51 protein-coding genes (1 of these 51 running past the window's edge) are annotated in these 54075 nt (G+C 60.5%); 20 read left to right on the top strand and 31 right to left on the bottom strand.

Features of this window, described 5'->3' with window-relative positions; translation table 11 throughout:
• Positions 1 to 2228, top strand: a 2228-nt coding sequence (locus KL786_RS03580) for a hypothetical protein (protein ID WP_215516766.1), incomplete at its 5' end; no start/stop codon positions are given.
• A 74-nt stretch (positions 2229 to 2302) separates the two neighbouring features.
• On the opposite strand, the gene KL786_RS03575 is transcribed toward KL786_RS03580, so the two are convergent.
• From KL786_RS03575 to KL786_RS03550, 6 genes are read right to left on the bottom strand one after another with little or no spacing between them, the layout of a single operon-like run.
• Positions 2303 to 3235 (bottom strand): phosphatidate cytidylyltransferase, encoded by a 933-nt coding sequence (locus KL786_RS03575; protein WP_032856645.1) that lies wholly within the window; start codon positions 3233 to 3235, stop codon positions 2303 to 2305.
• Between the two features lies 1 nt (position 3236).
• The gene (locus tag KL786_RS03570) at positions 3237 to 3857 is read right to left on the bottom strand and encodes a lysophospholipid acyltransferase family protein (RefSeq protein ID WP_032856646.1); all 621 of its coding nucleotides are present in this window, start codon (positions 3855 to 3857) and stop codon (positions 3237 to 3239) included.
• A 9-nt stretch (positions 3858 to 3866) separates the two neighbouring features.
• Positions 3867 to 4310 (bottom strand): hypothetical protein, encoded by a 444-nt coding sequence (locus KL786_RS03565; RefSeq protein ID WP_215516765.1) that lies wholly within the window; start codon positions 4308 to 4310, stop codon positions 3867 to 3869.
• The gene (locus tag KL786_RS03560) at positions 4300 to 5598 is read right to left on the bottom strand and encodes a phosphatase PAP2/dual specificity phosphatase family protein (RefSeq protein ID WP_215516764.1); all 1299 of its coding nucleotides are present in this window, start codon (positions 5596 to 5598) and stop codon (positions 4300 to 4302) included. Before KL786_RS03560 ends, KL786_RS03565 begins: the two co-directional genes overlap by 11 nt.
• A gap of 2 nt (positions 5599 to 5600) precedes the next feature.
• Positions 5601 to 7355: a bifunctional alpha/beta hydrolase/class I SAM-dependent methyltransferase gene (locus KL786_RS03555; protein WP_215516763.1), complete on the bottom strand. Its 1755-nt coding sequence runs from the start codon at positions 7353 to 7355 to the stop codon at positions 5601 to 5603.
• 10 nt (positions 7356 to 7365) lie between these two features.
• Positions 7366 to 7989, bottom strand: a complete 624-nt coding sequence (locus tag KL786_RS03550; RefSeq protein ID WP_215516762.1) for a CDP-alcohol phosphatidyltransferase family protein — start codon at positions 7987 to 7989, stop codon at positions 7366 to 7368.
• Positions 7990 to 8205: 216 nt separating this feature from the next.
• Here KL786_RS03550 and bufA2 point away from each other — a divergent pair, with 216 nt between their 5' ends.
• From bufA2 to cfaB, 4 genes are all read left to right on the top strand, one after another.
• Positions 8206 to 8460, top strand: coding sequence for a BufA2 family periplasmic bufferin-type metallophore (gene bufA2 / locus KL786_RS03545; protein WP_215516761.1), 255 nt, complete (start codon positions 8206 to 8208; stop codon positions 8458 to 8460).
• 62 nt (positions 8461 to 8522) lie between these two features.
• On the top strand, positions 8523 to 9368 hold the full coding sequence (bufB, locus tag KL786_RS03540; RefSeq protein WP_215516760.1) for an MNIO family bufferin maturase: 846 nt from the start codon (positions 8523 to 8525) through the stop codon (positions 9366 to 9368).
• Positions 9359 to 10141 carry an HvfC/BufC N-terminal domain-containing protein gene (locus KL786_RS03535; protein ID WP_215516759.1) on the top strand — a complete coding sequence of 261 codons (783 nt, stop codon included), beginning with the start codon at positions 9359 to 9361 and terminating at the stop codon, positions 10139 to 10141. Before bufB ends, KL786_RS03535 begins: the two co-directional genes overlap by 10 nt.
• Before the next feature lie 86 nt (positions 10142 to 10227).
• Positions 10228 to 11412: a C17 cyclopropane fatty acid synthase CfaB gene (cfaB, locus tag KL786_RS03530; protein WP_215516758.1), complete on the top strand. Its 1185-nt coding sequence runs from the start codon at positions 10228 to 10230 to the stop codon at positions 11410 to 11412.
• Between the two features lie 133 nt (positions 11413 to 11545).
• On the opposite strand, the gene cls is transcribed toward cfaB, so the two are convergent.
• Complete coding sequence (gene cls / locus KL786_RS03525) at positions 11546 to 12985, bottom strand: cardiolipin synthase (RefSeq protein WP_215516757.1); 1440 nt, start codon at positions 12983 to 12985, stop codon at positions 11546 to 11548.
• A gap of 130 nt (positions 12986 to 13115) precedes the next feature.
• On the opposite strand from cls, the gene KL786_RS03520 reads away from it, so the two are divergent.
• Positions 13116 to 13637: a DUF3617 domain-containing protein gene (locus KL786_RS03520; RefSeq protein ID WP_215516756.1), complete on the top strand. Its 522-nt coding sequence runs from the start codon at positions 13116 to 13118 to the stop codon at positions 13635 to 13637.
• Positions 13638 to 13683: 46 nt separating this feature from the next.
• On the opposite strand, the gene KL786_RS03515 is transcribed toward KL786_RS03520, so the two are convergent.
• From KL786_RS03515 to folE2, 7 genes are read right to left on the bottom strand one after another with little or no spacing between them, the layout of a single operon-like run.
• Positions 13684 to 15021, bottom strand: a complete 1338-nt coding sequence (locus tag KL786_RS03515) for a dihydroorotase (protein WP_215516755.1) — start codon at positions 15019 to 15021, stop codon at positions 13684 to 13686.
• Between the two features lie 2 nt (positions 15022 to 15023).
• On the bottom strand, positions 15024 to 15584 hold the full coding sequence (locus KL786_RS03510) for a gamma carbonic anhydrase family protein (protein ID WP_032856659.1): 561 nt from the start codon (positions 15582 to 15584) through the stop codon (positions 15024 to 15026).
• Complete coding sequence (gene hisI / locus KL786_RS03505; RefSeq protein WP_215516754.1) at positions 15581 to 16006, bottom strand: phosphoribosyl-AMP cyclohydrolase; 426 nt, start codon at positions 16004 to 16006, stop codon at positions 15581 to 15583. The genes KL786_RS03510 and hisI overlap by 4 nt, the downstream gene beginning before the upstream one ends.
• Positions 16003 to 16881, bottom strand: a complete 879-nt coding sequence (locus KL786_RS03500; protein WP_215516753.1) for a metal ABC transporter substrate-binding protein — start codon at positions 16879 to 16881, stop codon at positions 16003 to 16005. The genes hisI and KL786_RS03500 overlap by 4 nt, the downstream gene beginning before the upstream one ends.
• Positions 16882 to 16892: 11 nt before the next feature.
• The gene (locus KL786_RS03495) at positions 16893 to 17765 is read right to left on the bottom strand and encodes a metal ABC transporter permease (protein ID WP_215516752.1); all 873 of its coding nucleotides are present in this window, start codon (positions 17763 to 17765) and stop codon (positions 16893 to 16895) included.
• Positions 17765 to 18433 (bottom strand): metal ABC transporter ATP-binding protein, encoded by a 669-nt coding sequence (locus tag KL786_RS03490; RefSeq protein ID WP_215516751.1) that lies wholly within the window; start codon positions 18431 to 18433, stop codon positions 17765 to 17767. Before KL786_RS03490 ends, KL786_RS03495 begins: the two co-directional genes overlap by 1 nt.
• Positions 18430 to 19326 (bottom strand): GTP cyclohydrolase FolE2, encoded by an 897-nt coding sequence (gene folE2, locus KL786_RS03485; RefSeq protein WP_215516750.1) that lies wholly within the window; start codon positions 19324 to 19326, stop codon positions 18430 to 18432. Before folE2 ends, KL786_RS03490 begins: the two co-directional genes overlap by 4 nt.
• 81 nt (positions 19327 to 19407) lie before the next feature.
• Between folE2 and KL786_RS03480 the strand changes: the two genes are divergently transcribed.
• Positions 19408 to 20583, top strand: coding sequence for an N-acetylmuramoyl-L-alanine amidase (locus tag KL786_RS03480; RefSeq protein WP_215516749.1), 1176 nt, complete (start codon positions 19408 to 19410; stop codon positions 20581 to 20583).
• On the opposite strand, the gene KL786_RS03475 is transcribed toward KL786_RS03480, so the two are convergent.
• The gene (locus KL786_RS03475) at positions 20580 to 20948 is read right to left on the bottom strand and encodes a glutamine synthetase (RefSeq protein ID WP_215516748.1); all 369 of its coding nucleotides are present in this window, start codon (positions 20946 to 20948) and stop codon (positions 20580 to 20582) included. The genes KL786_RS03480 and KL786_RS03475 overlap by 4 nt on opposite strands.
• Positions 20949 to 21074: 126 nt before the next feature.
• Here KL786_RS03475 and dksA point away from each other — a divergent pair, with 126 nt between their 5' ends.
• The 4 genes from dksA to KL786_RS03455 are packed head-to-tail and all read left to right on the top strand — an operon-like array spanning position 21075 to position 24366.
• The gene (dksA, locus tag KL786_RS03470; protein ID WP_215516747.1) at positions 21075 to 21479 is read left to right on the top strand and encodes an RNA polymerase-binding protein DksA; all 405 of its coding nucleotides are present in this window, start codon (positions 21075 to 21077) and stop codon (positions 21477 to 21479) included.
• A 26-nt stretch (positions 21480 to 21505) separates the two neighbouring features.
• Positions 21506 to 22714, top strand: a complete 1209-nt coding sequence (zigA, locus tag KL786_RS03465) for a zinc metallochaperone GTPase ZigA (RefSeq protein WP_215516746.1) — start codon at positions 21506 to 21508, stop codon at positions 22712 to 22714.
• Entirely contained in the window at positions 22714 to 23358 is a 645-nt protein-coding gene (locus KL786_RS03460) for a DUF1826 domain-containing protein (protein WP_029290068.1), read from the top strand. The genes zigA and KL786_RS03460 overlap by 1 nt, the downstream gene beginning before the upstream one ends.
• A gap of 45 nt (positions 23359 to 23403) precedes the next feature.
• The gene (locus KL786_RS03455; protein WP_215516774.1) at positions 23404 to 24366 is read left to right on the top strand and encodes a CobW family GTP-binding protein; all 963 of its coding nucleotides are present in this window, start codon (positions 23404 to 23406) and stop codon (positions 24364 to 24366) included.
• Here KL786_RS03455 and KL786_RS03450 read toward each other — a convergent pair.
• Positions 24360 to 24752 carry a DUF3301 domain-containing protein gene (locus KL786_RS03450; RefSeq protein WP_032856673.1) on the bottom strand — a complete coding sequence of 131 codons (393 nt, stop codon included), beginning with the start codon at positions 24750 to 24752 and terminating at the stop codon, positions 24360 to 24362. The genes KL786_RS03455 and KL786_RS03450 overlap by 7 nt on opposite strands.
• A 116-nt stretch (positions 24753 to 24868) precedes the next feature.
• On the opposite strand from KL786_RS03450, the gene pdxY reads away from it, so the two are divergent.
• Positions 24869 to 25741: a pyridoxal kinase PdxY gene (gene pdxY, locus KL786_RS03445; RefSeq protein WP_215516745.1), complete on the top strand. Its 873-nt coding sequence runs from the start codon at positions 24869 to 24871 to the stop codon at positions 25739 to 25741.
• Between the two features lie 129 nt (positions 25742 to 25870).
• Here pdxY and KL786_RS03440 read toward each other — a convergent pair whose 3' ends face one another.
• Entirely contained in the window at positions 25871 to 26356 is a 486-nt protein-coding gene (locus KL786_RS03440) for an acyl-CoA thioesterase (protein WP_032856676.1), read from the bottom strand.
• A gap of 292 nt (positions 26357 to 26648) precedes the next feature.
• On the opposite strand from KL786_RS03440, the gene KL786_RS03435 reads away from it, so the two are divergent.
• Positions 26649 to 28412 (top strand): cation:proton antiporter, encoded by a 1764-nt coding sequence (locus KL786_RS03435; protein WP_215516744.1) that lies wholly within the window; start codon positions 26649 to 26651, stop codon positions 28410 to 28412.
• Here the strand turns inward: KL786_RS03435 and KL786_RS03430 are convergent, their stop codons facing one another.
• From KL786_RS03430 to uvrD, 8 genes are all read right to left on the bottom strand, one after another.
• The gene (locus tag KL786_RS03430; protein WP_215516743.1) at positions 28413 to 28820 is read right to left on the bottom strand and encodes an SMI1/KNR4 family protein; all 408 of its coding nucleotides are present in this window, start codon (positions 28818 to 28820) and stop codon (positions 28413 to 28415) included.
• A gap of 99 nt (positions 28821 to 28919) precedes the next feature.
• Positions 28920 to 30419 carry a surface lipoprotein assembly modifier gene (locus tag KL786_RS03425; RefSeq protein WP_215516742.1) on the bottom strand — a complete coding sequence of 500 codons (1500 nt, stop codon included), beginning with the start codon at positions 30417 to 30419 and terminating at the stop codon, positions 28920 to 28922.
• A gap of 92 nt (positions 30420 to 30511) precedes the next feature.
• Positions 30512 to 31243 (bottom strand): Slam-dependent surface lipoprotein, encoded by a 732-nt coding sequence (locus tag KL786_RS03420; protein ID WP_390898774.1) that lies wholly within the window; start codon positions 31241 to 31243, stop codon positions 30512 to 30514.
• 118 nt (positions 31244 to 31361) lie between these two features.
• Positions 31362 to 34478 carry a TonB-dependent receptor domain-containing protein gene (locus tag KL786_RS03415; RefSeq protein ID WP_215516740.1) on the bottom strand — a complete coding sequence of 1039 codons (3117 nt, stop codon included), beginning with the start codon at positions 34476 to 34478 and terminating at the stop codon, positions 31362 to 31364.
• 121 nt (positions 34479 to 34599) lie between these two features.
• Complete coding sequence (locus KL786_RS03410; protein ID WP_353844639.1) at positions 34600 to 35580, bottom strand: FecR family protein; 981 nt, start codon at positions 35578 to 35580, stop codon at positions 34600 to 34602.
• 43 nt (positions 35581 to 35623) lie between these two features.
• Positions 35624 to 36121: an RNA polymerase sigma factor gene (locus KL786_RS03405; protein ID WP_032856686.1), complete on the bottom strand. Its 498-nt coding sequence runs from the start codon at positions 36119 to 36121 to the stop codon at positions 35624 to 35626.
• A 186-nt stretch (positions 36122 to 36307) separates the two neighbouring features.
• Positions 36308 to 37180 (bottom strand): Tim44 domain-containing protein, encoded by an 873-nt coding sequence (locus KL786_RS03400; protein ID WP_215516739.1) that lies wholly within the window; start codon positions 37178 to 37180, stop codon positions 36308 to 36310.
• A 244-nt stretch (positions 37181 to 37424) separates the two neighbouring features.
• A complete protein-coding gene (gene uvrD / locus KL786_RS03395) occupies positions 37425 to 39608 on the bottom strand; it encodes a DNA helicase II (RefSeq protein WP_090292500.1) in 2184 nt (727 codons plus the stop codon).
• A gap of 279 nt (positions 39609 to 39887) precedes the next feature.
• Here uvrD and KL786_RS03390 point away from each other — a divergent pair, with 279 nt between their 5' ends.
• The 3 genes from KL786_RS03390 to KL786_RS29380 all read left to right on the top strand — a co-directional run bounded on the left by KL786_RS03390 (position 39888) and on the right by KL786_RS29380 (position 44212).
• Positions 39888 to 42761 carry a GGDEF domain-containing phosphodiesterase gene (locus KL786_RS03390; RefSeq protein ID WP_215516738.1) on the top strand — a complete coding sequence of 958 codons (2874 nt, stop codon included), beginning with the start codon at positions 39888 to 39890 and terminating at the stop codon, positions 42759 to 42761.
• Between the two features lie 162 nt (positions 42762 to 42923).
• Positions 42924 to 43790 (top strand): transcriptional regulator HexR, encoded by an 867-nt coding sequence (hexR, locus tag KL786_RS03385; protein ID WP_029290040.1) that lies wholly within the window; start codon positions 42924 to 42926, stop codon positions 43788 to 43790.
• A gap of 224 nt (positions 43791 to 44014) precedes the next feature.
• Entirely contained in the window at positions 44015 to 44212 is a 198-nt protein-coding gene (locus tag KL786_RS29380; protein WP_082445499.1) for a PA3496 family putative envelope integrity protein, read from the top strand.
• Here KL786_RS29380 and KL786_RS03380 read toward each other — a convergent pair.
• Positions 44142 to 45116 carry a LysR family transcriptional regulator gene (locus KL786_RS03380; protein WP_215516737.1) on the bottom strand — a complete coding sequence of 325 codons (975 nt, stop codon included), beginning with the start codon at positions 45114 to 45116 and terminating at the stop codon, positions 44142 to 44144. The genes KL786_RS29380 and KL786_RS03380 overlap by 71 nt on opposite strands.
• A gap of 195 nt (positions 45117 to 45311) precedes the next feature.
• Between KL786_RS03380 and KL786_RS03375 the strand changes: the two genes are divergently transcribed.
• Together KL786_RS03375 and oadA are read left to right on the top strand one after the other, a co-directional pair.
• Positions 45312 to 46727, top strand: coding sequence for an acetyl-CoA carboxylase biotin carboxylase subunit (locus KL786_RS03375; protein WP_215516736.1), 1416 nt, complete (start codon positions 45312 to 45314; stop codon positions 46725 to 46727).
• Between the two features lie 11 nt (positions 46728 to 46738).
• Complete coding sequence (gene oadA / locus KL786_RS03370) at positions 46739 to 48547, top strand: sodium-extruding oxaloacetate decarboxylase subunit alpha (RefSeq protein ID WP_215516735.1); 1809 nt, start codon at positions 46739 to 46741, stop codon at positions 48545 to 48547.
• Positions 48548 to 48617: 70 nt separating this feature from the next.
• On the opposite strand, the gene KL786_RS03365 is transcribed toward oadA, so the two are convergent.
• Complete coding sequence (locus tag KL786_RS03365) at positions 48618 to 49898, bottom strand: autotransporter outer membrane beta-barrel domain-containing protein (protein WP_215516734.1); 1281 nt, start codon at positions 49896 to 49898, stop codon at positions 48618 to 48620.
• 295 nt (positions 49899 to 50193) lie between these two features.
• Between KL786_RS03365 and KL786_RS03360 the strand changes: the two genes are divergently transcribed.
• Positions 50194 to 50472: a helix-turn-helix domain-containing protein gene (locus KL786_RS03360; RefSeq protein WP_215516733.1), complete on the top strand. Its 279-nt coding sequence runs from the start codon at positions 50194 to 50196 to the stop codon at positions 50470 to 50472.
• A 37-nt stretch (positions 50473 to 50509) separates the two neighbouring features.
• On the opposite strand, the gene KL786_RS03355 is transcribed toward KL786_RS03360, so the two are convergent.
• From KL786_RS03355 to KL786_RS03345, 3 genes are read right to left on the bottom strand one after another with little or no spacing between them, the layout of a single operon-like run.
• On the bottom strand, positions 50510 to 51181 hold the full coding sequence (locus KL786_RS03355; protein WP_215516732.1) for a GNAT family N-acetyltransferase: 672 nt from the start codon (positions 51179 to 51181) through the stop codon (positions 50510 to 50512).
• A gap of 10 nt (positions 51182 to 51191) precedes the next feature.
• On the bottom strand, positions 51192 to 51638 hold the full coding sequence (locus tag KL786_RS03350) for a GNAT family N-acetyltransferase (RefSeq protein ID WP_215516731.1): 447 nt from the start codon (positions 51636 to 51638) through the stop codon (positions 51192 to 51194).
• Entirely contained in the window at positions 51635 to 52270 is a 636-nt protein-coding gene (locus KL786_RS03345; RefSeq protein WP_215516730.1) for an FMN-binding negative transcriptional regulator, read from the bottom strand. Before KL786_RS03345 ends, KL786_RS03350 begins: the two co-directional genes overlap by 4 nt.
• Positions 52271 to 52373: 103 nt before the next feature.
• Between KL786_RS03345 and pdxR the strand changes: the two genes are divergently transcribed.
• On the top strand, positions 52374 to 53927 hold the full coding sequence (pdxR, locus tag KL786_RS03340) for a MocR-like pyridoxine biosynthesis transcription factor PdxR (RefSeq protein WP_215516729.1): 1554 nt from the start codon (positions 52374 to 52376) through the stop codon (positions 53925 to 53927).
• Positions 53928 to 53930: 3 nt separating this feature from the next.
• On the opposite strand, the gene KL786_RS03335 is transcribed toward pdxR, so the two are convergent.
• A protein-coding gene (locus KL786_RS03335; RefSeq protein ID WP_215516728.1) for a dermonecrotic toxin domain-containing protein crosses the window boundary here: on the bottom strand, positions 53931 to 54075 show its 3' end. The gene runs 4469 nt beyond the window's last position; 145 of the gene's 4614 nt are visible here — the last part of the coding sequence; its start codon lies off the right edge, out of view — the gene reads right to left on this strand; its stop codon occupies positions 53931 to 53933.

Below are 54075 nucleotides of genomic sequence, written 5' to 3'. Positions count from 1 at the left end.
ACATGGCGGCACCTTACCGGAGGGTGAGGTGTTGCACTCAGTTTTTGCGGCCGCCCGGTTATATCCCTGCCCATGGCATTATTGGTGACGACTTTACACAGTTTTTGTCATTCGTCTTTTATGACGGATCGGCAGGCACTATTGCCCAGGTAGGTAGTCTAGCCTTTGCTATTCTGGCGTTTGCCTCTTTCCGGTCACTGTATTATTTCACTCGTAGTATTGGTTTTGCATTCGTTTCAATTTTCTGCCTTTTTGGGAATTTGAGCTGGCTGTATTTGACGCCGTTTCTATGTCTCTGGCTGAGCCCAGTCTTATATAAGCGGCCCACCCATTGGCTTATTGTCTGGATGGTGACTGCGCCAATTGTCGTATTGGGTGTTCCACCGCAAGGGTTGTTATTGGCGGCGGCGAGCGGCCTGATGGCGGCCTATTTTACCTGGCGAGTTTGGCAAAATCGCAAGTCTGAGCCTCTGACCGGGATTATTGCGACGGCTGTAGTGATTCTGGTTGTGGGTTTAGTCACCCCTGCCGGCGTAATGTTGTTGGGGGCGATTCGTTATGTGTTGGAGAACGGTCCTATCAACCAGGTGGCCTACGGTATTCCATGGAGCCTGAGTTGGATTGCAGGTGGACAGCGAGGCTTTATTTTTGAAGTTGTCCGCATGTCCTGGATCGCTATTCCGCTGGTTTGCCTGTTGCTTATCTACGGCTGGAGCAAAGATGCCAATCGTCGTGCCGTGGCTGTTTTTCCCTTGGTTATTGTTTTGCTTTTCGTCTTGTTGTTGATTCCTTACTCAATGGGGCGTATTGACCCTGGGGCAATGTCCCGTCCGGGCTTGGCTGCAAGTCTGGGCTGGGCAATCCTGCTGCCGGTTGCGGTGTGGAGAGTTCTCGATTCTGGCGCTCGGGTGACGATGATAGTAATCGTTGCGAGCATAAGTTCAGTTTTGGGTTATGCGCCGTTTACGACAGCGATCAACAATCTAATCCAATCCACGGCTGCAACGATTGCCACCCCTGTACTGCGAGATGGTCCAAGTGCTGGGTTGCCTAACCTTGGGCGCGCTTCCGTACAGGAAGACCACTGGATGAGGTTAATCAGCCTCTCGAAGGTCTTGGCTGAGCATGTCCCCGCAGGTGAGACTTACCTGGACCTGACGTCGCGTAACGCACAGTACTTTTATCTGGGTTATCGACCTCTTTTACCGGTAACGGCTGCCTACAATATGGTTTCGCCCGCTCAGCAACAGCGCGCCATCGATGCATTGAAAGAAAACATGCCAACCGTTGCATTGCTGGAGGGAGTGAACGTTATCCACGATGGCGGCGGGCTGGCCCTGCGTAACCCTTACTTGTATCGTTTTATTGTTGATCACTACGATCCAGCTTATGTAAATGGTTTCATTCTGGGCTACAAAAAAGGTAGCGTCGAAGCGCAATCCTCGCAGATCGATATTCCTCTGATGGACTTTACGGATGTTAACTGGCTGCGGGGTCTGCACCGTAATTCAGCAGCAGCGTATATAGAGGACCCAGCGCTGTTAGCTCTGATCAAGGTGGGTGATGAGGTGCGCACCCGCTCGGGTGATGTACGTCGTGTTGTGCGGGTTGATGTATCGGGGCAGAGTGTTTGGCTGGAAGGACCTCCCTTTGAGGCTTCTTCTACAGGCCTGAAAAACTCAGTGACGCTACTTAAAACAGATGCTCGTAAGCTTGCTGAATACAAAACGGCTCTGTTACAGAAGGCTTTTGGGCAAGCTGAGCTGCAAAAAATCCCGGTGGCATGGGGGCGTTCCCAAACGTCTCTGGACAATAGGATGACAAGCGTCAAACCTCTGGATGTGTTGAAGTCCAGCCTCAATCAATTAGTGGCACAAGAGGGGGCGTATCGGGTCGACGGTTCTGATCCTTACATGAGCTTTGACCTCACAGGGTTGAGTCTGTCTGGCCACGACGCTGGCCTGCTCAAGTTCGAGTTCCGCTGCTCAGGCCGCGCTGCAGAGCCTCGTATGCAGGTGTTCTGGTGGGGGGACGGGCAACAAGGGCCGTTCGAAGCCTCCAGTGTTCGTTTCAATGCAGAGGACGGGACGTTGATCGTGCCGCTGGATGCGTCACCGCGTTGGTTGACGTTGCAGCATGTGAAGGGCATCCGTATCGACTTGGACAATGCTGGTGCTTGCAGCAGTTTCAAGGTTGATAACCTGGGGCTCTACCAGCGGCAGCACTGATACAAGGTGCTCCCCTAAAAGACCCGATGGCCCTGGCGGACATCGGGTCTTGTCGTTTCAGTGCTGTGGGCGCTTCAGGTCCACCAATACCGCACCAGATGAAAGAAAATCGGCGCCGCAAAACACACCGAATCCAGCCGATCGAGCATCCCGCCGTGCCCTTCGATCATATGCCCCCAGTCCTTCACGCCCCGGTCGCGCTTGATCGCCGACATCACAATCCCGCCGGCAAAGCCCAGCAGGTTGATCAACAGTGCTATCAGGAAGGACTGCCAGGGGTTGAACGGTGTGATCCACCACAGCGCCGCGCCGATCAGGGATGACAGCAGGATGCCGCCGACAAAGCCTTCGACGGTTTTCGACGGTGACAGGTTGGGGGCGATCTTGCGTTTGCCGAACAGTTTGCCGCACACGTACTGCAACACGTCCGAGAGCTGCACCACGATCACCAGGTAGGCGATCAGCAAGAGGTTGCGGCCCTCGTAGCCGACGATGTCGAGGGTCAGCAGGGCGGGGACGAAGGATACGCAGAACACCGCGATCATCAGGCCCCACTGTACTTTCGAGGCCCGCTCCAGGAAGTGCGTGCTGTCGCCGCCCAGCGAGGCCAGGATGGGTAGCAGCAGGAACACGTAGACCGGGATAAAGATCGAGAACAGGCCGTACCAGTCAAAGTAGATCAGCAGGTATTGCAGCGGCAGCGCCAGGTAGAACGCGGCGACCAGCGCCGGGTAGTCGCTGCGGCGGGTGGGGGTGAGGGTGAGGAATTCGCGCAGGGCGTAGAACGACACGGCGTAGAACAGCAGGATCACCGTGCCGGTGCCGAGCCAGAAGGCGATGCCGATCACCACCACCATCACCCACCAGGCGTTGATGCGGGCGTTGAGGTTGTCGATCACCGCGTTAGGCGTACCACGGGTGCGTAGCTTGAGGATCAGGCCGATCAGCGAGGCGAGCACCAGGATCATGCCGATACCGCCGAACAACATCAGGGTTTGGCTATCCATGTCAGGAATGCTCCGGGGCGAGGGCGAGCAGGGCGTCGCGGCTGCGGGCGAGGAACAGGGCCTTGTCTTCACCGTCTGCCAATTGCAGGGGGGCGCCGAAGCTGGTGGTGCATAGCAATGGCAGTGGCAGCACGCGACCCTTGGGCATCACGCGGTTGAGGTTGGCGATCCACACCGGGATCAGTTGCGCCTGTGGATAACTCTTTGCCAGGTGATACAGGCCACTTTTGAACGGCAACAGGCCATCCTCCAGGTTACGCGTGCCCTCGGGGAAGATAATCAGCGAGTCGCCCTGTTCCAGGGCTTCGAGCATTGGCTGCAAAGGGTTATCCACAGGGTCTTTGCGTTCGCGGTCGATCAGCACGCCGTTGAAGACGCGGTTGATGATGTAACGGCGCAGCGCGCTTTTGTTCCAGTAGTCCGTGCCGGCCACCGGGCGTGTGGCTTTGCGCAGGTTTGGCGGCAAGGATGCCCAGAGCAGCACAAAGTCGCCGTGGCTGCTGTGGTTGGCAAAATAGATGCGCTGCACCGGTTCTGGCGCACAACCCAGCCACAGGCTGCGGGCGCCGGTCACTGTGCGGGCCATGGAGGTAATCAGGGTCGCGACCACGGGTTCGAACATGAGGATTCCTTATCCGGAGAAGGGCAGCCACGGGCTGGCCAGGATGACGGCCAATGTCAGTACTACTTGCGCGCCCAGCAGGTAAGCCTGTTTGCGTAGCAATTTGAGGGCGCCGCGCTGGCGCTCGGTCCAGGGTCGGCTGGTGCGGTTGGCCGGTTGCAGGCCCAGGCTTTGCAGGCTCTGGTCCAGTTCGCCGGTGCGCTCTATGTCCTTGGCCATCAGCGCAAACAGATCGGCATCGAACGCCACCCGCAGTGCCCAATACTTTTGCAGCAGCCCAAGGATAATCATCCACAGGCTGAGCAGCAGGCAGATCGGCGTGATACTGACCATCAACAGTTGCGCCAGGCCAAACAGCACCCCGAGCAAGGTCAGGCCTGTGGATAACTGATCCAGCGAGCGGCCGCGGCGCAGCAGGCTGGCGACCACCTGGAGTTGCATATCAGCGGGCATACGACAGTTCTCCCAAGGCTTGACGGTGATTGGCATGCAGGACCACATCCGGTCGTGCTGTACGAATAATAGCCAGTGCCTCATCCACCGTGTTGGCCCGCCCGCTGTGCAGCAGCCATGCAGCCACGGCGCTGGCACTGCGCGAATAACCGAGGGCGCAGCACACCAGCAACGGCCCGTGTTCGCGCAAGCGCTCAATGGCTTGGGCCGCTTCCAGGCACTGTGCAGGTGTAGGTACGGTCAGGTCGAGGACGGGCAGGGCATGGTAAGCGCGGCCTTGTGGATAAATCGGCAGTTCGGCACACAGGTCGACCACGGCATTGAATGAATTTAACTGTGCTGCTGTCGGAATCCGCCCCAGCCAGACGTTATCCACAACCTGGTCGGGCTGTGGATGTTTGCGCGTCCAGAGCCGTGAGTTGAGCCACGCCGCCGCGAGATAAGGCGCATACAGCCAGCGTGCTGCCGGGCTGAGGCGCCCATCCGCGCGTTTCTGAAAACCTGCGGCGCCCAGCAGCCAATAGTTGAGCGCCACCAATAACACCGCCACGGCCGGCCAGAGCAGCCACAACCCTGCGCCCTCCAACGTAAAGGCCGCTATCGCCAGCAACAGGGCGCCCACGGCGTAACGCAAGCCCAGGCGCCAGCGTTTCGGGTCCTGGGTCAGCCGTGCATGCAACAGCGGGCTTGGATGATCCACCGGCCATAGCCACACACACAGCCAGCCGGCCAGGGCGCCTGTGGGTAAGTCGATAAAGTGATGCTGGTAAGTGGTCAGCACCGAAATGCCGATCAGGGCGAACCAGCCATGCACCAGCCAGCGCCACAGGCCCTGGGTATGGCGCTGGTACATGACCCACAGGATTACCAGCAAGGCGATATGCAGCGAAGGCGCCTGGTTGAATGGCTTGTCGAACCCTGCCAGCACCGCGAACAGCCAACCGAATACGCCGTCCATTTCCGGCCGCTCAAAGGTGAAGCGCAACGGCCAGAGCAGGAAGCAGCTCACGGCAATCACCTGGGCACTGAGCAGGCGCAGGGCATGTTGCTTGAGCTCATGGCGACTGTTGGGCAGCAGCAGGGAGAAACCATAGAGCAGGTCGATCGACCAGTAGGGCACGATGGTCCAGGCCCAGAACGGCATATGGGTTTCCCAGCCGAACACCAGGGTGCCGACGTCGCTGCGCTGGCTGGTGACCCAGGTGGCGAAGCCGTAGGTGCTGAAGAACAGCGGTGCCAATAGCAGCAGCCACAGCAACGCTGGTTTGAAAAGTCCCGGTTCGCGCATGCTCAGATCTTCTGCGCCAGCGAGACGCTGAAGATGCCCCACTCATCCACGCGCTGGGTGATCTTGCGAAAGCCCGCCGCCTCCACCAGTTGATCCATTTCCGCCTGGCTACGACGCCGCATCACCCAGGCCTGGCCCTGGCGATGGCTGGTCAGGGCGCGGGCGATCAGTTCCAACTGCGGGTGCCACGGTTGGCCGGTGTACACCAGGTACCCGCCGGGCTCCACGGCTTCGGCCAGGCCGGCCAGGGAGCCGCCGACCATGGCGTTATCGGCAAACAGTTCATACAACCCGGACACCACGGCCAACGTTGGCTTGGGTGCCAGCGCTGCCAGGTCGGCCTGGTCAAACGCATCACCTTTGACGAACTGCGCAATATCCCCCAGGCCTTTCTCGCGGATCAGCGCGCCGCCGTCGCGTACGTTGATATCGCTGTAGTCGCGCAACAGGATTGATTCCGGCAGTGGAGAAACGCCCTGCAAGGCTTCCAGAATGTACCGACCATGCCCGGCGGCGATGTCGACGATGCGCACTTCACGAGCGTCGTCCCGCAGTTTGGCCATGGCCAGGCGTAGTAACTCTTCGACATGCAGTTTGCGCTGGCGAATCCCACGCCAGCCGATGGAGTTCAGGTAGTTGGTGTCGATCATCCGCCCCAGCGCACCTTTGCCGGTGGGCTTGTTGCGATAGACATAGTCCAGGGTGCTGCCGGAATCGAAACCGGTGTCAAAGCCCAGTTTCACGCCCTCGGACAACTGGCGGCCCAGGCCCATGCTGGCGCGGGTCATGCGCCAGTACAGGTCACGCAGTGAGTTGCGTGGCAGCGGCGCGGCGAGGGATTCGGATTCGGCGCAGGTCGCGCCGATCTTGTCGGCATCCAGCAGGCTGGCGCGGTCCAGCGGGTGCTCGAAGTTTTGCAGGATAAAACGCCTGGCGCTGGCCAGTGCCACGGCGCGGTCACGTTCGCCGAGGGTGTCGTGGAAAAAACCGGGGAGGATGTGCAGTTCTTTTTTCAGGCTGCCCAGGCGCTCGAAGAACTGTTGCTGGGGTTTGCGATGCACCACAAAGTCCGAGCCGGAGATCAGCAGTTGGGTCGGCACCTGGATGGCCTGGGCATCGGCGACCACACGGTCGGCCGCTTCGTATAGGCCCAGCAGCACGTTCACCGAGATCGCCTTGGTGATCAGTGGGTCGCTGTCATAGGACGCCACGCGTTCGGGGTCATGGCTGAGAAACTTGGCCTTGACGTAGCTGTTGACGAAAAAGTTGCCGCGAAAGCGCCGCATCAGCGCCAGGCCTGGCCGGGCGAAGGGCACGTAGAGCTTGACCTTGAACGCCGGGGAGGCGAGCACCAGGGCGCGGATGTTCGGCGCGTAGTCGTGGACCCAGGTGGCAGCGATCACCGCGCCGACGCTTTGGGCGATGACGGCGAGGTTGGCGGGCTCAATGCCATAGGTTGCGCCGATATGGTCACAGAAGGTCTGCACGTCCCGCGCGCTGGTGGCAAAGCTTGGGCTATCGCCACGCTCGCCGGGGGATTGGCCGTGGCCACGGGCGTCCCAGGCGAAGAAATCGAAGTGCGGCAGGTCCAGCTCATCCACCAGGTGCGCAATGCGCCCGGAATGCTCGTGGCCACGATGGAACAGCAGGATCGCCTGGCGCGGCTCGCTGCCTGCCTCTGTGGTCGCGGGCCAGTGCCGATAGAAAAGTTCTACGCCGTCATGGGTGCTGAAGGTGTGCTGCTGCTGTTCGCGCATCGCAAGATCCTTATGCCGTAGGAGGGATGTCTTGTGGTTCTTTGAGGCCCTGGCGCACACGGTTGACCAGGGTGTAGGCGAGCAGTGCAGCCACCAGCCACATCACCCCGTCGACCCAGCCGGCGCCGAGCCAGCCCAAAGCCACGCCGGTGGCGAGTACGCCGAGGATAAACGCACGATCACTTTTGCCCATGGGTCCGTCATAGCGCCGCGATGCGCCGACCATGGGCCCGAGCACGCCAGCGTATTCGCTGAACACCGCCAGCAGTGTCACCAGCAGCACCGGTGCCAGGCTGACCCCGGGGATCAAGGCAAATGGCAGGATCAGCGCGCTGTCGGCGATCACGTCGCACAGTTCATTGAGGTAGGCGCCCAGGCGCGACTGCTGGCCGAACTCCCGGGCGAGCATGCCGTCGATGGCATTGAGGGCCATGCGCAGGATCATCCACAGCGGGATCAACGCGAACAGCCAGGTGTACTGGGCGAAACCGGCGATCAGCAGGCCCACCAGCAACGACACAATCGCGGCCAGCACCGTGATCTGGTTGGCGGTGGTGCCGTTGTCATACAGGCGCTGCACCAGGGGCCGCAGCAGGTTTTGAAAACGCGGTTTGAGCTGATAGATCGAAATCATGAGAGTGACGCTTCCTTGTCCGTGATCCCGCGAAAAAGCTGCTGCGAGTGTGACGACAAATCGCGGCGGGCACTAGTGATGGCTCCTACAAGGATTGAGGAAAGCACGAAAATTTTCACAGCGTTGTAACGTCCATCCGGCACCTCACTCTAGTGCTGTGTCGGGACGGAACAAACCGTTCAGCCGACCCCCTACAGACCCATGAGGAATACCACAATGAACTTCAAGAATGCCGTTTCCGGTGCTGCCCTGGCCATTGCTGCCGCCACGATGTTTGCCGGTGTCGCGACTCAGGTCCAGGCGGCCGATGAAGCGAATGTGCATTGCTACGGCGTGACCTCCTGCAAAGGCATGAACGACTGCAAGACCGCTGAGAACGCTTGCAAGGGCCAGGCTGTCTGCAAGGGCCATGGTTTCAAGGCCATGACCAAGGCTGCCTGTGATGCAGCAGGTGGCAAAGTCGGCGAATAACCGCGAACAGGTGATCCCGCAGCGGTGTGCACGCCGCTGTGGACACTTACCAGGAGTTCGTCATGTCGGTATCGGTTCCTTGCCTGGGCTACGGCCTGGGCTTACGCAGCGCTTACTATCAGGAGATCATCGAGCAGTCGCCAGATGTGGACTGGTTCGAAATCGTCTCCGAGAATTATCTGGTCCAGGGCGGTAAAGCCTTGTACTACCTGGACGCCATCGCCGAGCGCTATCCGCTGGTGATGCATGGTGTGTCCCTGTCCATTGGCGGGCCCCATGCCCTCGATATGGATTACCTCAAGCAACTCAAGCGATTGGCTGACCGGGTCAAGCCGGCCTGGGTTTCCGATCACCTGTGCTGGAGCCGTGGCAACGCCCATCAACTGCATGATTTGCTGCCGCTGCCCTACACCGGGGAAAGCCTGCGCCACGTCGCTGACCGTGTACGGCAGGTACAAGACGTGTTGCAGCGGCCATTGGTGTTGGAAAATGTCTCCAGCTATGTGCGATCCAAGGATGACGAATTCACCGAGTGGGAATTTCTCAGTGCCTTGAGCCACCTCAGCGGTTGCGAGCTGCTGTTGGACGTCAACAACGTATATGTCAGCTCGCGCAATCACGGCTTTGACGCCTGGACTTTTATCCGCAACCTGCCGCCGCACAGCATCCGGCAACTGCATTTGGCCGGGCATATGGACTATGGCGATTACGTAGTCGATACCCATGACCATCCGGTATGCGATCCGGTGTGGCAGCTGTTTCAGCAGACCCTGGAACATCTGGGGCCGGTGGCGACATTGCTGGAGCGCGATGACCATTTCCCGCCATTCGCCGAGCTGCTCGACGAACTGGGCAAGGCCCGTGAGTTGGGGGCTGGCGCTTTGGCCAGGAGGTCACTATGCGCCTGATCGAGTGGCAACTGGCGTTCGAACGACATCTCTTGGCAGACAGTGACAACAGTGGCTTTGGCAGCACGTTGATCGGTGGCCCGACCCTGGACGTCGACACTGGGCTGGCGATCTACCACAACGCCTACCGGGCTCGCCTGCTGGAAGTGATGCAAGGGGATTTTCCAGGGCTGTGGCATTGGCTGGGGGATGACGAGTTTGCTGGGCTGGTGGCGGCCTATGTGCACCGTTACCCCTCGACGCACTTCAGCTTGCGCTGGTTGGGGCAGCGGTTTGAAAGCTTTATCGGCGAGCATCTGGTCGCCGAACAAAGCGCCCCCCTGGCAGAACTGGCCCGCCTGGAATGGGCCTTTACCCTGGCGTTTGATGCGCCAGCGGACCAACCCCTGACCCTGCAGGATATGGCGCAACTGGCACCTGAGGCCTGGCCGTTGTTGCAAGTCGAGTGGGCCCCGACAGTGCAGCAGGTGGTGTGCCGCTTCAACAGCCTGCAGATCTGGCGCGCGGTCAAGGCGCAGGCTGAGTTTCCCGGTAGCCAGCCATTGCCGCTGGCCGAGGTGTGCCTGATCTGGCGTGACCAACAGGTGTGCCGCTACCGTAGCCTGGAGCCTGCCGAGGCGTACGCCCTGGCCGGGATGGCCGAGCGGGGCTGGACGTTTTCAGAACTGTGCGCCGAATTGGCAGTCACTTATCAAGAGGGCGCGCCGCTGCAAGCTGTCACGTGGTTGAAACAGTGGGTTCAGGACGGTTTGCTGCAACGTCGGGCACCATAGAATGGGGCTATTGAATCGATAGCCTGCTACTTTTTTATGGATGGTCTACCCTCATTTCAGACGTCTGAAACAAGGGGGGACTACTCATGCTCGCGCAACTTCCACCGGCCTTACAGAATCTTCAGCTACCGCTGCGTCTGCGACTCTGGGATGGCCATGAATTCAACCTGGGCCCGGAGCCCAGCGTCACGATTGTGGTCAAGGACCCGGTGATGGTGACGCAACTGACCCATCCCACGCTCGATTCCCTGGGCGCTGCCTTCGTTGAAGGCAAACTGGAGCTGGAAGGCTCCATCAGCGATGTGATCCGGGTGTGTGACGAATTGAGCCACGCACTGGTCGAGGAAGATGAGCACGCCGGACCGGTGCGTTCGATCCACGACAAGGCTACGGACGCCGCCGCGATTTCCTACCACTACGACCTGTCAAACGAGTTCTACCAGCTCTGGCTGGACCGTGACATGGCCTATTCCTGCGGTTACTTCGAGACCGGCAGTGAATCCCTGGACCAGGCCCAACAGGACAAATTCCGCCACCTGTGCCGCAAGTTGCGCTTGCAGCCTGGGGAATATCTGCTGGATGTCGGTTGCGGCTGGGGCGGGCTGGCGCGTTATGCGGCGCGTGAGTTTGGGGTCAAGGTGTTCGGCATCACCCTGAGCAAGGAACAACTGGCACTGGCCAGGGAGCGGGTGCTCGCCGAGGGCCTGGAAGACCAGGTGGAGTTGGCATTGCTCGACTACCGCGACCTGCCCCAGGACGGGCGGTTCGACAAAGTGGTCAGCGTCGGCATGTTTGAACACGTTGGGCACGCGAACCTGGCGCAGTACTGCCAGACCTTGTTCGGCGCCGTGCGCGAAGGTGGTCTGGTACTCAACCATGGCATCACCGCCAAACATACCGATGGGCGCCCGGTGGGGCGTGGCGCCGGCGAGTTTATCGAGCGCTACGTGTTCCCTAATGGCGAGTTGCCGCACCTGGTGATGATCAGCGCCCAAATCAGTGAGGTGGGCCTGGAAGTGGTCGACGTGGAAAGCCTGCGCCTGCATTACGCACGCACCCTGGATCATTGGAGCGAGCGTCTGGAAGACAACCTGGAGGCCGCTGCGAAGATGGTGCCGGAGCAGGCACTGCGCATCTGGCGCTTGTATCTGGCAGGTTGCGCCTATGCATTTGCGCGCGGCTGGATCAACCTGCACCAGATCCTGGCGGTCAAACCCCATGCCGATGGCAGCCATGAGTTGCCGTGGACGCGGGAAGATCTCTACCGCTGAGGTCTTTGACCCCACTGCAATACTAAATGTGGGAGCGGGCTTGCTCGCGAAGACGTCGGCCCAGCAAATATTGATGTTGACTGACCCACTGCTTTCGCGAGCAAGCCCGCTCCCACATTGGTTCTGCGTTGGTCTATAGGATCGGGGAAATCAACCGCGCCACCCGCATGCCCAATTGTTGCAGGCGGCGAGTCTGTTGGCTTTCTTCCTGGCTGGTTTCATGGGCCTGGGCAAAGTCGTCCAGCAGCATGTGTTCCACTTCGCTGGCGAAGGCTTTGTCGACAGTCAGCAACATCACTTCGAAGTTGAGGCGGAATGAACGGTTGTCCAGATTCGCACTGCCGATAGCGCTGATTTCACGGTCTACCAGCACCACTTTCTGATGCAAGAAACCGGGTTTGTAGCGGAATACCCGAACCCCGGCGCGTACCGCTTCAATCGCGTACAGGCTGGACGCCGCATAGACAATCCGATGGTCGGGGCGTGACGGCAGCAGCAAGCGTACGTCCACGCCACGCAATACTGCCAGGCGCAGTGCGGCGAATACCGCTTCATCGGGGATGAAATACGGGCTGGTGAGCCACACCCGCTCGGTGGCTGCGTGAATGGCTTCGACGAAAAACAGCGAGCAGGTTTCATATGGGTCCGCCGGGCCGCTGGCCAGCAGTTGGCAGAGCACGCCGTCATCGGCATAGGTGTCGGGCAGGATCAGTGGCGGCAGTTCGCGCGCAGCCCAGAACCAGTCTTCGGCAAACGACTCCTGCAGGCACGCCACCACCGGGCCGCTGACTTGCACGTGGGTGTCGCGCCAGGGCGCGAGCGGCGGTTTTTTACCCATGTATTCGTCGCCGACGTTATGCCCGCCGACAAATCCGCTAAGACCATCCACCACGACAATCTTGCGGTGGTTGCGGAAATTCACCTGAAAACGATTGAGCCAGCCGCTGCGGGTGGCAAACGCCTTGATCTGTACCCCGGCGTCGCGCAGCGATTGCACATAGCGGTGGGGCAGGGAGTGGCTGCCGATGCGGTCATACAGCACGTAGATGGCCACGCCCTCGGCGGCCTTGGCCTTGAGCAGGGCGTGCAGCTGGCGCCCGAGTTCATCGTCATGAATGATGAAAAACTGCACCAGCACAGCCGTCCTGGCTGCGCGGATGGCCTCGAAGATGGCGCTGAAGGTCGCATCGCCATTGACCAGCAAACGCACTTGGTTATTGGCCAGGCACGGCATGCGTCCCAGCTTGGGCATGGCGCGCAGGGAGGCGTAGGCGTGGGAGTTGCGCGCGGCCAGGGCCTCTTCGACCCAGGGGCGCCAGTTCAGTTCGGTGATTGCCTTGTGCATCTCCTGATTGGCCTGGCGCCGGGCCTGGATATAGGCATCGAAGCTGCTGCGGCCAAAGATCAGGTAGGGGATCAGTGTCAGGTAAGGCATGAACATCAGCGACAGCGCCCAGGCGATCGAGCCTTGGGCGGTGCGCACGGTCAGCACCGCGTGCAGGGCGGCCAGGGAGCCGAGAAAATGCAGGGTGGCGATGAAGTAACCAAGCAAGTGCGGGCCGAAGAAATCCATGGACAACATTACTCCTGACAATCCAATGCGTAACAGACCATGTTCGGCGGCGATTGTCGCTATTTTATTGAGCATGCAACGCCGACCACTTTACGGCGTCTAACACCGACAATTACCCAGGAGTTACCCGATGAATGCTCGTCTGCTTGGTTTGGCCATGGTTGTTGGTTTGACGCTGCCGGTGGCAGCGCAGGCGCAGATGTTGGCGCCGGGCTTGTGGGAATTGACCACCAGCAATATGAAAGTCGATAACCAGAACCTGCCTGACTTGTCGTTGATCCTCGGTCAACTGAAGCAACAGATGACCCCGGAGCAGCGCGCGATGTTGGAGAAACAAGGCATCACCATGGCTGGCAAGGGCGTGCAGGTGTGCCTGACACCCGCGCAAGTAGCCTCCGATTCGATCCCGCTGACCGACCCGCAATCGGGTTGCAAGCAAGAGGTGACAGACAAGACCGGCAACCAGTGGAAGTTCCGCTTCAGTTGCCCGAAAGCCCAGGGCAGTGGCGTGGCGACGTTCCAGAGCCAGAAGGCGTTCACCACCTCGGTCAACGGCACTTTCAACGCCACCGGTATCCAGCAGAACGGCAGCCTCGACACTCAAGCCCAGTGGTTGGGCAGCGACTGCGGTACGGTAAAACCTCGCGTCTGAAGCATCCCCCTGTAGGCGCCGGCAAGTCGGCGCCTACACATTTGGGTCAGCGCAAAAAGTGCAGGGGCAGCCCCTGGCAACTGTCGACCACCTGACCGTTATGCCAGGCCAGGTGCCCCGATACCAACGTGGTGCTGACACTGTGGCGAAAGCTACGCTCGGCAAACGGCGTCCACCCACAACGCGCCAGGATCGGCTGGCTGCTTACCGGTTTGCCGTGGGGTTCGGGCTTGATCAGTACCAGATCGGCCCAATAGCCTTCACGCAGGTAACCCCGGTCGGGTATGGCGAAGAGGTCGGCGACGCGATGGCTGGTCTTGGCCACCAACGTGGTCAGCGGCAGCAGGCCGTCAGCCACCAACTCCAATAATGCCGGTAGTGCATGTTGCACCAGGGGCAACCCCGCGGGTGCCTCGCGGTACGGCCGCTGTTTTTGCTCCCAGGTGTGAGGCGCATGGTCGGTGCCGATCACATCCAACCGGTTGCTGAGCAAGGCCAGGCGCAGGGCGTCACGGTCGGCACGGGTCTTGATCGCCGGGTTGCATTTGATCTGGTGGCCCAGGCGCGCGTAGTCATGATCATCGAACAGCAAGTGATGCACACAGACTTCAGCGGTGATGAGTTTTTCTGCCAGCGGCTTGTCTTCGAACAGTGCCAGTTCCCGGGCGCTGGTCAGGTGCAGCACATGCAAACGCGTACCGTGGCGACGGGCCAGATCCACCGCCAGGGATGAGGATTTGTAGCAGGCTTCGGCGTCACGGATCAGCGGGTGCGCGACGGCAGGAATGGCTTCGCCGAAGCGGTTGCGCAAACGTTGCTCGTTGGCCTGGATGCTCGGCGTATGTTCGCAGTGCGCGAGCAAAATCGTCGGCACCTCGGCAAATAGCCGCTCCAGAATCTGCGGATCATCCACCAGCATATTGCCGGTGGAGGCCCCCATAAACACTTTGACTCCGGCAACCTTGCGCGGATCGAGGGCGGCCACGGTATCGAGGTTGTCGTTGCTGACCCCAAAGTGAAAGCCATAGTTGGCCACCGAGTGCAGGGCGGCGCGGCGTTTCTTGTCAGCCAGTGCTTCGAGGGTCAAGGTCGCCGGCTGGGTGTTGGGCATGTCCATGAAACTGGTGATCCCGCCGGCGACAGCTGCGCGGGACTCGCTGTAGAAACTGCCTTTGTCCGGCGCGCCAGGCTCACGAAAATGCACCTGGTCGTCAATCATGCCCGGCAGCAGCCACTGACCCTTGGCGTCGATCTCGACGGCGGCGTTTTGCCCTTCGATGCTGCTGGCGATTTTTTTGATACGGCCGTTGGTGACCAGCACGTCGGCGTCGAACTCCTGGCCTTCATTCACCAGGCGGGCGTTGCGGATCAGCAGGCTGCTCATAGTCAGAACTCGTTTTGCAGGGCTTTATAGCCGCGCACCAGATCAACGTTTGTACGGGCCACGTCCTCGGAAAACTCCGAGGCACTGACACTCACTGGCGGAAACTGCGACAGGTCGGTATTGGGCCCGATACGGGTGGTGGAGGGCACATAGAACGCGGCGGGCAAGTCGCGACCATCGACCACCGAGTTGTGCCGCACCACACAGCCATCACCGACCACACAGTTGAACAGCACGCTGTTGAAACCGATAAACACCCGATCGCCGACGATGCAGGGGCCGTGGACAATCGAGCGGTGAGCAATGGAGGTGAACTCGCCGATGGTTACCGCCGCGCCGGATTTTGAGTGGATCACCACGCCGTCCTGGATATTGGAGTTGGCGCCGATAGTGATCGGATCCATGGCGCCGTCGGCGTTGACTTCGTCGGCGCGAATCACCGCATAGGGGCCGACAAATACATTTTCGCCGATGACCACTTTGCCGCAGATGATCGCGGTTTTATCGACGTAGGCTGACTCGGCAATGACCGGCAGATCGCCGGAGGGGTTCTTGCGGATCATGCAGCAGGTTCCTTGAGGGGCGCGGTGAGGATGTGTACCTGGTGGTCTTCAATGGCGTTGTAAAAGCAGGTCGGGCGCCCGGTGTGGCACGCCGGGCCTTGTTGGTCGACGATCAGCAGGACGGCATCGCCGTCGCAGTCCAGGCGTGCTTCGATCAACTGTTGCCTGTGGCCTGAGCTTTCACCCTTGCGCCACAAGCGCTGGCGCGAGCGTGACCAGTAGCAGACCTGGCCGTTGGCGAGGGTTTCGTCGAGGGCCTGGCGGTTCATCCAGGCCAGCATCAATACCTCGCCGCTGCGGTGTTGCTGGGCGATGGCGGCAATTAGGCCGTCGCTGTTCCACGGCAAGGCATCCAGTACCTGGGCCAGGGGAAAGCGGCTGCCGACGGCGGCGGCTTCCAGTTCAAGCATCGACAGTGTCATGGCGTGCCCAAGGCGTCGTACAAGGTGTTGAGGTTGTATTCAAACAGGCCGGTAAAGGTACTGGCCGGGCCTTTGGCGGCCAGGGCATCGGAGTACAACGTGCCGCCGATATGCGCGCCGCTTTCCTCGGCAATCTGCTTGAGCAGGCGTGCGTCCTTGATGTTCTCGATGAAGACCGCCTTGACGTGGGCCTGGCGGATCTGGGTGATCAGCGCGGCGACTTCGGCGGCCGATGGTTCGCGTTCGGTGGACAAACCTTGGGGCGCCATGAAGTCGATACCGTAGGCCTGGCCCAGGTAGCCGAAGGCGTCATGGGAAGTGACGATGCGTCGATTGCCCGCAGGCAGCGCGGCAAACTTGGCCTTGGCTTCGGCCAGCAGGCGGTAGATCTTTTGCAGGTACGCCTGGCTGTTGCGTTGGTAGTCGGCCTTGTTGGCCGGATCGGCAGTGATCAATGCCTGGGTGATGTTGCTGATGTAGATTTCGGCGTTGGCCAGGTTATGCCAAGCGTGGGGGTCGGGGATCTTTTCACCGTCTTCGTCCAGCGTGCGGGCGATCACGCCTTTGCTGGCGTTGACCACCGTGGCTGGGGTTTCGGTACTGGTAATCAGGCGATCCAACCACGGCTCGAAGCCCAGGCCATTCTTGATGATGACGCGGGCCTTGAGCAGCGCCTTGGCATCGTCGGGTGACGGCTCATAGGTGTGTGCATCGGCATCGGGGCCGACCATGTTGCTGAGCTGGATATGTTCGCCGCCGACCTGCTGGGTCATGTCGGCGAGAATGCTGAAGCTGGTGACCACCTGGAGCTTATCCTGGGCGGTCGCGAACGACAGCGGGAGCAGGACGCTGAACAGTACGAGTAGAGCGCGCATCGGAAAACACCTCATTGGGATGTAAGCAAGGGCGGGCGGCGCAGCAAGCCATGTACCGGCCCGAACACCACGGACAGCAGGTACAAGCCGCCAGCCACCAGCACAATCGCCGGGCCGCTGGGCAGCGAGTAATAGAACGACAGCAACAAGCCAAGCCACACCGACACGCATCCGAGCAGCGCCGATATCGCGATCAATACCGGCAGCCGCCGGCTCCAGAAGCGTGACGCCGCGGCGGGCAACATCATCAGGCCGACCACCATCAAGGCGCCGATGGCCTGGAATCCGATCACCAGGTTCAACACCACCAGGGTCAGGAACACACCATGGGCCAACGGCCCGAAGCGACTGACGGTTTGCAGGAACAGGGGGTCGAGGGTGTCCAGCACCAGCAGTTTGTAGATCAGTGCCATGGCGACCAGGCTGAAGCCGGACACCCACAGCATGCCGGTCAAGGTCGGGCCGTCTACCGCCAGCGCCGAACCGAACAGCAGGTGCAGGTGCAGCAGGTCCAGGCGCTTGCCGGCCAGACCAAGGATCAGCACGCCGGCGGCCAGGGAAATCGGGTAGATCGCAGCCAGGCTGGCATCTTCGCGCAGGCCGGTGCGGCGGGTGATCCACGCGGCGAGGCCGGCCATGCCCAAGCCGGCGCCGAGGCCGCCGAGGGTCAGGGCCGGCAGGCTCAGGCCGGCAAACCAGAAGCCCAGTGCGGCGCCGGGCAGGATGCCGTGGGCCACCGCATCGCCGATCAGGCTCATGCGCCGCAGGATCAGGAACACCCCCAGCGGCGCGGTGCTACAGGCCAGCAGCAGGCCGCCGAGCAGAGCGCGGCGCATGAACACGAAGTCGCTGAAGGGCATCCACAGTTGGGCGGTGAGGTGCATCAGGCGACCTGCATCTGCGGTTGTTGCAGGATCAGTGCGGTGCTCGGCGCGAGCACGCAACCGCTGCTTTTGATCTGCAACGCCTGTGGCAGATGTTGGCGGACAGCGGCCAGGTCATGGCAGACCACCAGCAAGGTGCGGCCTTCGGCATGCCAGGTGTGGATATGCTTCCACAGCAGTGCCTGGCCTTGTTCATCCAGTGCGGCATGGGGTTCATCCAGCAACAACACCGGCGCTTCGGCCAGGCTGAGGCGAGCGAGCAGGGCGCGTTGCAGTTCGCCGCCGGACAGGGCCATCAAGGGGCGCTGTTCCAGGCCGCTGAGGCACCAGTCCTCCAGCACGGCTTGCAGGCGTTGGCTGCGTTGTTGCGGGGAGTGTTTTGTCGCCCAGAAACCGGCAACCACCAGTTCTTGAAGGCTGATAGGAAACTGCCGGTCCAGATATTGTTGCTGTGGCAGGAAAGACATCCCACCGCGCCGTGGAACGTCCAACATGACCTTGCCCGCCAAGGGCTTTTGCAAGCCGGCGATAACTTTCAACAAGCTGCTTTTACCCGAACCGTTCGCGCCGATCACCCCGGTCAGGCTGCCTTTGCCCAATTCGATATCAATGGCCGGCGTCAGCGGTTGGCCCGGAGCGCCCCAGCGCAAGGCATTGCAACGGATCACGCGCCAACCCTCGTCCAACGGCTTTCGGCCACGGCATCGTGGGCGTGCAGGCTTTCGGCGTGGATGACTTTGAGGTGAAAGGCTTGCACGGCGTCCGAGCGTTGCAGCGCCAGGTTCAGGCGGCGGGCGGCGTCTTCACAGAACATCAGGTTCTGCCCGTTGGCCAAGGCGAAGGCTTGTTCATCGGCCCGTTTGACCGCGGTTTGTACGGCAGTGCCAAGGGCGGTTTCGGCCTGGTCGATCAATTCCGTCAGTGGCAACGTGGGCTGCCCAGGTTGCAGATCAACCTGCAACTGCGCAGTGCTGCGCTGGCTGTGCGGTGTGGCGATGATCCCTTTGGCGCTGCCAAGCCAGGCCAGCACGTCTTCGTGTTGCAACGACGTGTTAGCGAAGTCATCGATAAATTGCTGCTGAATCAACTGCCTGGCGAGGGCTGCCGAGCATGGGCAGGTTGAAGAGTAAGTAACGTCAATTTTTAGTTCCACGTGGAACATCTGCTTTTCCAAGCGCGCTTCGATGCTCACCGGATAGCTCTTCCAACCGGCTAATGGGCTGACCAGCGCAGGACGCTTAAGCAACAAATCGGTATGAATCCGCAGGTACGCACTGTTCGACAAGCCTTCATGGCTATCGAGAAAACGCTGTAGCACCTGGCGCAGCAGCGCTGGTTGCAGGTCTTGTGACTCAAGCATTTCCAACGCCAGGTATAAGCGCGACATATGAATGCCGCGCGCCTCGCCATCGTCCAGGCTTACTCCTGCATCGGCCTTGGCGCTCAAACGTTGGCCGTCGATCAGGATGGGCAGGGCAATGCCACACATGCCCACCCAGTCGAGTGGCAAGGCTTGGCGAGAAGCCTGCGCGGCGATATCCGGCAGAGTCAGCGCATTCATTAGAAGGTCCATCGTTGGATATAAACCGACATGTTATAGTATAACAATTCAGTCGACGATTATTTTTCTGCGGTGAATGTCATGCACAGACGTCAACTCCTTAGCCTGCTGCTGGCCAGCTCCGTGTTTACTTTGCCTTTTGCGCTGCATGCGACGCAGATCCGCAATGCGCGCCTGTGGCGTTCCAATGACAAGCTGCGGTTGGTGTTCGATCTCAGCGGCCCGGTGAGCTACAAGACCTTTTCCCTGGGCGCACCCGAGCGGCTGATCATCGACTTGAGCGGCGCGGGCCTGAGCGGTGATTTCAGCCAATTGGCACTGGCCAACAGTGGCATTACCGCGATTCGCTCCGGGCGCCAGGGCGCGGGCGACACCCGAATCGTCCTCGACCTGGCCCAACCGATGCAGCTCAACAGCTTTGTCCTGCCGCCGCAGGATGGGCAGGGGCATCGCCTGGTGTTGGACCTGAGCAGCAGCGCCCGCCAAGCACCGGTGGAGAAAGCGCATCCCAAGCGCGACATTATCGTCGTGGTCGACCCCGGCCACGGTGGCAAGGATCCCGGCGCTGTTGGCGCCAAAGGTGAGCGGGAAAAGGATGTGGTCCTGGCCATCTCCCAGTTGCTGGCCAAGCGGCTCAAGCGCGAGAAGGGCTTTACCGTAAAGCTGGTACGCAACGATGATTTCTTCGTACCGCTGCGCAAACGGGTGGAGATCGCCCGGCGCTACAGGGCCGATATGTTTATCTCGGTCCACGCAGATGCGGCACCACGGCTGACGGCATCGGGGGCTTCGGTGTATGCCTTGTCCGAAGGCGGTGCCACTTCGGCAACGGCGCGCTTCATGGCACAGCGGGAAAACGGCGCCGACCTGTTGGGCGCCACCAGCCTGCTCAACCTCAAGGACAAGGACCCGATGCTCGCCGGGGTCATCCTCGATATGTCGATGAGCGCCACCCTGGCCGCCAGCCTGCAACTGGGCAATACCGTACTGGGCAGCCTGGCGGGCATCACCACGTTGCATCAAAAGCGTGTGGAGCAGGCGGGGTTCGCGGTGCTCAAGTCGCCGGACGTGCCGTCGATCCTGGTGGAAACCGGCTTTATCTCCAATGTCCGTGACAGCCAGCGGCTGGTCACTGCGCGTCATCAACAGGCAATCGCGGATGGCCTGTTTGAAGGGTTGCAGCGCTACTTCCAGAAAAACCCACCGATCAACAGCTACATGGCCTGGGCCCAGCAGCAGAAGAACGGCCAGGCCTAGCAGCCGGTGATGCGGCTACAGGTGAACTTGGCGCTGGCGCCGCCGGAGCTGGAAAACCGGTTGATTGTGGTCCAGCCCACGCGCCGCGTGTAGCCAACCCATGCCTCACCATCGGAGGCCAGCCCGGTAAAAAACGTCAACTGGCCATAACGGCTGTTGGTCTGGGCCCAGTAGCGCTTGCCGATCACCTCAAACCCTCGCAAATAGGTGGTGCTGCCCACGGTGGCGACGCTGTACGCGTTGCCCTGGGCATCGACGCAGGCCAACAGGGTGGCGCTGCGAGTGCAGGTGGCCAATTGGCTCGGCACTTGCGCGCCGGCCTGACTCGCGACCAGCAGCAACACGCCGCACAACAAGTATTTCATAAGGCTTCTCGGGGCATGGACGGGCTCAAGGATTGCGCCCTTCGTCGCGTCAGGCAAGCGGGGATTAGCTTATTTGCACTGTTATACTATAACATTAAAACGAAGCCTGACCCGTGAACCGACCTGATGACTGAACAAGACCTGCTTGCCCAATCGCCCGCCGATTACATGAGCGAGCCCCAGCAAGCCTTTTTCCGCCAGTTGCTGCTGGCCCAGCGCGCTGACCTGCAAACGCGCATCGACGCCGAGTTCATGGTGCTGCGCGAGCAGGAGCCCAACAGCGACCCCGCCGATGTCGGCAGCGCCGAAGAACAGCGCCACTGGCAACTGCGCCTGCTGGAGCGAGAAAAGAAGCTGTTGGACAAGATCGACGAAGCCCTGGAGCTCCTGGCCCGCGGTGAATACGGCTGGTGCCGCGAAACGGGCGAGCCGATTGGCCTCAAGCGCCTGTTGCTGCGGCCTACAGCGACCCTGTGTATCGAAGCCAAAGAACGTGAAGAGCTGCGCGAACGCCATCAACGGGCGATTTGACCGGCCAACCTGATGAGGAACACCTGATGACCGACCGACTACCCGTTACTGTGCTGTCCGGATTTCTCGGCGCCGGTAAAAGCACGCTGCTCAATTACGTCCTGCGCAACCGCGAGAACCTGCGGGTGGCGGTGATCGTCAACGACATGAGCGAGATCAACATTGATGGTGGCGAGGTCCAGCGCGACGTCAGCCTCAACCGCTCGGAAGAAAAACTGGTCGAGATGAGCAACGGCTGCATCTGCTGCACCTTGCGTGAAGACTTACTGATTGAGGTCACAAAGCTCGCCAGGGATGGCCGGTTCGATTACTTGTTGATTGAGTCCACCGGCATTTCCGAGCCGCTGCCAGTGGCCGAAACCTTCACCTTTCGCGATGAAAACGGCCAGAGCCTGGCGGATATTGCGCGCCTGGACACCATGGTTACCGTGGTCGACGGCATGAACTTCCTGCTCGATTACCAGGCGGCCGAAAGCCTGGCGTCCCGTGGCGAAACCTTGGGTGAGGAGGACGAGCGCTCTATCACTGACCTGCTGATCGAACAGATCGAGTTTGCCGACGTCATCCTGATCAGCAAGATCGACCTGATCAGCAGCCACGAACGTGAAGAACTGGTGGCCATCCTTGAGCGCCTGAATGCCCAGGCGCGCATCATTCCCATGGTCATGGGCGAAGTGCCGTTGGCCGAGATCCTCAACACCGGGCGTTTCGACTTCGAGCGCGCGGCCCAGGCACCGGGCTGGTTGCAAGAGTTGCGCGGTGAGCATGTGCCGGAGACCGAGGAATATGGCATTGCCTCCACGGCCTATCGGGCGCGTCGGCCATTCCACCCGCAACGGTTTTTCGACTTTATCGACCGCCCGTGGAGCAACGGCAAGTTGCTGCGCTCCAAGGGTTTTTTCTGGCTGGCCAGCAAGCATCGTGATGCCGGCAGTTGGTCCCAGGCTGGCGGCTTGATGCGCCATGGTTTTGCCGGTCGCTGGTGGCGCTTCGTGCCCAAGAGCCAATGGCCTGAGGACCAGGAAAGCGTTGCGGCGATCATGGGCAATTGGCAGTTGAGTACTGGTGATTGCCGTCAGGAACTGGTGTTTATCGGGCAGAACATCGATTTTGCGCAACTGCGCGTTGAGCTGGACGCGTGCCTGCTGACGGATGAAGAAATGGCCCTGGGCGTCGAAGGTTGGCGCCAGATGGTCGACCCTTTTGGCCCTTGGTACGAGGAGGCAGCCGCCTGATGCTGGCACCTGTGATTCAACTGCGCCCGGTGATTCGCCAGACCCGTGGGGAAACCCCGCTGGCGCTGGCCGATATCCTGGACAACGGTGTGAACCTGGCGCTGTGGCAGCGCCAGTTGCCGCTGCATATCGCCGAGTTTGGCGCCTTGCTGGTCTCGCTGAACGAGCCGCTTGCCGAGTCGCTGGTGGTGGAATTGGACAGCGAAGAGGCTGAGCCCAACTTGCTGGGCCTGGCCGCAGGCTGTCGTGATCTGGAAGGCTACGACGGGTTTATCGCCGATGTGGCGTGGCTGGTCAGCGCCTTTGCCTGCCTGTTGGGGGCCAAGCGCATCGGCGTGCGGCTGAGGCTGCTGGATAAGGCCATGTGCCCGCGTTTTCATGTCGATCACGTACCCGTGCGCTTGATCACCACCTACGCCGGCATCGGCAGTCAGTGGCTGCGCGAAGGGGTGATGGACCGCCGCCAGTTGAGCCAGGCAGACGCGGAACCCAGCGAGCGCATCGAGCAGATCCACTGTGGTGAGGTCGCCCTGCTCAAAGGCGAAAAGTGGCGCGGCAATGAAGGCTACGGCTTGATTCATCGCTCGCCGGCGCTGGCCGCCAACGAACGTCGGCTGATTCTGACGCTGGATTGGTTGGCATAACCGGGTAGGATCAAGCCTCTCTACACGGTCAGAACAATGTCCAGCATGCTGCAAAATATTCCCACCCATGTGATTGCCGGGCCTTTGGGCGCCGGCAAGACCAGCCTGATCAAGCACCTGCTCGCCCAGCGCCCGCCCCACGAACGCTGGGCGGTGTTGATCAATGAGTTCGGGCAGATTGGCCTGGATGCCGCACTGCTGACCCTGGATGACGATGGTATTGCCTTGGGCGAAGTGGCTGGTGGCTGCTTGTGTTGTGTGAATGGCGCACCGTTCCAGGTAGGCCTGGGCCGTTTGTTGCGTAAGGCCAAGCCCGACCGTTTGTTTATCGAGCCCTCAGGGCTTGGCCACCCGGCGCAATTGCTCCAGCAGTTGCGCCAGGCGCCCTGGCACACCGTGCTGGCCGTCCAGCCTTGTGTGCTGGTACTCGACGCCCAGGCGCTGGCGGCGGGCAGGTCATTGCCCGAGGCCCAGCGTGAAGCTCTGGCCAGTGCCGGGCTGCTGGTGCTGAACAAGGATGAAGGGCTGGACGCCGTACAGCGCGGCGAGATTGAAAGGGCGCTGCCGGCTTGCGAGGTTTTCTGGACCCGACAGGCGCAACTGCCATTGGCCCGGCTGCCGGGGCTCGATGCTCAGGCGGGGGCGGCTGTGGATAACTTCGAAACACCCAAGGGGCTGGGGCAGATCCCGGCTATCTGGAGCGATCCATGCGTGCCGATCTGCCTGCATCAGGCCCAGGCAGGTGCGTGGAGCATCGGTTGGCGCTGGCATCCGAGCCAACAGTTCGACACCTGCAAGGTCCGGCAATGGCTGGAAAGTTTGGACTGGCAGCGCGCCAAACTGGTTATCCACAGTGTCGGTGGCTGGGTCTCGGCCAACGCTGTGGATAACACCACGCTCACCTGGCAGCCCAGCGAATGGCGGCGGGACTCGCGTATCGAGCTGATTTTCAGCGAGGAACAGGACGTGGCCATGCTGCAAGCAGCCTTGGCCAATTGCCGTCAGTGACGGGTCTTGCTGTGCTCCTGGCGCCACTGGCTCAGTTCAATCACTTCGGCAGTGGGCGGCGGCGTCTTTATTTCAAACGGATAGGGCGCCAGTTCGATCTGCGCACTGTGGGCACCAAACTGGGTGATGGTGCCGGGATGGCGGGCTTCGCCGGTCACGGTGAACTCAAAGTTGTAGACCCGCGCCAAACGCCGACGGCCGTTGGCGTCCTTGACGAAACCGATGCGTTTCAAGGCCACGGCGCCGTCGAGCAGTTCGATGTCGAGCTTGGCGCAATGCTGCTTGACCCTCTCCAGCGCTCGCTCGCGCAGGCCGTGGTTGTGCCACACCCAAGCGGCAGCCGCCGCCAGCAGCATCAGCACAAAGATATTTCCCAGGGTTAGCATGCGATTTGCTCCAACAAAGTAAGGCCAGCTTAACTGTGTCTCCGGTCTGTCGTACAGGCTGCTTTTAGTCGCATACTGCGCGGCCAGAATTTAACGGTTTTACGGAAATCCCCTGCATGAAACGTACGCCTCATCTGCTTGCGATCCAGTCCCATATGGTCTTCGGCCATGCCGGCAACAGCGCCGCCGTGTTTCCCATGCAGCGGGTGGGGGTGAATGTCTGGCCGCTCAACACCGTGCAGTTCTCCAACCATACCCAGTATGGCCAGTGGGCGGGAGAAGTGTTGGCACCGCAGCAAATTCCTGCGTTGGTAGAAGGGATCGCGGCGATTGGCGAGTTGGGCAACTGCGACGCGGTGCTGTCTGGCTACCTGGGCAGCGCCGCCCAGGGCCGGGCGATCCTGACCGGTGTGGCGCGGATCAAGGCGATCAACCCCAAGGCGCTGTACCTGTGCGACCCGGTGATGGGCCACCCGGAAAAAGGCTGCATCGTGCCGCAAGAAGTCAGTGATTTTTTGCTGGATGAAGCGGTGGCCATGGCCGACTTCCTGTGCCCCAACCAACTGGAACTGGACAGCTTCTCGGGGCGTAAGCCGCAGTCGCTGTTCGATTGCCTGGGCATGGCGCGGGCCCTGCTGGCGCGCGGCCCCAAAGCGGTGCTGGTCAAGCACCTGGACTATCCGGGCAAGCTGGCGGACGGTTTCGAGATGTTGTTGGTGACTGCCGAAGGCAGCTGGCACCTGCGTCGGCCGCTGCTGGCATTCCCGCGCCAGCCGGTGGGCGTGGGCGACTTGACCTCAGGTTTGTTCCTGGCGCGGGTGCTGCTGGGCGACAGCCTGCTGGCGGCCTTCGAGTTCACCGCAGCGGCTGTGCATGAAGTGCTGCTGGAAACCCAGGCGTGCGCCAGTTACGAGTTGGAGCTGGTGCGAGCCCAGGATCGCATCGCCCACCCGCGTGTGCGCTTCGAAGCCACGCCGATCAGCCTGTAACACCACAACCCTAATGTGGGAGCGGGCTTGCTCGCGAATGCGGTGGGTCAGTCAGCACCTGTATTGACTGATTCACCGCATTCGCGAGCAAGCCCGCTCCCACATTTCGATTGGGTTTACAGTTTGGGATCAGAGGGCGTCGGCCTTGATTTCCTGGTAGCGCTTCTCCAGCTCCTGGCGAACCTGGCGACGCTGCTTGCCCTGGATAAACCGGCGCTTGTCTTCACTGTTCTGTGGCTGCAACGCTGGCACGGCGGCCGGTTTGCGGTCGTCATCGACGGCGACCATGGTGAAGAAGCAGCTGTTGGTATGACGTACCGAGCGCTCGCGGATGTTCTCGGTGACCACCTTGATCCCCACTTCCATCGAGGTGTTGCCGGTGTAGTTGACCGACGCCAGGAACGTCACCAACTCGCCGACATGGATCGGCTCGCGAAAAATCACCTGGTCCACCGACAGTGTGACTACGTAGCGGCCGGCATAACGGCTGGCGCAGGCGTAGGCCACTTCGTCGAGGTACTTGAGCAGGGTGCCGCCGTGGACATTGCCTGAGAAGTTGGCCATGTCAGGGGTCATCAATACCGTCATCGACAGCTGGGCGTTTCCGGGTTCCATAGCACACTCACGGTTGTAGGCATTGGTTGGGGGGCACCTCTGCGGATGCTGGAATCATTACAGCGCCATCCCTTACGGGACGCCGGGACGGGGCTTGCCGTCACGCCGGGAGCGATCTGTTTCCATATATTGCACCGGCTTTCTGCCGGAAGTCGCGGTGTTACCCTTCAAAAGCCTATTTCAAGGGCATTTCTTACGATTAAGGCAGACTTTTCCTTCCGCACATTACGAGCCGTTGTGGCGGCTGCGTGGAACTTGGGAAAGTGCCAGCACCCTCAAGGAGCCCCTCGCCATGCACGCCATCAGCTTTATCCAGGACTTGGCTGTGATCATGCTCGTGGCAGGGGTGGTGACCATCCTGTTCCATCGCCTCAAGCAGCCAGTGGTCCTGGGGTACATCGTTGCTGGCTTCATCATCGGCCCACACACTCCGCCATTCGGGCTGATCCACGACGAAGACACGATCAAGACCCTGGCCGAGCTGGGGGTGATCTTCCTGATGTTCTGCCTGGGCCTGGAGTTCAGCCTGCGCAAGCTGTTCAAGGTGGGCGCCACGGCGTTTATCGCAGCCTTCCTCGAAATCATCCTGATGATCTGGATTGGCTACGAAATCGGCCAATGGTTCGATTGGAACACCATGGACTCGCTGTTCCTCGGCGCGATCCTGGCGATTTCCTCGACCACCATCATCGTCAAGGCGCTCAACGACCTGAAGATGAAAAACCAGCGCTTTGCCCAACTGATCTTTGGCGTGCTGATCGTCGAAGACATCCTGGGTATCGGCATCATTGCCTTGCTGTCGAGCATCGCCGTCAGCGGTACAGTCAGCTCCGGCGAAGTGTTTTCCACCGTCGGCAAGCTCTCGCTGTTCATGATTGTGGCGCTGGTGATCGGCATTTTGCTGGTGCCGCGGCTGCTGGCCTACGTGGCCAAATTCGACAGCAACGAGATGCTGCTGATTACCGTCCTGGGCCTGTGTTTCGGGTTTTGCCTGTTGGTGGTCAAGCTCGAATACAGCATGGTGCTGGGGGCCTTCCTGATCGGCGCGATCATGGCCGAATCCCGGCAGTTGCTGAAAATCGAGCGTCTGATCGAGCCGGTTCGCGACATGTTCAGTGCGATTTTCTTTGTCGCCATCGGCTTGATGATCGACCCGCAGATCCTGCTGCAATACGCCTGGCCGATCGCGGTGATTACCGTGGCGGTGGTGCTGGGCAAGATGTTGTCCTGTGGCCTTGGCGCGTTTATCGCTGGTAACGACGGCCGCACCTCGTTGCGGGTAGGCATGGGGCTGTCACAGATTGGCGAGTTTTCTTTCATCATTGCGGCGTTGGGGATGACGTTGCAAGTGACCAGCGACTTTCTCTACCCAGTGGCGGTGGCGGTTTCTGCGATTACCACGCTGCTGACGCCGTACCTGATTCGTGGTGCCGATCCACTGTCGTTGAAGATTGCAGCGGTGATGCCGCAGCGCCTGAGCCGGGTGTTTGGCCTGTATGGCGAATGGCTGCGTAGCATTCAACCCCAGGGCGAAGGCGCGATGCTGGCGTCGATGATCCGCAAGATCATCTTGCAGGTGGGGGTGAACCTGGCGCTGGTGGTCGCGATTTTCTTTACCGGCAGTTTCTTCGCGGCGCGTATAGGCGGGTATCTGCAAGGCTGGATCAGTGATCCTAGCTGGCAGAAGGCATTGATCTGGGGCGGCGCATTGTTGTTGTCGCTGCCATTCTTGATTGCCGCGTATCGCAAGCTCAAGGCGCTGTCGATGCTGCTGGCGGAGATGAGCGTGAAGCCGGAAATGGCCGGGCGCCATACCCAGCGCGTACGACGGGTGATTGCCGAGTTGATCCCGATCCTCTCGCTGCTGGTGATTTTCCTGCTATTGGCAGCCTTGTCGGCCAGTATTTTGCCGACCAACAAGTTGCTGGTGTTGATTGCGGTGGTGACCGCCGCAGTCGCTGCGGTGCTCTGGCGCTGGTTTATCCGCATACATACGCGCATGCAGGTGGCCTTGCTGGAAACCCTGGATAACCACAAGGACACCCACGAACACTGATCAGCTTTCCAGCCAGACGTCCCGCGCCCAGTGCCACACCGATTCCCAGGACTCTTCGGTGACCAGCTCTTCTTCGCCGGACCACAGCACTACCGTGCCGTCTTCCTCGACGCAGTAGTAATCGTCTCCGTTCTGGCAGATCGGGATCAGCTCGCGAGGCACGCCGATATCCCAGGCATTGGCTGCGACATCCGGCAGATAGGTGTGGGACTGTGGGTCGGTGATGGTCACCGGCTCCAGGCTGCCATACACCACATCGCTGACGGTCAGCAGGAATTCCTTGAACACAAACGGGATGTTGATATACAGCTGTTCTTCGACTTCCACCAACTGGTCTTCGTCGGGCAGTTCCAGAGGAACCGGTACCGGTTCGTTGGCTTCACGCAATTGTTCGATAACTTCTTCCACGGCCGGGATCCTCATGCTAGATGGCGCGGTTTATAGGGGCGTTTTATACAGTAGCTCGCTATAAGTGCAACCGCGAAATAGAAAACCCGGTGAAGCCGGTTAAAACTGCTTTTCCAGCTTTAGGCTGATGCTGTTTTTGTCGTAGGAATAAAGCCAGTCGACATTGCTTACGACCTTGTTGTACTTGACTGTCAGACTGGGCACCACATCCATCACCGCCAGGCGTGGGGCGCGCAGGATAAACGTGTAGCCTTGTTCATCGTCGCTGCGTCGGTCATCAACAATCGCGCTGTAGGCATCGTATTGGCGCTTGCGGTACGAAGCGAACAGCACGGCGCTGACGCCCACCTCGAAATCCTTGGCGACGCCCAGCCGCACACCTTTTTGCAGGTAAGCCTGGGTACGGTCCTGGGCGTTGCGCTGGCTCAGGTCCACGCCGCCGAACAGCGTCCAGCGCTGGGGCAGTGCCTGCCACAGGGTGGCGTAGACCGAACTGATGCCGCCGTCGAGGTTGGTATTGAGGTCGTGCTTGTAGGCCATGTCCTTGTATTCGCCTTCGAGCTTGAACATACGCGTGGCCGATAACGTGTGGATCCATTCGCCCCGCAGCCCCCAGGCGCTGTACATGGCGTTGTCGGCAATGGTGTTGAACTCATACGACGGACCGAGGGAGTACTGGTTCTTGGCATCGTGGTAGCTGTAGCCGGCATTGTTGATCACTGTGCCTTCGTTGTACTTGCTCTCTTTTTCATACGCCTGGCCGTACAACAGCGAGCGCATGAATACCCCGTGATGGCCGCTGAGGGCGATGCGTTTGTTGAGCGTGGCCTCGTAATCCGCGCCGTGGGCAGACACGGCCTTGGGCAGCGAGCGTTGGACCAGAATGGTTTCTTCGGCAGTGACGTAGCGATACGTCACCGTGCTTTCTGGTGACTGGTTGAGGTTTTTGCCCCAGGTCGGGCCGATGGCGAAGGAGCCTTGCCAGTCTTCACGGTGATCCAGGGCCTGCTTGAAACTGTCGACGGTCTTGCCCAGGCCCATGGCCTGCGCGTCGGAGGGGCTGAGGCCGCTGCTGATCTGTTGGAATACGGCGTTGGACTCGCCATCCTTGCGGTTCTCGAACAGCACCCGCGCCAGCTCCAGGCGGCCGGGCAGGAAGTCGGACTGTATCGCCAGCAACTGCCGGTAATAATCTTCGGCCTGTTCCAGATCGCCATCGGCGCGGGCCAGACCGCCCTTGGCATAGGCGGTGAGCATCGGGTCGTGGCCGGGCAGGGCGGTGTAGCGTTTGAGATAGTCCCTGGCCTGTGGCCAGTTCTGACGCGAGAGGGACACGTACACTGCACGGCCCAGCTCATCCAGGTTGTTGCCGACGGTGTAGTCCTGGCCATCGATGTTCAACAGTGGCGCGGCGCCGTCGCTGGGCAGTTCATCCTTGAGCAACTCGCGCTCTTGCTGATTGGCGCGGTACTCGATGGTCTGGTTCAGGCGCAGGCTGGTGTCCTGGTCGGCAGCAAATACCGCAGGGGCCATGAACAGCAGCAGGGAAAAGGGTAAAGCGTGGAGCGCAGGGGATCGTTTGCAGTAGGGCTGGGGCATTACCGGGCTCTCGGGATCGCTTCAAAACGCCAAAAGCAAGTGCCTGGGGGCAGGCACTTGCTTGGGTGGTGCTACAACAGGTTCACCGGCGATTACTTGGCGACGCCACCGAAAGCGGTGTCGTAGTTGCGATCGGCGAACTTGGCGATACCGGCCAGCGACGCTGTGGAGCCTGCGCCGAAGAAGCTGCCTTGGGTGGTGCCGGTTGAGAGGCTTGCATTAGTGACGGCATCGCGCGCTGCAGCGTTGCCGGCAAAGCTGGCGTCGGCGGTGTTGATGTTGGCCGCCAACTGGACCTTCAGCGTGCTGTTGCTCAGCGAACCGACCAGAGTCGGGGCGGCTGTGCCGAAGGATGCGGTCAGGTCGCCAGACAGCACGTTAGCCCCGGAGTAGTTGTTGATGCCCTGTACCGCGTAGGTCACGCTGGCCGTTGGCAGTACGCGGCCAGTGGTATCGCCGGAGTAGTACACGACACGGCTTGGGTCATTGTTGGCACCCGTCTGGGACCACTCTCCGTAGTACACCTGTTGGTTGGCGACTTGTTTGAAATCGAAGTTGCCCAGTGTGGAGTGAGAGGGTGGCATCATCGCGGTAGTAATAGTGGAGACGCCATTGGCATCGGTGGCAGCCATGCCTTTCAAACCACTGAAAGCGACTTTCGTGCCGTTGTAAAAAGCCTTAACGCCAATGGCTGGCTGGCCCGCGGAACCTGGGTGATTGGTTGAGCCTGAACCACTGGAACCGTCAACGACGATCGTACCATCGTAACTTTGACCAGAAGAAGTGGCTGCTTGAGCAGCGCCAGCCAGACCCAGAAGTGCCATTGCCAATACTGTGTAGTTGAAAGATTTCATTTCATCATCCATTGAGTGATTTAAATTAAGTCAACACGTCAAGCGTTCGCCAATTACCTCTTTAGCCTCCCATGCAATACCTCCAAAGTTAAAAAGTAGTTGTGAAGCCGAGTTTCAATGTTCGGCCGGGCGCGGGCATGGCCGAGCGGGTCAGTGGGTCGATGTAATAAAGATTACTCAAGTTGGTACCGGTTAATTCGATGGATGCGTCATCGGTCAACTTGTAGTTCACGTAGGCGTCATAAGTGACGATCTTGTCCCAAGACATAGGTGTATTCAGGTAATAACTGACCATGGCGTTGTTAGGGTAGTTGTTATAGAACTTGTTTTCATGTTGACGGTAATAAATAGCCCGTCCGCCCACTTCCAGTTTGCGATCAAGGAACCGCGCGCCTAACCCGAGGTTGGCAGTCCACTCTGGCATTGCCATGCTCACCAGGTATCCGCCTACAAAACCGTCATCTACACAGTTTGGGGTACTGCCATCGGTGCTGATGGAGACCGCCGAGTTCTCATCGCAGACGCGGTTTTTCAGGACATGGCCGATGCTCATGTCGGTGAAAAACCGCCCGCTATCGTAGCGACCCTGGAATTCCACGCCGGAAGTGACTTGCTTTTCAAGGTTACTGAAACGCAGTTGTGGGTCGCGTTCGATCACGTTTTTCGTGGTGTTGTAGTAATAGCTCAGCTTGATATCGGCGCTTTCACTGCCACCCCAGCCAGCTAGGTTATGGATATAGGCGGCTTCGTAGTTGTGCGCATGTTCTGGCTCAAGCCCCCAGGGATTGATTGAAGAGGAAAAGCCAATGGTGCTTTCAAACATGCTTGGGTAACGGATGGCCTCGCTGTAGCGCAGGTAGACCCGGCCATTTTCCGAGGTATAGAACGTTGCAGAAAGCGAAGGTGTCCAGCCACTGTCTTTCTGGTGTTTGGCTTTGATGTCTTTTTCGTAGCCCTCACCGTTTCCGGAAGAGCTGCAGGAAATGATATTTTCACCTGCGTTCAAGCCGTTGATACACGGGTTGTTAGCGCGCGAATAGCGGCCTTTACCATCGCTCTCCCAGTTAACCCTATGTTGGGTTTCTTGAATGGGTGATGTTTCTCGTTTAATCACTTCTATATCGGCCAAACGCTCTGCTTCAGTAGCGCCGAAAACATCCCAGAAGCCCTTCATGTTTTCAATTTTCTGATCAATGGTTGTTTTTAATTCGGCATCCGTCAGTGTCTTGCGCGTGGTGTAATACACCCGACGCCCGGTTTCTTCAAATTGCGTTGTTATTCCACTCTTGTCCTGAGCACTTTTCAGATAGTCATCGAACGCCCAATAAGACGAATAACGCATCCCTGCCTCAAACTTGGCAAAGCTCACGGGGCGCCAATCGAACTTGAAGTTGTACTCCTGTTCTTCGCGGCGTCCAGCTCGTGGGTACATGCGAAAGTTGCTGCTGATCATTGGGTCGTAAAAGTTGTCCTTCGAACTCAATTTTTCATGCTGATAACTGCCACCCAGCGTCAGGTCTAGGCTATCAAGCAGCTTGAATTTGTTGCTTGCGGTCAGGCCGACTCGATCATGTTTTGAGTTGGCCAGGGCGGTATTCCTGAACACCGGGTCCTCTTTGGTGGTTTGGTTGGGAACTCCACCACTGCTGTAGGTATCGCTGCGGGTGTTGGTCATCCAGAGGTTGGAATAGAAATCCACCCACGGATTACCTTCGGGCTTGAGGTTGTATTCCAGGTTGTAGGCTTTGCTTTGTACATGGCTCAACGGCCACTGCGGTACGCCGTTGGTGGCGGCGTCGTAAGTCGTGCCGGGGGTAAAGAATGAGATCCGTGATGGCAGGATTTCGCCGTACAGCGCATCGGTGTCGCGGTAACCGAACTCCAGGGACTGGTTTTCATCAATCTTGAGTTTGGCCTTGCCCAGCCAGGACTCCATCTTGCTGGAGGTGTTGGGCACTTCATCGCCCGGTTTGTAGATGGTGGCGAGGTTGGGAATGTAGTCAAACTGGCCGTTGACTTTCTTCCCGCTGGAATAGAAGTCGGTTTTGTTCTTACCTGAGTAGTGGTTGCCTTTTTCGCGGAAGGCATAGGCTGCCAGCAGTTCGAATTTTTCCTGCCGTGTGGTCAGTGCCAGGCGGTAGGCGGAGTCATCGCTGGACAGCAGCTTGTTGCTGCTACTGGTGCGCGGATGTTTGTACAGCGAAGGGTCGTAATAGGAGCTGATGGGAAAGTATTGATAGTCGGGGCTGGGCATTTGCCCGGTCATCAGCGTCGGCAGTTTGGGCGACACCGAGTTGTTGCTGCCTTCGATTTTAAGTTCGCCACCATATTCCTGATCCTGCTTGAGCACGTCGTCGACGTTCAGGGTGCTGGCCACCACTGCGCCACCGATGCCGCTGTAGACGTTGCGCTCCAGGTTCGGCCCCTTTAGAACCTTGATACTGCCGATCAGGTTGGGGTCGATATAGTTGCGGTTGTTGGCGCCTATGTAGCCGCGATATGCGGTGATCGCCTGTTCGGTACCGTCGATGAGCACGGGCACGCGCCCTGGGCCCTGGATGCCGCGAATGTTCGGGTCCAGCGCGCCGCTGTTACGCGAATCGCCGCTGTAGACGTTAAGCATGCCCTTGAACATATCGGCGGGGGCCGCGCCTTTGTAGCGCTCGATCTGCTCCTTGCCGGCGTAGACCGTGGAGATGTCCTGGTCGTAGACGTCGTTGTAGCCCTTTTCATCGCGCGACTGTTTGCCTTCCATGCCGAGCACGTAGGTGGGATGCAGGTCGCCAGGCAGGATGCCGGCCGAGTTCGGCCCGGGTTGTACCTGGATGATCGGGCGGTCGGACGGGCCGCTGAGGCTGTAGGTGACACCTTGATTGGCCAGCAATGTTTGCAGCGCAGCGTCCAGGGACAGGCGACCCTTGACCGGGTTGCCGTAGCTGTTGGTGAAGTCGTTGCTGCCCAGGTAAAGCTCGACACCGGCCTGGCGCGCCAGCAGCACCAGGGCTTGATCCAGGGCCAGGGTCGGCACATCGAAATTGTGCACATCAGTGACCGGGGCGTGTGTTGCACTGACGGCCGGGGCTGCCAGCACCGGGCTGATAGTCGTGGCATCGGCGACCAGCGCAATGACGGCCAACTGAATGCCCAGGCTCAGTCGGGTACGTTTTGTTGCCTGGCGCTTTTTGTTGTTCTCGTGCGTCTGCAAAACCGGCCTCACTAAAGTAAATAAGATTTATTCACATGTAGTAGAAACGGCTCAGCTGCAAAAACGCGATAGATCGTTATGATCTATGTATATGGATTTTTATTTGATTTTTTAAGGTCGCTCAGTAGATCAGGGTCAACCCAGGCAGCTCGACAATACGCCCATGGACTTGCGTTACCAGGTGCTTGAGCGCCTCGTCGAGGTTATCCAGGCGCATCACTGCACTGATCTTGACGTTGCGCAGTGCCTCACCTTTGACCAGCACCAGCCCAGGTCGATAGCGGTTGATGCGGGTTGCGGCGTCGGCCAGGGATTCACGCTGGAACACCAGTCGTCCTTCCTGCCAACTGGCCAACTCCTCAGGGCTGGTGTTCAGCGGTACAAGCCCCGTCTTGGGGCTGAAGCGCAGGCTGTTGCCCTGTTCAAGCAATGCCGAGCCGGCCGCCTCATCGCGCCCGTGATCGGTCAGATTGACCTCGACCCGGTGCTGCAATACGCCCACCCAGCCTTCGCGGTCCTTGCCGATACCCACCAGATAGCGGGTGCCGCGTGCCGTGATATCGGCGCCGGGTGCCTGGACGGTGAAGGGGCGTCGCTCCTGTTCATTCATCGGCGCAGGTGTGAACACGGCTTCGCCCTGGCTCAAGCGCACGCGCCGGGTCTGATCGTCGTAGGCCAGGTTGAGAATACTGTGGCTACCCAACTGCACCTGGCTGCCGTCGGCCAGGGTGATCTGGCGTACTTCGCCAAAACCGGTGTGGTAGTCGCTGGTCAGGGCTTGCGCCCAAAAGGGCGGCGCCAGCAGCATCCAGCAGCCGAGGGCGAAGGCCGTCGCCGCGCCTCCATTGATGATCGGCATGCGTAGCCAGGCCGAGCGCGGCGGGCGCTGGGGTTTTACATAACCGGGGCGTTGTTTGAGCGATGCCGTGGCCTGCCAGGCACGATTGGCGCGCTCAACGGCAGCCGCGTGCAACGGATCGGCAGCCAGCCAACGCGCAAAAGCCTCAAGTTCACGTGCCGAAAGCTGTCCTTGGCGATGGCGCATCACCCAGTCGGCAGCTTTGCGCTCTACCGGGTCGATAGTCTGTGGGGAGGCGTTCACGGTTCGGTCTATTTACCTTTTGGCTCTTTGTCATACACAAGGCTCAGCCCTCTTGGTCTGGCTCTAGCGCCCGGCCAATCCTGGCCAGGGCCATTGCCATGTGTTTTTGTACAGAGCTTGTGGATATCCGTAAATAGCGCGCGGTCTCTTTGTGCGTCATGCCCTCGACGCGACAGAGCATAAATACGTCGCGGGTACGGGCAGGCATGCGTTCAAGCAGGCTTTCCAGGTGCTCCAGTTCGAGTGCGCCGAGGGCCTGTTCTTCAGGGCAACTGGTCTCATCGACCAGGGTGGCGAAAAAGGCCGTGGAGTCGTTTTCGTAGCGCTTTTCACCAAAGCGCCGGTGATGGTCGATCATCAGGTTGTGCGCTACCCGAAACAGATAGGACGGCGCGCAGAGCACGCGCTCCAGGCTCTCCAACTGGGCGATGCGCAAAAATGTGTCCTGCACCAGGTCCGAGGCCAGGCTGGGGGAGCACTTCTTGCGCAACAGATATCGATGCAACGCAGGGGCGTGTTGAGTGAACAGTTTTTCCAGCACGGCGGCACTTTCCTATGCTCGGGCAGAACCGGGGGAGGGCGAGTATAATGAGAGTCGTTCTCATTAATCCAGTAAAACTCCGCACTGCGTTTTCCACAGGCAAAAAAACACCCCGGTGGTGCAGGCTCTTTGGAACACTGCACTCGACCGGGGTGTTTGTTACAGCAGGCTATGCGCCTTTGCGGATCAGCCGTTCTGGCGGATACCGGCTACCAGCCAAGGCTGGTTTTCGCCTTGCGGACGTTCCATGTTCCAGCTTTCGCTGAACACTTCGCCCTGGTCGAAGCGCGAAGTCTTCGACACACCGCTGAAGGTCAGGGTGGCGATGGTCTTGTCGGCGCGGTCATCCACACCTTCCAGTTGTACGCGCAGGTCGTCGATGTAGGTCGACTGGAAAGCGTCGCCCAACTCGGCACGTTCGCGCTTGAGGAACTCCAGCAGTTGCGGGGTCACGAACTCGGCGATCTTGTCCATTTCGTTGGCGTCCCAGTGTTGCTGCAGGGACTGGAAGTGGTTGCGGGCCGCTTCGACGAAACGCTCTTCGTTGAACCAGGCTGGCGCATTGATCACCGGACGCGCAGCAGCAGATGCCGCCGAGCCGCCGAAGATCGAACCCATGGCAGGCTTTTGCTCGAACACTTCACGCTGCATTGGCGCGCCAGCTGGAGCCAGGTGCTCCTGTTGCTTGCGACGACGGGCGGCGATGAAGCGGAAGATCACAAAGGCGATGACGGCCATGATCAGGATGTCGAAGATCTGCATGCCCTGGAAGCCGCCGCCCATGAACATGGAGGCGAGCAGGCCACCGGCAGCGATACCGGCCAGAGGGCCCAACCAGCGCGAAGCACCGCCGGCCTTGGCAGCAGCGCCCGCGGCACCGGCTGCACCTGCGGTGGCAGCCGCTCCACCCATGCCGCCAGCGGCTGGGGCCATTTGGCTGGTCTGGTGGCTCGGCGCTGCGCCGGAGCTTTTACCGCCACCGAAGCGTTTGGCGTTGGCGTCGAGGCTCATCGTCAGGCCGATGCACAACGCCATGGCGATGCTAAGAAAACGTTTCATAAAGGGAATTCCCATTTGTGGATTGCACGCGCGCCATGTTGCACAGGTGTACTGACAGTGGCTAGCGACATAATGTTTCGGGCTTTTGCGTAAGGCCTAATCCGAATGCTCTGTAGGGTGTATCCGCGCCCTGTGTAGGAGCGAGCTTGCTCGCGAAAAACTCCAAGACACCACGCTCATCCAGGATGCCCGCGTTATCGTTGACGATCTTCGCGAGCAAGCTCGCTCCTACACCGGGCAGGCTTTAGACCGCTTCGAGCTTGGCGTAGCCCATCATCAGCCACTTGCTGCCTTCGGCGAAGTTTACCTGCACCCGGGCCTGGGCCCCGGCGCCTTCGAAGTTGAGGATCACACCCTCGCCAAAGATCGCATGCTTGACCAACTGGCCCAGGCTGAACGGGGTTTCGGGAATTTCCGCACCGGCAAACATGTTGCTGGAATTCTGCTGCTGGCCACCGCCAAACGGCCGGCTGACGCTATTGGACAAGCGCACTTCCTGGATCAACCCTTTCGGCACTTCTCGTACGAAGCGCGACACCTTGTTGTAGGTCTCGCTGCCATACAGGCGACGCGTCTCGGCGTAGGTCATCACCAGGTTCTGCATGGCCCGGGTGATGCCCACGTAGGCCAGGCGGCGTTCCTCCTCAAGGCGGCCGGGCTCTTCCAGGCTCATCTTGTGCGGGAACAGGCCTTCTTCCATGCCCACCAGGAACACGTAGGGGAATTCCAGGCCCTTGGCACTGTGCAGCGTCATCAATTGCACGCTGTCTTCGTGCTCGTCGGCCTGGGTATCGCCGGCTTCCAGCGATGCATGGCCGAGGAACGCAGCCAATGGCGACAGGTCGGCATCTTCTTCGCTGTTCTCGAAAGCCCGGGCGGCGCTGACCAGTTCCTCAAGGTTTTCTACCCGGGCCTGGCCTTTCTCGCCTTTTTCCGCTTCGTGGTAAGCGATCAGGCCGGACTGTTCGATCACGGTCTGGGTCATCAGGTGCAGCGGCATTTCCAGGCACTTGGCGGCGAGGTTGTCGATCAACTCGACAAACCCACCCAACGCCCCGGCAGCGCGACCTGTCAGGCCTTTATTGACGATCAGCAGGCGCATGGCTTCCCACATCGACACATCGCTGTGACGCGCGTGTTCGCGGATCGCCTCGACGGTTTTCTCGCCAATACCCCGCGCCGGTACGTTGATCACCCGCTCCAGCGCCGCGTCGTTGCCGCGACCTTCCAGCAGGCGCAGGTAGGCCATGGCGTTCTTGATTTCCGCACGTTCGAAGAAGCGCTGGCCGCCATAGATGCGGTACGGGATACGTTCGCGCAGCAAGGCTTCTTCCAGCACCCGCGATTGGGCGTTGGAGCGATACAGAATGGCGATGTCGCTGCGGGCCAGTCCGGTTTTCAGGGCGCTTTCAATGGTTTCCACCACGTAGCGCGCTTCGTCGTGTTCGTTGAAGGCTGCGTAGAGGTTGATCGCCTCGCCTTCGCCGCCGTCGGTCCACAACTCCTTGCCCAGGCGCCCGGTGTTATTGGCGATCAAGGCGTTGGCGGCCTTGAGGATCCCGGCGGTGGAGCGATAGTTCTGCTCCAGGCGAATGGTCTCGGCGTCCGGGAAGTCGTCGGAATACTGGTAGATGTTCTCGATTTTCGCGCCGCGCCAGCCGTAGATCGACTGGTCGTCGTCGCCCACCACCATCAGGCTGTCGCCGCCCTTGGCCAGCAGGCGCAACCAGGCGTACTGCACGGCGTTGGTGTCCTGGAACTCGTCCACCAGGATATGCCGGAAACGCTTCTGGTAATGCGCCAGCAGGCCAGGGTTGTCGCGCCACAGGTCGAGGGCCCGCAGCAGCAGTTCGGAGAAGTCGATGACCCCGGCACGCTGGCAGGCCACTTCGTAGGCTTCATAAATGCTGCGCATGGTGGCCAGGAACAGATCGCCGCTGGCCTGGATATGTTGCGGGCGCAGGCCTTCGTCTTTCTGGCCGTTGATGAACCACTGGGCCTGGCGCACCGGCCAGCGTTGCTCATCCAGGCCCAGCTCGCGGATCACCCGCTTGACCAGGCGTTGCTGGTCATCGCTGTCAAGAATCTGGAAGCTCTGGGCCAGGCCTGCTTCCTGCCAGTGGGCCCGCAACAAACGGTGCGCCAGGCCGTGGAAGGTGCCGACCCACATGCCGGCCGGGCTGATGCCCATCAACTGCTCGATGCGGTGGCGCATCTCGGCAGCGGCCTTGTTGGTGAAGGTCACCGACAGGATGGAATGCGGGGACGCGTTCTCGACCTGGATCAACCAGGCGATACGGTGCACCAGCACTCGGGTTTTACCGGAGCCAGCACCGGCCAGGACCAACTGACGGCCAACGGGGGCTGCTACGGCCTGGCGTTGGGCATCGTTGAGGGAGTTCAGCAAAAGGGAGAGATCATCGCGCATCGGCGCATTCTAGGGTGCCGGGGGAAGGGGGGCAAATCCCAATGCCGGGTGGTCGGCACAAAAAGCCGCCGGCGATCTTCAATCGGCAAATAATCGCGTCACTGTGATGACCGGTAAGTCATCGCCTGTAGGCCGCGCCCTGTCTTGTTCAGCCCCTCTGGGCCAAAGGTTTGCGCGGGTTTATTCGCAGAATTTTATGATCCAGAGCAGTTTGGTCTGCCGGCCTGCTTGTGTATGCTCCGTCGACGTTTCGGGCTCACCATTATAAGAACACTGCCTATGACCCTCAGCACTGACCTGCCTGGCCCTTCTGTCGCGCCGGCGCAGGTTATCCGCAAGCACTACGCCATGGAGATGGCGGTCGAGCGCACGCGTCTGTTGTACCAAGGTTCGTTGCTGCCCACTTTATTAATGTTGATCAACGGTCTGGTCTGCGCCTGGTTGCTCTGGAGCCCGCAGCGTTATGTGCTGGTCGGCAGTTGGCTGGTGTGGTTGCTGGCCCTGGTGGCGATGCGCGTGATCCAGGTGGCGGCCTTCGATAGCGCCCTGCCCAGCCGGCAGGCGCAGCCGATCTGGCGCCGCATGTTCATGCTGGGCTCGGCGGCCAGTGGCCTGACCCTGGCGAGCGCAGCCATTGCCCTGGTGCCCTTGGACAGTTTTGTACAGCAGGCCTGGGTCTTTGGCCTGATTGGCGTGGCGACGCTATCGGCCAGCGTGGCCTACGCCGTGAGTGTGCCGGCCTTTTTGTCGTTTGCCTTGCCCTGCCTGGTGCCCACCATCCTCTATCTATTCTTCAGCGGCGAACCGCGATTGCAGGGCTGGAGTTATCTGGGCCTGATTCTGCTGGGGTCCCTGAGCCTGGTGGCATGGCAGGTCAACCGCCTGATCCAGCGCGGTTTGCTGCGGCGCTTCCAGAATCAGGCCTTGATCGAACACCTGCAACAGGCCCGCCAGCGCAGTGAGCAGTTGAATCAGGAACTGGTACGCGAGGTCGAGCAGCGACGCCAGGTCGAACAGGAGCTGCGCGAGGCTCAGGTCAGCCTGCAACATCGCGTCGAACAACGCGGCCAGCAACTGGACGCCGCCAGCCTGGCCCTGAGCAAAAGCGAGGCGCGCCTGGCCATGGCGTTGCAGGCCAGTGAACTGGGCTTGTGGGACTGGAACCTGCAAACCGATGAGGTCCATCACACCCAGCTCAAGGAATTGTTTGGCCTGGAGCCGGAGTACGTCACGGCGATGCTGCGCGACCTCAAGCCCCGCCTGCATCCGGACGATTTGCCGCTGCTCAAGCGCGCGCTGGTGGAGCACTTGAAGGGGCGCAGCGAGGACTATCAGGTGGAGTACCGCGTGCGCCATGGCGATGGGCGCTGGGTGTGGATCGAGGATCGCGGGCGTGCTGTGGAGCGTACCGCCAGTGGGCGCGTGACGCGCATGCTCGGTACCCGGCGCGACATCAGCGCCGGCAAGGCGGCGGAAGAGCAACTGCGGCTGGCATCCACGGTGTTCGAGGCCGCCAGCGAAGGCATTGTGATCCTGGACCCGGAGTACGTGCTGATTGCGGTCAATCAGGCCTTCAGCCGCGTCACCGGCTTTGATATCGACGACATGCTCGGGCGCAATGTCGTGGAGCTGCCGTGCAGCCGCGATGCACGCCGACACTTCCCGGTGATTCGCCAGGCCTTGTTGAGCCACGGCAGTTGGCAAGGCGAGTTGGTGGAAGCGCGCAAGAACGGCGAGCTTTACCCGCAATGGCTGCAACTGAGCGTGGTGCGTGATGTTCGGGGAAATGTCAGTCATATCGTAGGCTTTTTCGCCGATCTTTCGGCGCGCCGCGAATCCGAGGAGCGCATGCGCTACCTCACCCATTACGACGAACTGACGGGCCTGGCCAACCGTTCGCTGTTCCGCGAGCGTCTGCGTGAAGCCCATCAACGGGTGCGCCAGGGTGGCCGCAGCCTGGCGTTGCTGCATATCAACCTGGACCGTTTCAAGCTGCTCAATGACAGCCTGGGTCATGAAGTCGCCGACCAGTTGCTGCAAAAAATGGCCCGGCGCCTGATCAATGCATTGCCGGAAGCCGACACCATTGCGCGGCTGTCCGGCGACGAATTTGCGGTGCTGTTCGATGCTTATGGCAGCCTGTCGAGCCTGGCGCGGGTGGCCACTCGGCTGCTGGCCAAGCTGCGGGTACCGATGACGGTGGATGGGCATGAGTTGGTGGTCAGCGCCTCAATCGGGGTCAGCCTGTTACCCGATAACGCGCGGGAAATTTCCGCACTGGTCAGTCAGTCGAACATGGCCATGCAGCACGCCAAGCACCTGGGCGGCAATAACTTCCAGTTCTACACCGACAGCCTGCAAGCCAGCACCCTTGAGCGCCTGCAACTGGAAAACCAACTGCGCAAAGCCATTGAAGAACGCCAACTGAAGGTGTTCTACCAACCCAAGCTGTGCCTGGCCACCGGCAAGATGAACGCCGCCGAGGCGCTGGTGCGTTGGGACCACCCGCAATGGGGCAGCGTGCCGCCCGGTGATTTTATCGGGCTGGCGGAAGAGACCGGGTTGATTGTGCCGTTGGGCGAATTCGTGCTGCGCCAGGCCTGCTGGCAGGCGTGCGAGTGGCAGCGCCAGGGCCTGGCGCCGATCCGGGTGTCGGTCAATCTGTCGGTGCATCAGTTGCGCCAAGGCAAGTTGGTGAGCCTGGTACGCCAGGTATTGGACGAAACCGGGCTGGCGCCGCAATACCTGGAACTGGAACTGACTGAAAGCCAGTTGCTCGACAGCGTCGAGCACATCATCGCCACCTTCCAGCAATTGCGCGATCTGGGGGTGAAGTTGGCCATTGATGACTTTGGCACCGGCTATTCGTCCCTCAGTTACCTCAAGCGCATCCCTGTGGATTACGTGAAGATCGACCAGACCTTTATTCGTGGCCTGGGCCAGGGGCGTGAAGACCTGGCGATTACCCGGGCAATCATCGCCATGGCCCACGGGTTGGCGCTCAAGGTGGTGGCCGAGGGTGTGGAGGACCAGCAGCAGATGGATTTCCTGCGGGCCGAACACTGCGATGAAGTGCAGGGCTACTTGATCAGTCGACCCATCGAGGCCGAAGGCTTGGCGGATTTGTTACGAAAAAATGCGCTTTTTCCCTAGCCGGAACGCGTGCGCGCCCGCAGCTACAAAGCATTTGCCCGCTGATTCAGGGGGCAGTAGGGCGATTTAGTGATGCATCGAACGGGCAAATCAACAATTCTTGTAGTATAACTACAAGCTTGCTACATCCCTGGCGTCTGCCAATAACAAGAGTCCTGCCCTTTGAACCTGTTGCAACATATCGCCCAGTCGCGCCACCTGTTACGCAAATCGGAACTCAAGGTTGCCGATCACGTGCTGCTTGACCCTGCGGCCGTGATGCACAGTTCCATGGCTGACCTGGCCCACAGCGTGGGTATCAGCGAGCCGACCATCGTGCGCTTCTGCCGCGCCATCGGTTGTTCGGGGTTCCAGGACTTGAAGCTGAAGCTGGCCCAGAGCCTGGCCGCCGGCGCCAGCTTCGGCCAGTTCGCCATTCATGAAGACGATTCCGTCGCCGACTACAGCCTGAAAATTTTCGACACCACCCTGCACACCCTGATGGAAGTGCGGGAGAAGCTCGACCCGATCGAGCTGCAAAAAGCCGTGACCGCCATGTCCCAGGCCCAGCGCGTGGAGTTCTATGGCTTTGGTGCGTCCGGCGCGGTGGCGGCGGATGCCCAGCACAAGTTCTTTCGCTTGCTGCTGACGGCGGCGGCCTACAGCGACCCGCACATGCAGGCGATGTCGGCGGTAACGTTGAAGCCCACCGATGTGGCGATCTGCATTTCCCAGTCCGGCCGTTCCAAGGACTTGCTGATCACCGCCAACCTGGTGCGTGAAAGCGGCGCCTCGCTGATCACCTTGTGCCCGAGCCAGACGCCGTTGGCGGAACTGTCCACCGTTAACCTGGCGATCGATGTACACGAAGACACTGAGATCTATACGCCGCTGACCTCGCGTATCGCTCACCTGGTGGTGATCGACGTGCTGGCAATGGGCGTGGCGATGGCGCGCGGGCCGAGCCTGGTCAACCACCTCAAGAGCGTCAAGCGCAGTTTGCGCAGCCTGCGGTTGTCACCCAAGTCGGTCAAAGCCCTCGACGACTGACCCAGGGTCGCACTCGATCAACTGTAGGAGCTGGCTTGCCTGCGATAGCGGTCTGTCAGCCCCACACTTATCGCCTGAGGCACCGCCATCGCCGGCAAGCCAGCTCCTACAGTTTTGGCCGGTGTTGCATCTGCAAGATTCATCGTCCTGTAACCCCCTCGCCGCCAAACCGTCATCCCCCGCGCCCATCCTGTACTCCCCGTACTCGCATTGGGAGACTCGAAATGGCCCGGCACTACGAAGACAGCACCAGCACCGTCAAGACCCGTCGTCAGCAAGAAGACCAGCGCCGCATGGCGTTCCGGCGTGCAATTGAAGACCGTTGCGACCAGCGCCAATTACAACAAAGCATCAGTGACTATCCGGAGCTGCACTGGCAGGCCCCCGCGGCCGCCCAGCGAAGCGTTCAGCCAACGCGCTGATCTGCACCCGCTCGTTGCGGATAAAGCCCAGGAACGCATGGGCCACCGGTGACAGGCGCTTGGCCTTGGCTTGCACCAGGCACCAACTGCGGTACAGCGGCAGCTCTTCCACCGGCAGCTCCTTGAGCCCGCCGGTGGCCAGCTCCAGGTTCAGGGCGTGGCGTGTCAAAAGCGCCACGCCCAACCCCGCCACGACGCACTCGCGCTGTGCCTCGGCCGAGGCCACTTCCACCGTCTGGGTGAAGTGCACGCGCTTTTCCTTGAAGTATTCCTCGCAGGCCAGTCGCGTCCCGGAACCCGGCTCGCGCAGCAGCAGGGTGTAAGGCTCCAGGTCTTGCAGGCGCAACGGACCTTGCAGGCTAAGCGGATGGTCTGGAGGCGCCACCGCCACGATCGGGTTGTTGAGAAACGGCAGGAATTCCAGGCCCATGTCCTGGGGCACCATGGACATGATCACCAGGTCGTCACGGTTGTCCGACAGCCGGCGGATCACCTGGGCGCGGTTGACCACCGTGAGGTGCAACTGCACCTCCGGGTGCTGGCGCTTGAAGGCGGCGAACAAGTGCGGCACGAAGTATTTGGCGCTGGATTCCACCGCCAGCTTCAGTTGGCCCTGTAGCGAGCCCTGCATGTCCGAGAGCTGCATATCGAGGTTTTCCAGGCGCCCGAAGATGTCCCGGCTGGCGCGTTGCAGGGCTTCGGCGGCTTCGGTCATGTAGAGCTTTTTGCCTACGTAGTCGAACAGCGGCTGGCCGATCAGCTCTTCGAGCTGGCGGATTTGCAGGCTGACCGCCGGTTGGGTCAGAGACATTTCCTCGGCTGCACGGCTGTAGGAACGCAAATCGCAGACTTCATTGAAGATCTGCAACTGGCGTAACGTCATACGCATCAATGACTTACGCATAATTCAAAAGAACTCGCCGGGGGCTGTTCGGTCAACTATAAGTCTTTACTTATACACAACCCAATAATTATTGATTTTTGTTAATCCCTAAGTGCGCATAGTGTGTCTCTCGCGACTGGCTGGAAACATTTGGTCACGCGCCGACCTGGTCTAGCAGGTCGAAGAACGCAGCAATCGGCTCAAGGGAATTTCCAAGTGATAACAAAGATCCTGATCGCCAACCGTGGTGAGATTGCCGTCCGCATCGTGCGGGCCTGTGCCGAAATGGGTATTCGTTCGGTGGCGGTCTTTTCCGACGCTGACCGTCATGCCTTGCACGTCAAGCGCGCCGACGAGGCCCACAGCATTGGTGCCGAGCCCCTGGCCGGTTACCTGAACCCGCGCAAGCTGGTGAACCTGGCGGTGGAAACCGGCTGTGACGCGTTGCACCCCGGCTACGGTTTCCTCTCGGAAAATGCCGAGCTGGCCGATATCTGTGCCGAACGCGGAATCAAATTCATTGGTCCATCGGCCGAAGTGATTCGCCGCATGGGCGACAAGACTGAAGCGCGCCGCAGCATGATCAAGGCTGGCGTACCGGTTACCCCAGGCACCGAAGGCAACGTCGCTGACATCGCCGAAGCCCTCACCGAAGGCGACCGTATTGGTTACCCGGTGATGCTCAAGGCCACCTCCGGTGGTGGCGGTCGCGGTATCCGTCGTTGCAACAGCCGCGAAGAACTTGAACAAGCCTTCCCCCGCGTAATCTCCGAGGCCACCAAGGCCTTCGGTTCGGCGGAAGTGTTCCTGGAAAAATGCATCGTCAACCCCAAACACATCGAGGCGCAGATCCTCGGTGACAGCTTTGGCAGCGTGGTGCACCTGTTCGAGCGAGACTGCTCGATCCAGCGCCGTAACCAGAAGCTCATCGAAATCGCCCCCAGCCCGCAACTGACCCCCGAGCAGCGCGCCTACATCGGCGACCTGTCGGTGCGCGCGGCCAAGGCCGTGGGCTACGAGAACGCCGGTACCGTGGAGTTCCTGCTCGCCGAGGGCGAGGTGTACTTCATGGAGATGAACACCCGGGTGCAGGTGGAACACACCATCACCGAAGAAATCACCGGGATCGACATCGTCCGTGAGCAGATCCGCATCGCCTCGGGCCTGCCGTTGTCGGTGAAACAGGAAGATATCCAGCACCGTGGCTTTGCGTTGCAGTTCCGCATCAACGCCGAAGACCCGAAGAACAACTTCCTGCCCAGCTTCGGCAAGATCACCCGTTACTACGCCCCCGGCGGCCCCGGTGTGCGTACCGATACGGCGATCTACACCGGCTATACCATCCCGCCGTTCTACGACTCCATGTGCCTGAAACTGGTGGTGTGGGCGTTGACCTGGGAAGAAGCCATGGACCGCGGCCTGCGTGCCCTGGACGACATGCGCCTGCAAGGCGTGAAGACCACCGCCGCCTACTACCAGGAAATCCTGCGCAATCCGGAATTCCGCAGTGGCCAGTTCAACACCAGTTTTGTGGAAAGCCACCCTGAGCTGACCAACTACTCGATCAAGCGCAAACCCGAAGAGCTGGCCCTGGCCATCGCCGCCGCCATCGCCGCCCACGCAGGCCTGTGAGGAATATAACAATGAGCAAGAAGATCTTCGTTACCGACACCATCCTGCGCGACGCCCACCAATCGTTGCTGGCGACCCGCATGCGCACTGACGACATGCTGCCGATCTGCGACAAGCTCGACAAAGTCGGCTACTGGTCCCTGGAAGTTTGGGGCGGCGCGACCTTCGACGCCTGTGTGCGCTTCTTGAAAGAAGACCCGTGGGAGCGCCTGCGCAAACTGCGCGCCGCGTTGCCTAACACGCGGCTGCAAATGCTCCTGCGTGGGCAGAACCTGCTGGGCTACCGCCACTACAGCGACGATGTGGTCAAAGCCTTCGTCGCCAAGGCCGCCGTGAATGGCATCGACGTATTCCGCATCTTCGACGCCATGAACGACGTGCGTAACCTGCGCGTGGCCATCGAAGCGGTGAAAGCGGCGGGCAAACATGCCCAGGGCACTATCGCCTACACCACCAGCCCGGTGCACACCATCGAGGCGTTCGTGGTCCAGGCCAAGCAAATGGAAGCCATGGGTTGCGACTCGGTGGCGATCAAGGACATGGCCGGCCTGCTGACCCCGTACGCCACCGGCGAACTGGTCAAGGCGCTGAAGGCCGAGCAGAGCCTGCCGATCTTTATCCACTCCCACGACACCGCTGGCCTGGCCGCGATGTGCCAACTCAAGGCCATCGAAAACGGCGCCGATCATATCGACACCGCCATCTCCAGCTTCGCCTGGGGCACCAGCCACCCGGGGACCGAGTCGATGGTTGCCGCCCTTAAAGGCAGCGAGTTCGACACCGGCCTGGACCTGGAGCTATTGCAGGAAATCGGCCTGTACTTCTATGCCGTGCGCAAGAAGTACCACCAGTTCGAAAGCGAATTCACCGCCGTCGACACCCGTGTGCAAGTCAACCAGGTACCGGGCGGGATGATTTCCAACCTGGCCAACCAGTTGAAAGAGCAGGGCGCCCTCAACCGCATGAGCGAAGTGCTGGCCGAAATCCCGCGGGTGCGTGAAGACCTGGGCTTCCCGCCGCTGGTGACGCCGACCTCGCAGATCGTCGGTACCCAGGCGTTTTTCAACGTGCTGGCCGGCGAGCGCTACAAGACCATCACCAACGAAGTGAAGCTCTACCTGCAAGGCGGCTACGGCAAGGCGCCGGGCACCGTGGACGAGAAACTGCGGCGCCAGGCCATCGGCAGCGAAGACGTGATCGACGTGCGCCCGGCCGACCTGCTCAAGCCGGAAATGACCAAACTGCGCGGCGAAATCGGCGCGCTGGCCAAGTCCGAAGAAGACGTGCTGACCTACGCCATGTTCCCCGATATCGGGCGCAAGTTCCTCGAAGAGCGCGATGCCGGCACCTTGTCCCCTGAAGTGCTGTTGCCAATCCCCGAAGCGGGCGGCGTGGCGCGTGCTGGTGGCGAAGGTGTGCCGACCGAGTTCGTCATCGACGTACACGGCGAAAGCTACCGCGTCGACATCACCGGTGTCGGCGTCAAGGCTGAAGGCAAGCGTCACTTCTACCTGTCCATCGACGGCATGCCGGAAGAAGTGGTGTTCGAACCGCTCAACGAGTTCGTCGGCGGCGGCACCAGCAAACGCAAGCAGGCCAGCGCGCCTGGGCATGTGAGCACTGCGATGCCGGGCAATATCGTCGATGTACTGGTCAAGGAAGGCGACGTGGTCAAGGCCGGCCAGGCCGTGCTGATCACCGAAGCGATGAAGATGGAGACCGAAGTGCAGGCGGCCATCGCCGGTAAGGTCACCGCTGTTCACGTGGCCAAGGGCGACCGGGTCAACCCTGGCGAAATCCTGATCGAAATCGAAGGCTGATCGACAGCCTTCGACACTACCGCTTAATCCTCGGGGGGGCATGTGCCCCCCTTTTTTTTCGCCTGGATTATTAGAAGCTCAGCGTCCATTGGCCGAGGACGCTCTGGTTACTGCTACGCGTGCCGAATTCGCTGCTGTAGGTCAGGCCGATGCTCTGGCTGGCGGACACTCCCACATCCAGCCCAGCCTTCAGCGCAAGACTGTCGCGGTCCAGCGAGGAACCGTCGATGACGAAGTCACTGTTGAACACGGCCTTGTTCACCCACGCCGAAGACTGGCGCACGCGACTGGTGACATCCCCGTAAAGGTGTTTCCAGTGGGTGCTCAGGTGTGGCTTGAGGGTCATCTGGTTGTCCAGTGTGTAGAGGCTGGCCAGGCGCGCACCCAAGGTGCTGCTGAGGTTGTCCTGGGTCTGCGCGCCGACGTTCAGGGCTGTCATGCCGCCCATTTCCTTGAAACTCTTACGCTGGTAACGCTGATAGCCCAGGCCGATAAAAGGTTCTGCATTGAACGCGCCGCTGTCCAACCGATAGCCCAACTCGGTGAAGGCATTCTGGCTTTGGGCCTTGTATTGGCCGTTGACGCGTTCGCGGTAGTCAATGAAGTCGAAGTCGATGCTGCGTTTGTTCTGGCCACTGTGGTTGCTATGGATCGCCCCCAGGCGCAGCGCGAGTGGCCCATCCTGGCGCACGGCATACGCGCCCAGGTGCCAGCTGTCGAGGTCGGCCTTGAAGCGTTTGGCGCTCAGGTCACTGTCCGATTTACCGACCATTGCGCCCACCCGCCATGCGGGGTCCACCGCCCAGTCGGCGCCCAGCATCAAGCCTTGAGTGCTTTGCTTCACACCAGCGCTGCCGCGGTGGCCGTCGAGCCTGCCGGTGTTGCCCAGGCCCTGGACCCAGAGCCGGCCAGGGCCGGAGCGGGTGGTGGAGTCATTCAACTCGCGCATGGCCGAGAGCAGGCCGTTGCTGATCTGGTTCATGTTGTTTTGCGTGGCACTGCCCAGGTTGGCGTTCTGGCTGCCGGCCAGTTGCTCGAGCACCGCATCGATTCTTCCGGGGGCCAGGTTGCCCATGTAACGGGCGTCATCTGCAATCAGATACTGCTCGCGCACGCTCAGGTCACCTGATTCGAGCAAGGCGTCCACCGCACGGTCCAGCACCTGGGCCACGCCCCGACCGTTATCGGTGGTGGCGTAATCGGCGAAATAAAACGGTGTGGCCGGTTCGGGGGCGGCGGGCGGATGGTCGCTGGGCGGTTCCATATCCCCGCGTGCTGAGGCTATTTGAATGCTGAAGGCATTCAGCGCGAAGGCAATGACAAGGGCAAGTCGCTTGGATGTGCAGGGCATACGGTCCCAACCTCTGGTATGTGAGGCGGGGAATTTAGCGAGGCTGCGGGAGGATAACTGTCAGGGGGCGTGTTCGAGGCAGGCGGGAGATGTCTTTAGTCCAGGGCGAATCAAGGCGTGGGTGTTGTGGTCTGAAAGGCGCTTGAGTGTTGCTGTTACTCGCTATTTCGGTGCTGCCGCGTTATTGAAGGGGTTTGATGAATTTGCATTTTATTGCGTTTTTGTGGTGGTCGATCCACCTAAAATGCATTTTAATGCGTAAGTAAAACATGCGACTCAAACAATGGGGGCTCGGATGACCATCAGCATGGATACACGCGCCTTGGTGATCGAGAGCGTGGAACAGGGCCTGGCCCAAGGCACCCTGCAGATCGGCGAAGCCGTGCGCCGGCTGCGGGTTGAAGTCACCGGCCTGCACCAGAGCCAATTCGCCAGGATGTGCAAGATTTCCGTGCGCACCCTGGTGCATATCGAGCATGGCGAGGGCAATCAGACGCTCAAGTCGTTGAACGCGGTGTTCCGCCCGTTCGGCTTGCAGATGGGCGTGGTCAAGGTGCGACGCCAGGGCCACTGACCTTCAAAACGCCCACAGTTTGTGCTGTCGGTGAGCGCTAGGCCCGGCATTCGACCAAGGATTTCACTTGCTCGTTACCCTGCTGATTCGCCTCCGACAACCACATCTCAAACCCCGCCCCAATGGCCGGCCATTCCCCATCCAGAATCGAATACCACGCGGTATCGCGGTTCTGCCCCTTGACCACCATGTGCTGGCGGAACACCCCTTCAAAACTGAAGCCCAGGCGCTCGGCTGCGTACTTGGAGCGGGCATTGGCGTTGTTGCACTTCCATTCCAGGCGCCGGTAGCCCAGTTCAAAGGAATGCCTGGCCAGCAGATACACCGCCTCGGTGCTTTTGGGCGAGCGCTGCATCGGCGCGCCGAAGGTGACGTGGCCGATTTCGATGCGACCCTGGGCCGGGACGATGGACATCAGGCTGAGGATGCCCTGCACGTCGCCGCTGGCACGGTCGATCACACTGAAAAAGTACGGGTCGCTGTTAAGCGCGTGATTGTTCAGCCAGGCGTCGAAGGCCGCGCGCTCGGGAAACGGGCCATAGGGCAAGTAGTCCCACAGCTTGGGGTCTGCACCGGGCCCTTCAAGGGCTTGCCACAAACCATCGCCGTGGCGGGCCGGATCGAGTTTTTCCAGGCGGATAAAGCGTCCTTCGATCAGCCCTGCGGTGGGCGCCGGGGCGCCTTTCCAGTCGGCCGGTGATATCGACATGCGGTGCTCCTTAAAGGCCTTTGCGAAACTGGATAAAACCAGGGCGCTCGGCGATACGTTCGTAGAGGGTAATGGCGGTCGCGTTGCTTTCGTGGGTCAACCAGTGGACTTTGCAGCAACCGTCAGCCTTGGCGGTGGTGTAGACGAATTCGATCAACTTGCGCCCAACCCCGGTACCGCGCTGGGCGGGGTCCACCAACAAGTCCTGCAGGTAGCAGGCGTTCTCGATGCTCCAGTTGGAGCGATGGTAGATGAAGTTGACCATGCCTACTGCCTTGCCGTCGTGCCAGGCCAGGGCCGAATGGGTTGGTTCGTTGGGGTCGATCAGACGTTGCCAGGTGCTGGTGCTGACCGCGTCCGGCAGTTCGGTGTTGTAGAAGCGCAGGTAAGCCTGCCACAGCGGCAACCATGCGGCGTGGTCGGCACGGGTGACCTGGCGGATTTCAATCGGGTTCATACGGGCTCCTTGGGCATGAATCGGGCGAGGGTCTGGTCGCGCACATCGAGGCTGGCAGCCAGGCCTTCGCGCACGCCGGCAATATCCGCCGCGCTGCGGTTCTGGCTGAGTTTGCGTTTGCCGATCAAGCGCTCGATCGGCAGGGCGAAACCAACGATGGCCTTGAGCATGCCGTCAATATAGTCGGCCGGGGCATCGCTGACTTTCCATGGCTGGGCGCGACCGGTTTCGTGGCGCTCGGTGAGGGCACCGACGACACCCAGCAGGCGCTCGGCATCGGTGAACACCTCGGCCTGGCCGTAAGCGTGTACGGCGATGTAGTTCCAGGTTGGCACGACTTTGCCGTGCTCGGCCTTGGCCGGATAAAACGCCGGGCTGACGTAGGCCTCGGCACCAGCAAAAATCACCAGGGCCGCGCTGGCGTTTTGCAGGTCCTGCCACTGCGGGTTGGCCTTGGCCAAGTGTCCGTAGAGGGTGCCATTGGGGCCTTCATCAGGATTGAGCAGCAACGGCAGGTGGCTGGCCTGCAGGCCATGCTCGCCAAAGGTCACCAACTGCGCCAGGCGGGTGTGCTGGATCAGTTGCTGCAGCTCGGGCAGGTCGTCGAGGGCAAAGGCGCGGGGTGTGTACATGGAAATTTTCCTTGGCGAATGCCTGCATCCTAGGCAGGCTAATGGTTCGTTGTAAGAGCCATCTTTGGCCTATTTCATAGGTCCAATTTACGGAGTGTCTGTCATGCCCCCGTTAGAGCCGCCGCTGTCGTTCAACCCGGCCGGAATTGACCTGGATCGCCGCCAGGGCCTGACGCGCCAGTTATACGAGGCGCTGCGTCTGCGGGTTCTGGATGGGCGGCTGGTCAGCGGCACGCGGCTACCGGCCAGCCGCGATCTGGCGCAGGCTTTGGCGATTTCCCGGAACAGCGTGGTGCGGGCCTACGATCAGCTGTATGCCGAAGGCTTTATCGAAGGACGGGTGGGCGATGGAACCTACGTGGCACAACTGCCTACCAGCAAGACGGCGGTCAAAAAACTATCCACAAAAGTGTCCACAGGGTTATCAACAGGCTTATCCCCAGCCTTATCCACAAAACATGAAGATTTAGCTGGGAATTTGTCCAGTAAAGTTATCCACAGTCCGGCCCAGGAGCGCCTGCAAAACAACCATTTACCATCGCCACCCAGTGGTCCGCCGCGGGCTTTCAGGGTGGGTGTGCCGGCCTTTGATCTATTTCCGTTCGACGTCTGGGCCAAGCTCAATGCGGCTTTCTGGCGCAAGCCGGACTTGCAGCAACTGTGCTATGGCGATCCGGCGGGGGACGAGCGCCTGCGCGGGCTGATCGCGGCCTACCTGCGCAGTTCCAGAGGCATGCAGTGCACCGCTGAGCAAATAGTGATCACCAGTGGCGCGCAACAGGGAATAAGCCTTTGTGCACAGCTGCTGGTGGAGCCCGGAGATGCCGTAGCGATCGAAAATCCCGGCTACCGGGCGGCAGGACATGCGTTCGCCATTGCCGGTGCCAAACTCCATGGCGTAGCGGTGGATGCCGAAGGCATCGATTGCACGGCGCTGAACGCGCTCACGGACTGCCGCCTGGCCTACGTCACGCCCTCCCACCAGTACCCGACGGGTGTGGTTATGAGCCTGGCCCGGCGCCTGGAACTGCTGGCCTGGGCCGAGCGCACGGGCGGTTGGATCATCGAGGACGATTACGACGGCGAATACCGCTACAGCGGCGCACCCCTGGCACCGCTGGCGGCCCTGGATCGCAGCGCTCGGGTGCTCTACGTGGGTACATTCGGCAAGGTGGCGTTCCCGGCGTTGCGCCTGGGCTACCTGGTCCTGCCCCAGGGAATGGTGGACGCCTTTACCCAGCGTCGCGCCGTTGATGTGCGGCACTCGGAAGTCAGTACCCAGGCGGTAATGGCCGAGTTCATGGCGGCGGGACATTTCCAGCGACACATTCGCCGTATGCGTCGTGCCGCCTTGAGTCGACGCAATGCCTTGCTGGCTGGTTGGCCTGCCGACGTGCCGGGCATGGGAAGCCTGCCCGGTGTCGCAGCAGGGTTGCACCTCACAGTGCGGGTGGAAAGCCTGGCTCGGGAAGTGCAATTGCTGGCCCAGGCCCGGGCGATGGATGTCGAAATCAACGGTTTGAGCAGCTATTGGTTGCCTGACTCCAGCCCGGCACCAGACTCGCGCGCCGGCCTGGTATTGGGGTTTGCCGCCGTGCCCGAAGTGGCCATCGCCCAGGCCCTGGCAAGGTTGCGCAAGGCCTGGCAGGCCGGATGATGATCAGCTCTGGAAGAACAGGGAGCGGGCCAACTGTGGACTGATTTCACTACGATAGATTGCGATCTGGTCGCGGGCACTCAAGCCTGTGCGGTGGATGGCGCCGCCGAGTTTCTGTTGGTTGCGGGTCTTGAGGTGGCCGGCGGTG

This window comes from Pseudomonas sp. TAE6080, from assembly GCF_018732265.1.
In the GTDB taxonomy this organism is placed as follows: Bacteria; Pseudomonadota; Gammaproteobacteria; order Pseudomonadales; family Pseudomonadaceae; genus Aquipseudomonas; species Aquipseudomonas brenneri.
The sequence above is the reverse complement of the archived record's forward strand: the minus strand, read 5'-3'. Positions and strand labels throughout refer to the sequence as shown.

What these genes read in the sequence shown, in the direction of transcription:
- KL786_RS03575 (WP_032856645.1), bottom strand. Translation starts at nt 3,235, where the DNA reads ATGGATAGCCAAACCCTGATGTTGTTCGGCGGTATCGGCATGATCCTG.
- KL786_RS03570 (WP_032856646.1), bottom strand. Translation starts at nt 3,857, where the DNA reads ATGTTCGAACCCGTGGTCGCGACCCTGATTACCTCCATGGCCCGCACA.
- KL786_RS03565 (WP_215516765.1), bottom strand. Translation starts at nt 4,310, where the DNA reads ATGCCCGCTGATATGCAACTCCAGGTGGTCGCCAGCCTGCTGCGCCGC.
- KL786_RS03560 (WP_215516764.1), bottom strand. Translation starts at nt 5,598, where the DNA reads ATGCGCGAACCGGGACTTTTCAAACCAGCGTTGCTGTGGCTGCTGCTA.
- KL786_RS03555 (WP_215516763.1), bottom strand. Translation starts at nt 7,355, where the DNA reads ATGCGCGAACAGCAGCAGCACACCTTCAGCACCCATGACGGCGTAGAA.
- KL786_RS03550 (WP_215516762.1), bottom strand. Translation starts at nt 7,989, where the DNA reads ATGATTTCGATCTATCAGCTCAAACCGCGTTTTCAAAACCTGCTGCGG.
- bufA2 (WP_215516761.1), top strand. Translation starts at nt 8,206, where the DNA reads ATGAACTTCAAGAATGCCGTTTCCGGTGCTGCCCTGGCCATTGCTGCC.
- bufB (WP_215516760.1), top strand. Translation starts at nt 8,523, where the DNA reads ATGTCGGTATCGGTTCCTTGCCTGGGCTACGGCCTGGGCTTACGCAGC.
- KL786_RS03535 (WP_215516759.1), top strand. Translation starts at nt 9,359, where the DNA reads ATGCGCCTGATCGAGTGGCAACTGGCGTTCGAACGACATCTCTTGGCA.
- cfaB (WP_215516758.1), top strand. Translation starts at nt 10,228, where the DNA reads ATGCTCGCGCAACTTCCACCGGCCTTACAGAATCTTCAGCTACCGCTG.
- cls (WP_215516757.1), bottom strand. Translation starts at nt 12,985, where the DNA reads ATGGATTTCTTCGGCCCGCACTTGCTTGGTTACTTCATCGCCACCCTG.
- KL786_RS03520 (WP_215516756.1), top strand. Translation starts at nt 13,116, where the DNA reads ATGAATGCTCGTCTGCTTGGTTTGGCCATGGTTGTTGGTTTGACGCTG.
- KL786_RS03515 (WP_215516755.1), bottom strand. Translation starts at nt 15,021, where the DNA reads ATGAGCAGCCTGCTGATCCGCAACGCCCGCCTGGTGAATGAAGGCCAG.
- KL786_RS03510 (WP_032856659.1), bottom strand. Translation starts at nt 15,584, where the DNA reads ATGATCCGCAAGAACCCCTCCGGCGATCTGCCGGTCATTGCCGAGTCA.
- hisI (WP_215516754.1), bottom strand. Translation starts at nt 16,006, where the DNA reads ATGACACTGTCGATGCTTGAACTGGAAGCCGCCGCCGTCGGCAGCCGC.
- KL786_RS03500 (WP_215516753.1), bottom strand. Translation starts at nt 16,881, where the DNA reads ATGCGCGCTCTACTCGTACTGTTCAGCGTCCTGCTCCCGCTGTCGTTC.
- KL786_RS03495 (WP_215516752.1), bottom strand. Translation starts at nt 17,765, where the DNA reads ATGCACCTCACCGCCCAACTGTGGATGCCCTTCAGCGACTTCGTGTTC.
- folE2 (WP_215516750.1), bottom strand. Translation starts at nt 19,326, where the DNA reads ATGAATGCGCTGACTCTGCCGGATATCGCCGCGCAGGCTTCTCGCCAA.
- KL786_RS03480 (WP_215516749.1), top strand. Translation starts at nt 19,408, where the DNA reads ATGCACAGACGTCAACTCCTTAGCCTGCTGCTGGCCAGCTCCGTGTTT.
- KL786_RS03475 (WP_215516748.1), bottom strand. Translation starts at nt 20,948, where the DNA reads ATGAAATACTTGTTGTGCGGCGTGTTGCTGCTGGTCGCGAGTCAGGCC.
- dksA (WP_215516747.1), top strand. Translation starts at nt 21,075, where the DNA reads ATGACTGAACAAGACCTGCTTGCCCAATCGCCCGCCGATTACATGAGC.
- zigA (WP_215516746.1), top strand. Translation starts at nt 21,506, where the DNA reads ATGACCGACCGACTACCCGTTACTGTGCTGTCCGGATTTCTCGGCGCC.
- KL786_RS03460 (WP_029290068.1), top strand. Translation starts at nt 22,714, where the DNA reads ATGCTGGCACCTGTGATTCAACTGCGCCCGGTGATTCGCCAGACCCGT.
- KL786_RS03455 (WP_215516774.1), top strand. Translation starts at nt 23,404, where the DNA reads ATGCTGCAAAATATTCCCACCCATGTGATTGCCGGGCCTTTGGGCGCC.
- KL786_RS03450 (WP_032856673.1), bottom strand. Translation starts at nt 24,752, where the DNA reads ATGCTAACCCTGGGAAATATCTTTGTGCTGATGCTGCTGGCGGCGGCT.
- pdxY (WP_215516745.1), top strand. Translation starts at nt 24,869, where the DNA reads ATGAAACGTACGCCTCATCTGCTTGCGATCCAGTCCCATATGGTCTTC.
- KL786_RS03440 (WP_032856676.1), bottom strand. Translation starts at nt 26,356, where the DNA reads ATGGAACCCGGAAACGCCCAGCTGTCGATGACGGTATTGATGACCCCT.
- KL786_RS03435 (WP_215516744.1), top strand. Translation starts at nt 26,649, where the DNA reads ATGCACGCCATCAGCTTTATCCAGGACTTGGCTGTGATCATGCTCGTG.
- KL786_RS03425 (WP_215516742.1), bottom strand. Translation starts at nt 30,419, where the DNA reads ATGCCCCAGCCCTACTGCAAACGATCCCCTGCGCTCCACGCTTTACCC.
- KL786_RS03420 (WP_390898774.1), bottom strand. Translation starts at nt 31,243, where the DNA reads ATGGCACTTCTGGGTCTGGCTGGCGCTGCTCAAGCAGCCACTTCTTCT.
- KL786_RS03400 (WP_215516739.1), bottom strand. Translation starts at nt 37,180, where the DNA reads ATGAAACGTTTTCTTAGCATCGCCATGGCGTTGTGCATCGGCCTGACG.
- uvrD (WP_090292500.1), bottom strand. Translation starts at nt 39,608, where the DNA reads ATGCGCGATGATCTCTCCCTTTTGCTGAACTCCCTCAACGATGCCCAA.
- KL786_RS03390 (WP_215516738.1), top strand. Translation starts at nt 39,888, where the DNA reads ATGACCCTCAGCACTGACCTGCCTGGCCCTTCTGTCGCGCCGGCGCAG.
- KL786_RS29380 (WP_082445499.1), top strand. Translation starts at nt 44,015, where the DNA reads ATGGCCCGGCACTACGAAGACAGCACCAGCACCGTCAAGACCCGTCGT.
- KL786_RS03380 (WP_215516737.1), bottom strand. Translation starts at nt 45,116, where the DNA reads ATGCGTAAGTCATTGATGCGTATGACGTTACGCCAGTTGCAGATCTTC.
- oadA (WP_215516735.1), top strand. Translation starts at nt 46,739, where the DNA reads ATGAGCAAGAAGATCTTCGTTACCGACACCATCCTGCGCGACGCCCAC.
- KL786_RS03365 (WP_215516734.1), bottom strand. Translation starts at nt 49,898, where the DNA reads ATGCCCTGCACATCCAAGCGACTTGCCCTTGTCATTGCCTTCGCGCTG.
- KL786_RS03360 (WP_215516733.1), top strand. Translation starts at nt 50,194, where the DNA reads ATGACCATCAGCATGGATACACGCGCCTTGGTGATCGAGAGCGTGGAA.
- KL786_RS03355 (WP_215516732.1), bottom strand. Translation starts at nt 51,181, where the DNA reads ATGTCGATATCACCGGCCGACTGGAAAGGCGCCCCGGCGCCCACCGCA.
- KL786_RS03350 (WP_215516731.1), bottom strand. Translation starts at nt 51,638, where the DNA reads ATGAACCCGATTGAAATCCGCCAGGTCACCCGTGCCGACCACGCCGCA.
- KL786_RS03345 (WP_215516730.1), bottom strand. Translation starts at nt 52,270, where the DNA reads ATGTACACACCCCGCGCCTTTGCCCTCGACGACCTGCCCGAGCTGCAG.
- pdxR (WP_215516729.1), top strand. Translation starts at nt 52,374, where the DNA reads ATGCCCCCGTTAGAGCCGCCGCTGTCGTTCAACCCGGCCGGAATTGAC.